Genomic DNA, 57,671 nt, shown 5'->3' on the forward strand with positions numbered 1-57,671 from the left:
TAATTATTATCAAATAAGCTGCGGTCAGTTTTTAGGCAATTTTTTTTGATTTTGAAGATAGGGTGATATTTGTTATTAACCGTCAAGGCGCTATATGAGTTAAGAACGTCCGTTTTCATTTCTTCATTTTGCCGGTTCTTAACCTCGGTGGAAGTTTGAGCAGTGTTGTCATGGCATAATAGGCATCTTATGTGAAAAGTCGCCTTGCTGCCGGCTCAAAAGCAATTGATGTACCCTTTGCGATAAAAAGTGCGGTCAATTTTTCTTGTTTTTTTTCATGGCAAATTTGGTACACTAAGCGAAATTTATTGCAATTGCATAAGGATAACAATATGCCAACCCTCAGTGTGGCGATGATCGTCAAAAACGAAGAACACGAATTAGCACAATGTTTAGATTCAGTGAAAGATTGGGTGGACGAAATCATCATTTTAGATTCGGGCAGTACGGATAATACGCCGAAAATTGCCCAACAATACGGTGCAAAATTTTATCGGCATACCGATTGGCAAGGCTTTGGTCGCCAACGCCAAATTACGCAACAATATGTAACCTGTGATTATGTCTTGTGGCTTGATGCCGACGAACATGTCAGCGATAAATTGCGTCAATCCATTCAAAAGGCGGTCAGTGCCGATTTAGACAATACCGCCTATCAAATCTGTCGTTTAAGCACGGCGTTCGGCAAACAAATTCGTCATTCCGGTTGGTATCCGGATTATGTGTTACGCCTATATAAAACGCAAGCTGCGCAATATGGCGACGAATTGGTACATGAAAAAGTTCATCTGCCGCCAAATACGACGGTCAAAAAATTAGACGGTGATTTGTATCATTACACCTATAAAACAGTGCATCACTATTTATCCAAAGTGGCGCACTACAGCAAAGCTTGGGCGGAACAAAAAGCTGCTAAAGGCAAAAAAACCGGCATAACTCAATGTGTTACCCATTCTCTCGGTTGTTTTGTGCGGATGTATATTTTGCGCGCGGGTTTTCTTGATGGCAAACAAGGCTTTATTCTCGCGGTATTATCGGCATTTTCGGTGTTCGCCAAATATGCCAATTTATGGATTTTAAATTTAAAAAACAGAGGCTAATATTTATGGCTAATCAACGCCCCGCTATTTTATTTATTAATATGGCCAAAGGGTTCGGCGGCGGTGAGTATCAAAGTGCACAATTGATAAAACACGTCAGCGGCTACGATACTTACTTTTTGGGTAAAAAATCGGGAAAATTTATACCGCACTTGCAAGAAAACCTTCCGCAAACGAAAATCGTCAATCTTTGGCAAGCCCTTAAATTGATTTTTACCCACTCGCCATTAATTATTCACGCTCTCGACGGGCAAGGCGCCCATTTTGCCGGCGCCTTTAAACGATTATCCGGTAAACCGACAATGATCACGCGCCGAATCAGCGTACCTTTTCGCCATAAATCCTCTGCGCGCTCTTATCAAAATGTGGATATGGTCGTCGGTGTCAGTCATCAAGTGACCGATAATATGCGCCTGCTAAATGCGAATGTGCGTACTATTTACGGTAGTATCAAACCGTTACAGGAAAACCGCGAATTTGAACAACGTTACTTCGCTACCCCCAAACAAGGTTTACGCGTGGCGCATATCGGCAACTTGTTGAAAATCAAAAATTTTCCATTGACCATTGAACTTGCACGCCGATTTCCGCAAGTCACATTCTATATCGTCGGATCCGGTGTATTGGAAGCGGAATTAAAGCAACAAGCCGAAGGCATCGGCAACATTGAATTTATCCCCTTTAATCCTTACGTCGGCTCCGTATTAAAACAAGTGGACTTACAACTGGTTCCCTCTCATTCGGAAGGCATGGGATTTGTGATTTTAGAGGGTTATTTGTATAAGCGCCCCGTCTTGGCACATAAAACCGGCGGTATTCCTGAAATTGTGCAACATGGAAAAACCGGCTTTTTAATTGAAAATAACGATATTGCCGCATATCAAGCGATCTTGCAGCAATTGGTGGACAATCCGGAACAATTGCAAACCATGCAAAATCATATCGCCGATTATATGCAAAACATGGATTTTTCCGTGGAACGTATGATCAAAGAATATGAAGACGCTTATCAGATGCTCCTGACGAAAAGATAAGTTCATCAAAGTAACCCCAAAAATAAAAGGCTCGGATTGTGCCGAGCCTTTTGAGTTATTGTCTTATTATTCGCCAAGACGTTCTTTGATACGTGCAGATTTACCTGAACGCTCACGTAGATAGTAAAGTTTCGCTTTACGTACCGCACCTTTACGTTTCACGCTGATGCTGTCAACTACCGGAGAGTGCGTTTGGAATACACGCTCAACACCTACACCGTTAGACACTTTACGTAAAGTAAATGCACTGTGCAAGCCACGGTTACGAATTGCAATAACCACGCCTTCAAATGCTTGCAAACGACGTTTGCTACCTTCAACAACCCATACTTTCACTTCCAAAGTATCACCCGGGCGGAAGCTTGGTACGTTTTGTTTTAATTGTTCCTGTTCGATTTGTTTAATGATGTTACTCATTTGAATAATCCTTCTAAGATCCTAGTGTTAACTGATTTCACTACTTGCAGCTTTAATCCGCTTAAGCAGTTTGCGTTGTTCGTCAGTCAGAGCTAGGCTTTCCAATAGCTCAGGGCGTCTTAACCACGTCCGCTCAAGAGATTTTGTTAATCTCCATTTACGAATTTCTTCGTGATTGCCTGACATCAGTACAGGCGGTACAGCTAACTCATCCAAGACTTCCGGTCGGGTATAATGTGGACAATCCAATAATCCTGTCGCAAAAGAATCTTCTTGTGCCGAGACTTGTTTGCCTAATACGCCGGGAATAAACCTTGCAACTGCGTCAATCAACGTCATTGCAGGTAATTCTCCACCGGTGAGTACGTAATCTCCAATTGACCATTCTTCGTCAATTTCGGTTTCAATCAAACGTTCATCAATGCCCTCATAACGACCACAAACCAAAATAATCTTTTGATATTGCGACAGTTCTTGCACACCGTCTTGATTGAGTTTACGTCCTTGGGGTGAAAGATAAATCACTTTTACCCCCTCCCCCGCCGCCGCTTTAGCCGCTCGAATTGCATCACGTAACGGTTGTACCATCATCAGCATTCCGGGACCGCCGCCATAAGGACGATCATCGACCGTTTTATGTTTATCCGATGTAAAATCGCGAGGATTCCAACATTGGATATGCAGCAGACGTTGTTTAACTGCACGTCCTGTGACCCCAAAATCTGTAATAGCGTTAAACATTTCAGGGAAAAGACTAATAATCCCAATCCACATTTTAATTATCCTGTGTCAAAATGTTACAACAAACGCCACACAACCTACCTGAGGTTAGAAACCGGCATCCCAATCCACTTCTATAGTCTTTGTGGTGAGATCTACTCTTTTAACTACTTGTTCATATAAAAACGGAATTAACCGTTCTTGTTTACCAAAAGCATCTTTCGTTTTAGCGCGCACGACCAACACATCATTAGATCCGGTTTCCATCATTTCAGAAACCGTTCCCATGGCATAACCCTGTAAATTTACCACTTGGCAACCAATTAAATCATGCCAATAATAATCACCTTCCTCCAGTTGGGGGAAAACGGATAAATCCACACCGATCTCAATATTTGCCAGAATTTGCGCGGCTTCACGATCATTCACCCCTTTTAATTTAACAATTAATTCGTGGTTATGATGTTTCCAGCTTTCCAGCTCGGTCGGTTGCCATTGCCCTTTGATTTTTAAAAACCAAGGTTGATAGTCGAAAATGCTTTCGGCATATTCAGTAGATGAATAAATACGCAACCAACCTCGAATGCCGTATGTTGAACCTAATTTGCCAACGACTTCAATTCTTTGTTGTGTCATGATTATTCACCTCTAAAAACGATCAAAATCTGTGATTAAGCCGCTTTTTGTGCTTCTTTTACCAAAGATGCAACGCGATCCGACAAAGATGCGCCTTGACCGACCCAGTGGTTAACGCGATCCAAGTTGACACGTAGACGTTCCGCTTTACCTGTCGCCAGTGGGTTGAAAAAACCGACACGCTCGATAAAACGACCGTCACGCGGGCTACGACTGTCAGCTACAACGATTTGATAGAATGGGCGTTTTTTAGCTCCGCCACGAGTTAAACGAATGGTTACCATAACCTTCCTCTAAATAATAATTACGAAAAGAAAACCCACATCGAAGAAGTGGGAATGCTTACTTTTTTCTCTGTATATATAGACAAAAAGCCTGTGGATTGTACTCTTTTTTCTGAAAAAATCAAGGTGAAATCATACCTATATGCCATTTTCGCGGAAAATTCCTTTTTTTGATTGCTTCAAATGCTCGCTTTAAAGTGCGGTCAAAAAATCGCATAAAAATTAAAGGAATATAAAACGGTTTCATCGTTTTTGCCTTATATCCCCGCCCTCAAAGGGCGGGGTTTTAGGGTACAGGCAGATTCACCTGTGTTGATAAATTACCACTGATAGCCTACCGACACCGCGCCGGCAACCTTGCCTTGGGAGTTGCTGTTACCTTGTAGTTTCAGCATCACCTTACCGTTATCACTGACGCGAGAATAACCAATCGCCACCGCATTTGCCCCGGCAATACCGGCACGTAGGTTTTTATTAGCAGCGCTTCCCTCTTGAGTTGTAGCAGGTGCAGTTTGATCACCTTTAATCACCAGTTTTTGTCCAAGATTTCTATGAACTTTTTTAGTTTCATCAGTATCATTTCCGGCAAAATCCAGCCCTGCTTGTCCTAAAGCTTGCAGATCTCTTATAGTGGCAACATTATTTAATATTGGATCGCTATCTTTGATATTATCATCTTCATTAGCGTTATTTCCTAACAACTTATCAATAGCATCTTTTTTAGATTTTTGATGATTTTCCTTAGCTTTTGCTATCTCTTTCTTTTTAGCTTCTTCATCCATGTCATCAGTATTAGGATCTTGATATTTTTCAAGTCCTAAACCGGAATCAACATTAGCGATTTTCTTAGGTGTATCACCTTTTAGGTTAATCTCCGCTTTAACCCCATTTTTCGCTACCTCTTTAGGTTGCTGATCAGTAGCCAAATCTGAATTATCGCTATTTACAAATTTTTTCTTGGTTTCATCGTATTTTAAGTTTTTAACATCTTCTTTCTTGTAGTATTTATCTCCAACCTTAACTAACTCTTTACCATCTTTATCTTTGTAAGTCGTTTCAAATGGATTATTAGCATCTGTTTTTGAATTTTTATCATTAATTTCATTTTGCATTGTATCAATAGCTGTTTTTACTGCTTTTGATGTAACCACTCTTTCATCATCTTCAGATACTTTTGCCGATTTATTTAGCTCTAATTTTATTTTTACATTATCCTTATCTTCTTTTACTACTGATATGTCTATATCATTTTCTTTATGAGGAAGAACTTTTCCATCCGGATCTTTTGATTCTCCATGTTTACTTTCTGAACTGTCTATAGCTATTGTGTTACCTAATTGTAATGTTGCTTGTTCCGGTTTTTGTATTTGGTCTTTTCCCTTTGTTAATTTAGTACCTTTAAATGTAAGACCTTTCTCCACAATGGCTTTGGCGATATCAGAGACATCTTTAACGTTAACCGCATTGCCATGAATACCCTTGTCCATCGTTCCGGATAAAATTTTCTCTATCGGTTCCGGATCTCCATTTTTTTGATTTTGTCCATTATGTTTTTTATTCAACCCGCTTTGTAATCGGGTAATTCTTCTTTCAGCGACATCAAAGCCCGTTCTGTCAAAGGTATAGTTCGCTCCATTTGATGAAATGGTGACATTTGTCGTTGCCTTTGAGCCATTTGAACGATTAAATTCAATCTTACTATTTACAGTACCATTTTTACCATTAGGAATACCTTCTCCTGTAATAGATTTAATCCCTTTTAATCCCTTATTCAGCGCGATATTAACCGTTTTGCTATTACTATTCACCGATGTTTGAATATTCTGATGAGAATTATTAGTCTTACCTTTAATATTCAATTCAGTATTATTTTTATCTAGTGTATAACCTTTTCCTTTATCGTCACCCTAACGGTAAAGTTTGCCGCTACATCTTTTGCTAACTTAGAAAATTCATGTGTCACAGCATATAATTGACTTCCGTTAATAGCGTCTGTTGAAGTTTCATTCACTTCTCCCGCCGCTACATTTTTAATAATACGTTCTTTGCCTTTATCTCCTACACTGAAAATGTTTTTTTTGCTTTCTTCTTTATCATCAGTACTTACTCCGCCTTTGAAAGTAAATTTAACGCCATTTATTTTGGCTTCTTTCTTAGCCGTCTCTTTAGCTGTTACTTTAGATTCTTTTCCTATTGCTACCGAATCTTCTGCCCCAACTTCAACTGACGCTTTATATCCTATCGCAATTGAGTCTTTTCCTTTTGCTAGGCTTCCTTTGTAGTTAGAGGCTTCTATTTCATCTTCTGTTAAATTAGCGGCCTTATCTTTTTTCTCCATATCTGTCTTAACAGCTGCTGTAATTTCCTGTAATTTTTTTAACAATTCATTATTGTTATTACCGTTACTGGTTTTCCCATTTAAACCATCAACAATTTTTATAATACTATTTGTATTTTTTGCTATATCAGGATTTCCGTTTTTTAATCATCTAATTCAGCCTTAACTTTGTCTAACGCTCCGTCTTTAAATTTTTCGCCGCCATTTACTTTTCTATTTAATAATTTTGCATATTCACCCGCCAATTTAACATAACGTTCATAATTTTGTTTTGCTTCTTGACCTTGTGCTATTTTTGCACTATCGCCACTTTTTTGCTCCACACCAAAGTTAGAACCCCAAGCCACCGTATCATTCCCTAGTGATATTGATTCCTTTCCTTGTGCAAAGGTTCTATACCCCACGGCTGTCCCTTGGTGGGTGTCGTTTTCATTACTTGTTGTAACTTTACTATTAATTCCCGCTATCGCTTATACCCCACAACAGTAGTATCATTTCCACCAGCAACCGCACGAGCCCCCACAGCTACCGTTCTCCAGAAATCTTTGTTTTTTAATTCTGTTTCTGACCCCGTTTTATTCCGTCCACTGGTTAAAAGGGTTGTTTCTTGATTATTAATTTTGTTTTTATCTATACTATGATTATAACCCCAACCACCTTGGTCATACATAATTCCAGTTCCCTCATGTAAACCCCCGTTACCATTACTGTTTAAATTATTCTCAGATAGAAGCCATACATCTGCCGCCTGCCCCACACTCGGCAACAACCCACATACCAACAACACCAAAGGAGCAAGCTTAAACAACCCTAAAGCATATCCCAAAAAACCACCGCACTTTGGTTTCTCCGAACTGCTCGCCACTTGGCGGTTGCTGGCTAATTCGGAAACCGCTTTGGTTTGACCGGTGGTTACATCATATTTGGTTTTAAGGATTCGGTTCATAATTTACTCCTCAAGAAATGAATGAAAATATATAAAAATACGCATTAAATACCTAAAAACAACGCAATGGCGTCAATGCTTCAATGTAACAAATTATACACAAAAAGTGGATTTTACCCCTCCTGCAAATTATTTTCCCTTTAAAATCAATTGGTTATTAATTTAACAAAATTTTAACAAATTTATAGGTTATTTTCGGATCCGATGGTAGGGTGGGAATAAGCCGTTCGCTTAGAAAATTTAGACGGAGAAATAGGAAGCCTCAGAAGTTCAACCACAATATGAACCGAAAGAACATTACAATAAAGTAACGGAAATATTCACTTTTGATATCTTACTTATATTGATTTTTACGGCTGTCAGCCGTAAAATTAAAAACCCTTATAGAAGAGGAAAACAACAATGACAGTACAAAATACAAAAGCAAGATTGGAAGCTAAAGTAAACTTGGATATATACCAATTAATTAAGCAAGCGGCAGCTATTTCAGGGCGAACATTAACTGATTTCGTTGTGGACGTAGCTTACAAGGAAGCAAAAAAAACAATTTCAGAACATCAAGTTTTGCGTTTGACATTGGAAGATCAGGCTTTACTTATCGAAAGTTTAAGTAAACCATTTAAACCTAACGCTTCAATGCAAAATGCTCTTGATGTGTATGAAGAGTATTTATCCATTCATAGAGATAAATAAGTAATGAAAAATGAAAATTTGATAAATTTAACCGTATTGCCTTTAGAAGAATTAGGCATTAAAAAAACGTCTTTTTCTTGTTCTGTCAAGGCATTGGAGAGCTACTTTCATCAGAATGCTTCTCAAGACGTAAAAAAAGGGCTGGCAAAGTGTTTTGTGCTTATCGATAACAAACAATCTAAGATTATTGGCTATTACACATTGTCAGCGTTATCTGTACCGGTTTCAGATATACCACAAGAAAGAATAAATAAAGGGATTCCATACCCTAATATTCCTGCCGTTTTAATCGGTCGATTGGCGATTGATGATTGTTTTCAGATGCAAGAATATGGTAAATTTTTAATTGCAGATGCGATGTACAAAATCAAAAATACGACTGTAGGCTCTGCAATTTTAGTTGTTGAAGCAAAAGATGATAATGCGGCTTCATTTTATGAGCGATTGGGCTTTATTGAATTTAAACATTTGGAGACAAAGCATAGAAAATTCTTTTATCCGCTCACAAAAATCATAAAATAGATGAAAATCCCCTTTTTAGGAGGGGATTTTCATCAGCACTTGTGGTCGCTTGGCAGCTTACGCCTAAAGGACTTAGATTTGCGGCAGGTTGGTAAACCCAATCGCGCGGTAGACTTCATCTAAGGTTTTCTTTGCTCGCGCCCGTGCTTTTTGCGCCCCTTCCGCCGCAATGCGTTTAAGCAAGGTTTCATCGTTGCGGAAATGGCGATAGCGTTCTTGCAAACCGGTTAACATTGCGCAGACTTCATCTGCTACCGCGCCTTTGAGATGCCCATACATTTTACCTTCAAATTCCGCTTCTAATTCAGCAATACTCTTGCCGCTTACACCGGATAAAATATCCAGCAGATTAGAAACACCCGCTTTATTTTTCACATCATAACGAATCACCGGCGGTTCATCGGAATCAGTCACCGCACGTTTAATTTTTTTCGCAACCGCATTCGGATCTTCCAATAAACCGATCACATTATTGCGATTTTCATCAGATTTCGACATTTTTTTCTCCGGCTCAAGCAAGGACATCACGCGCGCACCCGCTTTTGGAATAAACACTTCCGGAATCGTAAAGTGCGGTCCATAAACGGCATTAAATCGTTGCGCAATATCGCGCGTGATTTCCAAATGTTGCTTTTGATCTTCACCGACCGGCACTTGATTAGCTTGATAAAGCAAAATATCCGCTGCCATCAATACCGGGTAAGTAAATAAGCCGACATTGACATTTTCTGCATGGCGTGCGGATTTATCTTTAAATTGGGTCATCCGTCCCATTTCGCCGAAATAAGTATAACAATTTAGCACCCAAGCCAATTGGGCATGTTCCGGCACATGGGATTGAATAAAAATCGTACTTTTTTCAGGATCAATGCCGCAAGCCAAATACAGCGCCAATACATCTAAGGTCGCTTTACGCAATTTTTCCGGATCTTGACGTACGGTAATCGCGTGCTGATCTACGATACAAAACAAACATTCGTAATCTTCTTGCATTTTTACCCATTGACGTAATGCGCCCAAATAATTCCCGATAGTTAATTCGCCGGATGGCTGTACACCACTAAATACCACTGGCTTTGTCATGTTTATTCCCTCTATATTTTTATCTTTTTGTTTAAACAATTGCTAAAATTTCAGCAAAATCGTCAAATACCCAATCAGGATTTGCCTCGGCAATTGGAATATTATAGTTGTAACCATAAGTTAACCCGACCACCGGACAACCGGCAGAATGTGCCGCCAAAATATCATTTCGAGAATCGCCGATAAACAATATTTGCTTCGGATATAAACCGAATTTCCCACATAAATAATAAAGCGGTGCCGGATGCGGCTTGATTGCCGGTAGGGATTGACCGCCTAACATTTCGCTAAATAAATGATCAATACCGAACGCACGTAATACAGGTTGTACATGTTTCGTCGGTTTATTCGTCACTACCGCCAAAATATAGCCTTGTGCTTTCAACGTTTCTAAGGTTTCTTTGACATTTGGATATAACCTACTGATATTACACAGATTTTCGCCATAATAAAAACCGAAACGGCGTTTAAATTGTAAGGTTTCTTCCTCGCTCAAAGAACGACCGGTCTGTTTTTGCGCCCAATCTAACGCACGCGCACTCAACACATCCGCTCCATTACCAATCCAAGTTAAAACCAAAGCCTCTTCCGCTTGCGGCAAACCCTGCTCCGCCAACGCAGAATTAACCGACAACGCCAAATCCGGCAAACTATTAACCAAGGTTCCGTCCAAATCAAATCCGATTAATTTAAATTGTTTTGTCATTTACTGCTCGCTTATCTCACTACCGTTGCCAATTGTTGACGCATTTCATTGATGACTTTTTGATAATCCGGCTGATCAAAAATCGCCGATCCCGCCACAAACATATCCGCACCGGCTTGGGCAATTTGCGCAATATTATTCACTTTTACGCCGCCATCCACTTCCAAACGAATATCAAACCCGCTTTCATCAATACGCCGGCGCGCTTGTTTTAATTTTTCCAACGTCGCCGGAATAAAGGATTGACCGCCAAATCCCGGATTCACCGACATCAACAAAATCACATCCACCTTATCCATCACATAATCCAAATAACTCAATGGCGTTGCCGGATTAAATACCAAACCGGATTTACAACCGCAATCGCGAATTAATTGTAAAGAACGATCAATATGCTCCGTGGCTTCTGGGTGAAAAGTAATGTAATTAGCGCCGGCTTTGGCAAAATCCGGAATAATTCTGTCCACCGGTTTCACCATTAAATGTACATCGATCGGCGCACTCACACCATAATCACGTAACGCTTTGCAAATCGCCGGACCAAAGGTTAAATTCGGCACATAATGATTATCCATAACATCAAAATGAATCAAATCCGCACCGCACTTTAAGACATTTTCTACATCTTCGCCCAAACGCGCCAAATCGGCAGATAGAATAGACGGCGCAATTAAAAAAGGTTTCATGCTTTATCCTCTTTAGTTAGAAAAGAATTTGCCCTAGTGTACTACTTTATTATATAAATATTAAAGGATTTATTCTGAAAATCGCGATAACTTAGGCTTTTCTTTGAGGGAGCAAAATGGGAAATTTTATTCATGGATTTTTAGTCTGTGCCGGCTTAATCGTGTCTATCGGCGCACAAAATGCGTTTTTATTAAAACAAGGCTTATTAAGACAACACGTTTTTTTAGTGGCAATGACCTGTTTTATCTGTGATGTAGTCTTATTCGGCGTCGGCATATTAGGCTTTGGTACCCTCTTAAATCAAGCACCCATTGCCAGCGTCATTTTAGCCTTTTTCGGCGCCGCATTTTTATTTTTATATGGCGCAAGGACCTTTCTTTCTGCTTACAAAGGCACGTCTATCGTCAATTTATCCGAAGGCAAACAAACCCAATCCGCGCTCAAAGCCTTTTTATTTACACTCGCCATCACCTTACTCAATCCGCACGTCTATTTAGATACCGTTGTGATTATCGGCAGTATCGCCGGAACGATTGCCGGCATGGAAGGCAAAATTTTATTTATGATCGGCGCGAGCACCACTTCCGCCCTTTGGTTTTTTGGCGTCGGTTATGGCGCGAAATTACTTATTCCGTTTTTCCACAAACCGATTACTTGGCGCATTTTAGATGGGATCACAGGAACTATTATGTGGTTGATTGCATTAAGGTTAATCAAATATGGCGTGGGATTATTGTAATCCCACTCCGTTTTGCCGGCGGAGTTGCCGACACCTTATTTACGCAGCGCAATCGCTTCAATTTCAATGCCAACCTCTTTTGGCAAACGCGCTACTTCAACGCAAGAACGCGCCGGAAAATTCGGATGCTCATTTTCTTTAAAAAAATTCTCATATTCCGCATTCACCGCCGCAAAATCATTTAAATCTTTCACAAATACCGTCGTTTTCACAATATCCGCTACGGTCAAGCCGGCTTGCTCAATAATGGCTTTGATATTTTCTAAGGATTGGCGGGCTTGTGCCACGATATCTTGCGCCACTTCGCCGGTTGCCGGATTAACCGGAATTTGACCGGACGTTAACACCAAATTACCCAAATCTACCGCTTGTACATAAGGACCGATCGCTGCCGGCGCTTTATCCGTACTAATAATTGCTGTCATCATTTTTTCCTTTAGTTTGGTTAAAATTCAAGGGCTATTGTACCCGTTTCTTACGAAACTTTCAGCCCGTTTAAGGCATTAATCAGGCGAATTTCCTCAAAGTGCGGTACATTTTCCAACAGAATTCGACGTGCCTGAATTTTACCTTGCGCCAACAATAAGGCACGCTGTGTTCCCGCCAGCAGCGGCGTATCCGGTGTAAACCATTGGTCACCTTGACGAAAAATCAAATTGCCGATAGAACAATCAGTAACGCAACCTTGTTTGATAATCATGATTTCATCACAGTCACCTTTTTGCTGTAACAACCCATTGAGGTACGCACGATCAGCATATTTCAACCCATAATCAATATCATCATCAATCACCGGCTGAAATGTACGGTATGTTTTGCGCTGATAAGGAAAACATTGAATGTGATAATCGCGGGCATGATAATCAATGCGACAACGAACCAAGGGACTATCCAACTCTGCCCAAAGTGCGGTGTTTTTTTGCAAGACTTCTAAAAGATCGTAAATTTTAACCGCACTTTTCCTGTAAAATTGCCGCAAACTTTGCTCATATCGCGCTTGATGCTGCGCGATATTTAAGATTTTTCCCTGCTCAACGGCAATGGTTTCAAATAAGGGAAATATTGTCTTTTCCATTTTACCACCTATTTTTTCATTAACGGCACATAAACTTTTTGGATCAATTCTGCATATTCCTCTTGCACTTGGCTTTGCATGGTAATCCCGCCGCCGCTGCGAAAAAATAAACGCCCGTGTTGTTGTTCAATAAAACGAATGGCGACCGCACTTTGTAAACTATCGCCCAAAAACACACCAAAAATGCCGGTATAATAACCGCGTTCCCCCGTTTCCGCTTGCTGAATAATTTCGACGGTTTTTTCCTTTGGTGCGCCGCTAATGGAACCGGCGGGCAGTAAACTCGCCAATATAGTCCCAATATGCTCTTGCCAATTTTCCGCAAGATCCCCGCAGATTTCCGAACTTGTCTGCAAAATTGCGCCACTTTCCGTATCAATCCGCTCCACATAACGAAAACGTTTCACCTCAATATTGTCCGCCACTATCGCCAAATCATTACGCATTAAGTCCACAATAGTATAATGTTCCCATTGCTCTTTTTGCGAATTAAGCAGCTGTAATTCGGCTTCCGGCAGCGTCGCATCAATGGTTCCTTTCATGGGATAAGTAAAAATACGGTTATCTTGAATTTGCACAAAATTTTCCGGCGAAAAACACACAAACTCGTTACCATACAATAACTTATATTTAGCCTGCGAATGCTTAAAAAGTTGCGGCAAGGTATAATTGGTTTGGATTTCCGTGGCATAGGTTAAATTTAACAAATAAGAATTGCCTTTTTGTAATTCCTGTTGTACCAAATCAAAACCGTGCCGATACTCCGCTTCCGGCAGCGGAAATTTATGCAAGAAAAATGAGGGCGATCCTAAATCCTCCGATTCATTTACATTTGATAAAGAAAAAATCTGAAAAAAAACACCGCACTTCTGCGCCTCATTCAGCTTGCAAATTATTGGTTTTTTCTTTTCAAAATCAATAAGAAAGAAAAAAGGTTGACGCAATGCGCCCCATTGATTGGCTTGCGCAATAAAGGTATCAAACAACATAACACAAAATAAATCAGTAAAATAAACTCAATTTTAGCGTAAAATAACCTAAAAATCTGTTATTCTTTGAAATCAACTCATGTCAAAACTTTTAATTATTAATAATCACGACTCTTTTACGTACAATTTAGTGGATCTCGTACGACGCTTACAAACTCCGTTTCAGGTGATCAACGTCGAGGAGGCGCATAGCAAAGCCGTTGAAAATTTCTCGCATATTCTGATTTCACCCGGTCCGGATATTCCTACAAGTTATCCGCAATTATTTGAAATATTAGAAAAATATCACCAAACACGGACATTTTTAGGCGTTTGTTTGGGGCATCAAACCCTGTGCCAATTTTTTGGTGCCGCGCTTTATAACTTAGCGCCGGTTCGCCACGGGCAGGCGCACCGCTTAAAAGTGCGGTCAAAATCGCCACTGTTTTTACGGTTACCTGAACAATTTCAAATTGGGCTTTACCATTCTTGGGCAGTTTCCGCTCAACATTTCCCCGCCTCTCTGGAAATTACCGCCACCTGTGAACAAGATCTTATTATGGCGGTACAACATAAAACGCTGCCGCTGTATGGCGTACAATTCCATCCGGAATCCTATATGTCAGAATATGGTAAAGAATTGCTGGGAAATTGGCTAAACGTATTAGAACACACTTAAAAGCTATCCTAATTACCTGTTAACGAATGAATAAGTAAATGTTGGCAGGTCATTCATCTTAAGAAAACGACCTTCCGTATCATGCTGCCTCACATGATTTTCATGCAGTTAAAAATAGGTTTGTTATATTTAAAAATCAAGGAACTAAACGCAGTTTTAAATGTGCAAAAATAAAAAATAAGCATGTTATTTTATGTTTTTTGATTTATATCAAGAAAAATAAGCAAAAAATAGATGACTTTTTCAACTAACAGGCGTAAATTTAGTTGCATAATTCAACTTTATTCCGAATAACGAGAAATATTCAAAGGATAAAATGTTGAATGGATCAACAATATTAAAATTTGCAAACGTCGTAATAATGCACTTTTTAGTGCCATGAAATTACAAATAATATAAAGTCGAATAAAAGCGATAAAGCTGAATATAAGGCTTTTACTTATCAATAAATCAAACCGTTGGAGGTTTACCATGACAACTCAAACAGCTCCTGCTTCTACCGGAGCTAACTTTCAGGGCAACGACAAACTGTTGTTCGGTATGATTATGGGCGTAATCGCCTTTTGGCTTTTTGCGCAAACGACATTAAACATTGCTCCCGATATGGAAAAATCTTTGGGGGTTGATACCTCCGTGATGAATATTGCCGTATCCATTACCGCTCTCTTCTCGGGTATGTTTATTGTCGTAATGGGAGGCTTAGCCGACCGTATTGGTTGCGTAAAAATCTTGAATTTGGGCTTTATATTAAGCATTATCGGTGCGTTATTAATTGCACTGGCGCCGGCCGGTTCTTTAGCTGTACCGGTATTAATGTTAGGTCGTATTATTCAGGGTATATCAACCGCCTGTATTATGCCATCCAGTTTGGCGTTAGTAAAAGCCTATTGGGAAGGTGCCGGTCGTCAACGTGCAATCAGTATGTGGTCCATCGGTTCTTGGGGTGGTTCAGGCTTATGCGCGCTCTTCGGCGGTTTGGTTTCACAAAATTTAGGATGGCGTTATATTTTCTTCGCTTGTGCAGCTGTGTCTTTATTAGGCTATCTTATGTGTCGGGGTACGCCTGAGTTCAAAATGGAAAGTTCCGGCAAAAAACACAAATTTGACTGGGCAGGCGTTATTACATTTATGATTGCCATGATCGCTTTACAAATATTAGTGACTCAAGGCGGTGATTTTGGTTGGACAAGTATGGCAACCATCGGTCTGTTAATCATCACTTTTGTCTCAATCGTACTATTCTTATGGTTTGAAGAGCGTGCTGATAAAGCCTTTGTCGATTTCTCCTTATTTAAAAATGCAACTTACACGGGAGCAACCATTTCTAATTTCTTGGTCAATGGTGTAGCGGGCATGTTAATTATATCTCTGCAATTAGTCCAATTAGGGGGTAATATGACCGCACAGACTGCCGGATTACTCACGATTGGTTATGCTATTGCGATTATTGCCTTTATTCGCGTAGGTGAAAAATTATTACAACGTTTCGGTGCACGTAAACCAATGATTTGGGGCTGCTTAATTACAGGCTTATCCATTGCGTTATTATTACCTACGAATATGATGTTAGATCAATATAAAATTATTGTTATCATTTCTTATATCTTGTTTGGTATCGGTTTAGCTTTCTATGCCACTCCGTCAACTGATGCTGCATTATCTAATTTACCGCCTGAACAAGCAGGTTCCGGTTCCGGTATCTACAAAATGGCATCTTCTTTAGGAGCTGCGTTCGGTGTTGCAATTTCAGCAGCGATTTTCACTGCATTGCGCGCAGACAACGGTAGTGTCTCTTGGTTAAGTGATGTCGTACCTTTTGTCGGTAGACAAGATAACCTCGCCATCCGAGAAGCGGCAACGTTTGCATTAATGTTTAACTTATTGATGATTTTAGGTGCAATTGTTTCTATTATGTTGACTGTACCATCCGGTAAAAAATCGTCTTAACTTAAACAATATTATCTAACAAATTTTCAGGCTACCTAAATAGAACAATAGGTAGCCTGAAAACAATAAGGCATGAGGAAAAAAAAATCGTGAGTACATTATTACAAACTATAATAACTGAGCAAGCGGAAAAAGCAAAAGCACATTTTCGTCATCTTCATCAATATCCCGAAGTGGCATTTGAAGAACACGAGACAGCGGCTTATATTGCTGAACGGTTAAAAAGCTGGGGTTACGAGGTTACTACCGGTATCGGTAAAACAGGCGTAGTAGGGAGATTAAAAGTAGGTGATGGTAAAGTATCTATCGGATTACGTGCGGATACTGATGCCTTACCGGTTAAAGAATGTGCGGATCTGCCGTATAAAAGCAAAGTGGAAGGTCGTTCACATACTTGTGGACATGATGCGCATACATCAATGCTCCTTGGTGCAGCTGAATACTTAGCTCGCACTAAACAATTTAACGGTACCTTAAACCTGATTTTCCAACCGGCTGAAGAAATCATGGGCGGTGCACCGGCAATGATTAAAGATGGCTTGTTTGATCGTTTCCCAATGGATTATGTGTTCGGTTTACATAATATGCCCGGTTTAGATACCGGTAAGATCTATTTCACCGGTGGTCCGATTATGGCGGCAGTTGATAACTGGGAAATTGAATTAACAGGTAAAGGCAGTCATGGTTCAATGCCTGAAAAATCTATCGATCCATTAGTAGCAGGTGCCGCATTAGTGATGTCATTACAAACTATCGTCTCACGTAATGTAGCGCCAAAAGATTCCTCAGTGGTCAGTGTAGGCGCATTCCAGTCAGGTGATGCCGGTAACGTTATTCCACAAACTGCAATTTTACGTTTGAGCGTACGTAACAGTACTCCGGCGACGCGCGTCATGGTTTTAGATAAAATCAAATCGATCACTAAAGCGACCGCAGAAGCATATAATGTTACCTACGAAATTCGCGAAGGTCAGCCCGGTGCTATTTTAGTCAATGACGAATCACAAACTGAAAAATGTATCCAAATCGCTTCTGAGGTATTAGGCGCTGAAAATGTGATCACACCCGGACCAACATTTATGGGAAGTGAAGACTTTGCTTTCTATGCCCAACAAAAACCAAGTGTTTATGGTTTTATCGGTAACGGTGATACTCCAATGGTTCACCACCCTATGTATGCTTTTGATGAAAACAACTTACCTGTCGGAATAGCATACTGGGTAGGATTAGCACAAAATTATCTACGTTAATACCGCTTCTATTCTTTAAAAATAAATGCCAAACGGTGATTTTACTGCTTCGGCGTTTTTTATTATACGGTCTTAACTGTTGTTTATAATTAGGAAAACACATGGCTTTTTCTCGCCCATACCTTACTTATCAATTTGAGCTGCTCAAAAATTTAGCGATTAAAGCAGCTAATCCCTACTATGAACAGGCGGCACAACTTCGTGTACGTGAATTGCGTGTATTGCGTTTAATCCATGATACCCCGGGTGTAACCGCTACCGAATTACGACATAAATTAGTATTGGACAAAACACTGTTGTCAAAAAATTTAGCGGTATTGGAAGAACGCGGCTTAATTTGCTACAACACTGATCCGCAAGATAACCGAGTTCATCGTTTACAATTGACTGAAAAAGGTACGCAGGCATGGAAAAAATGCGAGAAAATCGGTCGTGATCTGGAAGCAAAAATGTTCGGTGAATTAAGCATTGAAGAATTAGAGCAGCTACAACAACTGCTACATCGTGCCTATACTTCCTTTTCAAATTGGCACGAACAATATAGCAAATTTTCAGTTAAGTAGAAATCTTATAAAAAATACACCTATTTATTCTTTTCGCTAAACAAAAAATGCACCTTAATCTTATCCGGTTAAGGTGCATTTTTGTGGTGAAATCACTCAACAAAAACAAGCTTAAGGTTTATAAATAATTTCCACTCCGTCTTCATCTTCTTCAGACAGGTCATCCCAATCGTCATCCTCATCATCAAGTAATTCGCTTTCTGCCAGTTGTTCTTGATGATAATCTTCCCATTTGAATTTCACTTCTTCCGGCGCTTTTTCTTGCTCCGTTTCACGCGGGTTAGCTTCGATAAAATCCATAATATCGCGGCAAAGTGGAGGGACATTTTTGCCTGTTGCGGCAGAAATCAAATAATAATCCTCATCCCAACCAAGACGCTCGACAATCTCCTCAGCGTGCTCGCGCGCTTCTTCATCGCTCATCATGTCGACTTTATTAAAGACCAGCCAACGCGGTTTTTCCGCTAATTTTTCGCTGTATTGGAAAAGCTCGCTTTCAATGATCGCCACGTTATCTGCCGGATCAGTTTCGTCAATCGGCGCCAAATCCACTAAATGGATCAGGACACGACAACGTTCCAAATGTTTTAAGAAACGAATGCCGAGACCGGCACCTTCGGACGCTCCTTCAATCAAGCCGGGAATATCTGCAATGACAAAACTGCGATTCGCGTCAACCCGCGCCACGCCTAAACTTGGTACCAACGTGGTAAACGGATAATCCGCTACCTTTGGTTTCGCCGCAGAAACCGCACGGATAAAGGTCGATTTTCCTGCATTCGGCAATCCTAACATTCCAACATCCGCCAGCAACATTAATTCCAGTTGCAAATCCCGCTTCTCACCCGGCGTACCGTTAGTCTTTTGTCGCGGCGCACGGTTCACGGAAGATTTAAATCGGGTGTTACCCAATCCATGATAACCGCCTTTTGCCACCAACATTTTGACTCCGTGCTGAGTTAAATCCCCCAACACTTCTTTAGTATCATTATCAATAGCACGCGTTCCCACCGGTACACGCAAAGTAATATCTTTACCGCGACGTCCGGTACAATCAGAACTGCGACCATTCTCACCACGTTCTGCGGCAAAACGTTTTTCAAAGCGGTAATCAATAAGTGTATTTAAATTCTCATCAGCAACCAAATAAACATCACCGCCGTCGCCACCGTCTCCGCCATCCGGTCCACCTTTAGGAATATATTTTTCACGACGAAAACTAATACACCCGTTTCCACCATCACCCGCCTCAATACGAATTAAGGCTTCATCAATAAACTTCATTTTGTCTCCTATTTATAATTCTTAATCAATTTATGCCCAATAGCAGATAACATAGCACCGAACACAACAATACACGCGCCAATATAGCTCAAATTATTTAAACTCGGGGCAGAAAAATACTGTGGAAAAATGCCATGTAACAAATGTGAAAATACAATAGTGAATAACGGTACTAATGTCACTATCATGCTCACCTTAGCAACCTCCCAACGATTAAGCGCTTCAGCATAAGCCCCATAACCAATCAATGTATTAATACAACAATAAATAAAACAAATTGTGGTAAAAATATCTAATTTTTCTACTTGCAATGGATGAGTAAATGGAGAAAAAACCAAAAACAACCTAAATAAATAATCAGTAAAATCTGCGATGCTGTAAACTGGCGAGACAATAATTTCTGCGCCAATCCGTAAGCTACCCAAACCAAAGCTGCTGCAATGCCCAATATAATGCCAATAGTATATTCACCGGAAGAAAAAAGACTTCCCAAACGATCATTAAAAAATAACGCTAATCCGATAATCAATATTCCTAATCCGATTTTTTGGTGTATGCCAAATTTTTCTTTAAATAAAAGCACCCCGCAAATCAGCATTGCAAAAGAAGAAAAATGAATAAAAATTTGTGTTACTGAAGGTTCAATAAACCGTAACGAGGAATTAAATAAAAGAAAATTGCCTGCCAATCCTAAAATACCAAATAAAATCAAGCCCATATAATAGCGATTAAATTGACTAAATCCAGGCAATTTTTTCGATATGGCTAAAAGCAAAAATAATGCGACACTTGCTACTAAAAAGCGAAACCAAACAATAGTTTGCGTATCCATCACAGCCACGACTTTTTGTAAAGCAATCGGCAATGTTCCCCATGCAATTGCGGTAATCAATGCAAATAGAAAACCTAATATTGGTTGCTGCTGTTTCATTTTATCCTCGAAAATAATATTTAAGTTTATGTCCTAACGCCGAAAATAATGCACCGAGTACAACGAAAAATGCTCCAAAATAACTGATCCAATTAAGCTCAACCGCTGAAAAATAGGTCGGACTCAAGGCAAATGCTAAATGGGAAAACAATAGCGTAAATACCGGAATTTGGGTTAATACTGCACTAACTTTGGAAATATCCCAACGACTTAACGCCTCGGCGTAGCAACCATAGGCAATGATGGTATTTAAGCCGGTTAAAATCAAACAGATCAATTGAAAATGATCTAATTTTGCCGCTTCTTTCACTTCAGAAACGGGAAACAAAATGACCGCGCTTCCAATATAAATTAACAGTAAAATTTGTTGCGGCGTGAGCCTATCAAGCAATAATTTTTGCGCCAAAGCATAAATAATCCAAACCAAGGTAGAAGTGATCATAAAAATCACTCCCAACGAATACAGATTTAAATGGCGAAAATCGTCAAAGCGTTGATTGAAAAACAGCAATAAGCCGGTAATCAGTAAAAATAGCCCGACTTTTTGGTGCCACCCCATTTTCTCTTTGAAAAACAAAACGCCGATAATCAACAAAACAAAAGAAGATAACGGGCTAAGTACTTGGCTGGTAGTCGGTGGAATATATTTTAATGCCAAATTATATAACCAAAAATTCGACGCCAGTCCTGCAATTCCCAATACCACTAACATCACCGCACGCCTATTTAACGTACTTATTTTGGGTAGCTTACTGCTCATTAACAGAAATACAAATAATAAAACACCGGCGATTGCAAAACGATACCACACTGCCGTGACTGCATCCATTGATTTTACAACTTGCTGCACGAACAAGGGTAACGAACTCCACATCCCTGTCGCAACCAGTGCCAGTATGCCTCCCACTAAAGGCTGTTGTTGTTTCATCTTGCTCCTTCAAATAAAAAAGCCCCACAAAGCAACTCTGTGGGGCATTTTATCCGATAATTTGAATTATTCAGCAATAATGCTTACATATTTGCGACTTTTTTCGCCTTTTACTTCAAATTTTACTTTACCGTCAGCGGTAGCAAATAATGTATGATCTTTACCCATCCCCACATTGCTACCGGCATGGAATTTAGTTCCACGTTGACGAACGATAATGCTACCTGCTAAAACAGACTCGCCACCGAAACGTTTAACACCAAGGCGTTTAGCTTCAGAATCGCGACCGTTACGAGTTGAACCGCCAGCTTTTTTAGTTGCCATCTACTTGATCTCCTCTGAAATTATGCTTGAATCCCAGTGATTTTCACTTCGGTGAACCACTGACGATGACCTTGTTGTTTACGACTGTGTTTACGACGACGGAATTTGACGATTTTCACTTTATCGCCACGACCGTGTGCAACTACTTCAGCCACTACTTTACCGCCGGCAACAACCGGGGCACCGATTTTAACATCTTCACCGTTAACGATCATTAACACTGAGTCAAACTCAACTGTTTCACCAGTTGCAACTTCAAGTTTTTCTAGACGAACTACTTGACCTTCGCTCACTCGGTGTTGCTTACCGCCACTTTGGAAAACTGCGTACATAAATACTCCGCTATACATTGTGCCTTAATTCAGCACACAAAAATTCATATAAATAGGTGGCAAATTCTACGTAAATTTTAAGCTGATAGCAAGAATTTATTTACGATAAAATAAAAAAATTCCGATTTTGCACGGTTTGATTTCAGAAAGCCAAGAAAATCAGTTACAATTGACCGCACTTTTTATGTTTCATCCTTCTATTGAAAAAATTTTCCCTATGGCAGCAACAAGTAATTTAATGAATATCAATGAAATTCAAACGCTTATCGCCCCCGAAATGCAGCAGGTGAATGAGGCAATTCTCGCGCAATTGAATTCCAATGTCGCCCTAATTAACCAATTAGGTTTCTACATTATTCAAAGTGGCGGAAAACGCATTCGTCCGATGATCGCGTTGCTTGCCGCTCGCGCCATGAATTGTTCGGGACAGCAACCGGTCACCTGCGCCGCGTTTATTGAATTTATTCACACTGCTACGTTATTGCATGACGATGTAGTTGATGAATCGGATATGCGTCGCGGAAACCCGACCGCCAATGCTGAATTCGGCAATGCCGCAAGCGTATTAGTAGGCGATTTTATTTATACCCGCGCGTTCCAATTAATGACACAATTAAATTCATTGAAAATTTTGCAGGTCATGTCGGATGCCACCAATGTGATTGCTGAAGGCGAAGTGCAACAGTTGATGAACGTCAATGATCCCAATACCAGCGAAGAAAATTATATGCGGGTAATTTATAGCAAAACCGCACGCTTATTTGAAGTGGCAACCCAATGTGCAGCGATTATCAGCGGCGCTGATGAGCAACAAGAAAAAGCGCTGCAAGATTACGGTCGCTATTTGGGAACCGCGTTCCAATTAGTAGATGACGTATTGGATTACAGTGCCAATGCACAGGCGTTGGGGAAAAATGTCGGTGATGATTTAGCCGAAGGTAAACCGACGTTGCCATTATTACACGCCATGCATCATGCTAATCCACAGCAAGCGGCAATGATCCGCAATGCCATTGAGCAAGGCGGCAAACGCGATATTTTAGCGGACGTGTTGGCGATCATGACTGAACATCATTCCCTTGATTATGCCATGGAACGTGCCGGACAAGAAGCACGGAAAGCAGTAGATGCTATTGCCTTTTTGCCGGAAAATGCCTATAAAAAAGCCTTAATTTCCTTGGCTTATATTTCCGTCGATAGAAAATACTAGTAAGCAGATTAAACGAATCTTATGACAGAGCAAATAACTGAAAAAAGTGCGGTCGATTTTCCGCCTAAAATGCGTAAACAAAAAATGAAAAAAGATCCGAATGCGCCTTTTGTCCGCCCGAAATTAAGCTTACCGGACGGGCATAATAAATTATTGTTGCATTCTTGCTGCGCACCTTGTTCCGGCGAGGTGATGGAAGCGATCCGAGCCTCCGGCATTGAGTTTACCATTTATTTTTACAACCCGAATATTCACCCGTTGAAAGAATATTTAATTCGTAAAGAAGAAAATATCCGTTTTGCTGAAAAATGGGGTATTCCATTTATTGATGCCGATTATGAGCGCCAAAAATGGTTTGAACGCGCTAAAGGCATGGAAGATGAACCGGAACGTGGCATTCGTTGCACCATGTGCTTTGATATGCGTTTTGAAAAAGCGGCACAATATGCCCATGAAAACGGTTTTCCGGTATTTACCAGTTGCCTTGGCATTTCTCGCTGGAAAGACATGAACCAAATTAACGGTTGCGGTCATCGCGCAGCAGAAAAATATGATGATGTCATTTATTGGGACTACAACTGGCGCAAAGGCGGCGGTTCACAACGAATGATCGAAATCAGCAAACGCGAACGTTTTTATCAACAAGAATATTGTGGCTGCGTGTATTCTTTACGAGATACCAATAAATGGCGCGAAGCCAACGGACGTGAGAAAATCGAAATCGGCAAACTGTATTACAGTGCGGATTAACGAAGTCAATCACACTAAAACAACTCAACAAAAATGGGGGAAAATTTCCCCCATTTTATCTTTATGTCTCTATGCGCTCAATAAGCGCTGCACCAATTGCGTATAAATATTCACGCCGGTAACGAGTTGATTTTCATCAAAATCAAATTCCGCTTGGTGATGCCCGGCTGTGCGATCAGCACCTAAAATAAAGTAAATCGCTTTGCCACCCCGTTCTTGCACTCGACGTCCCAAAATTGTCGCATCTTCGCTGGCATTAAATGCATATTTCGCTTGAATTTGTTGTACTTCCGGTTGCTCCAAAGCAATTTCAGAAACTAAATCAATAAGTTGAGTATCATTATTCATATCCACCGCTTCACCCATAATTTCCGTCTCATAACTGACGTCAAAACTTATCGCCACACCCTGTGCAATTTGCATCACCTGCTCCACCATATATTGGTTAATCGCTTTATTTTCCCCACGTACTTCCAATTGAATTTGCGCACTCGCCGGAATAACATTACGTCCTTCGCCGGCAGTTAATACGCCCACATTAATTCGCGTCATTCCGTCGCCATGACGAGCAATACCGTGCAACTGGGTCACCGCGTGTGCCGCGGCTAATAACGCGTTACGCCCTAAATGGGGCGCTGCTCCTGCGTGCGCCGGTTTACCTTGATAACGAATATCAATTTTAGTCGTTGATAAGAAATTTTTCGGATTAACAATCACCGTGCCGCTGTCAGCACAAAAACTGATATGAGAGCCGGCAAAATAATCCGCATCATCAATCACACCACTTGCCGCAATTGCTGCCGCGCCACGCACGCCTTCTTCCGCAGGCTGAAACACAATTTTCACCTTACCGCTAAATTTATCTTTATTTTGCGATAACCAAAGGGCAGTTCCTAAACCGATCGTAATATGGGCATCATGCCCACACGCGTGCATAAATCCGTCGTTTAAAGAACGGAAATTTAATTGATTCGGAAGATGTTGCGGATCGGCGGTTTCCGTGACATTCACGCAGTCAATATCAAAACGCAACGCCACCGTTTTGCCCGGTTTTCCGCTGTCTAATATCGCCACACAGCCCGTATATCCATTCATTTTCTCCAACCATTTTGCTTTTGCTCCATAGGCAATGGCATTTTGTAAGCCTTTTTCCACCACTTTTTGCCGGCGACCGCGCACAAAATCAGGATGAATAATTTGTTTCCCCAAGAGAATGCAAAACCCCATTTCCTCCAAATAATCCGCAATACGTGAAGTCGTCCAAAACTCAGACCAGCCGATTTCCGGGAAACGGTGAAATTCGCGCCGCCATTTGGTTAATTGAGATAATGCGATAGTCATGTTCCCTCCTCAAATAGGATCTTTTTTAACCGCACTTTTACGCCAATCCGGATGAAAAAGTGCGGTCATTTTTCTTGCAATTTTTACAACATAAACAAGGCTAAAAATAATACCGCCGGCACCATGCTCGGCGCAGTTCGTTTCACCATCTCAATCGGACTGACCGACGCCAAGCCGGCGCACACAATAGTCACACCCGCAATCGGGGAAGCTGTACGCCCAATCGCACCGGCAATCGCCGCCGCCATACCAAGATTTAAATGGGTATAACCTAACTCGGCAGCGTGTGGGGTTACCGCGGTATTAAAGGCAATCGCAGCAGCATCACCGGAACCGGTTATCAAACCCATTAAAAATGGCCCAATGGTCGCGCCCCAACGTACGAATTCGTTGGAATGTTTCAAAAATTCAATGGCGCTATCTACTGCTCCGGTTGATTTTAAGCCGGCAACAAACACGCTTGCCGCAATAATAATTCCTAGTACATTAGCGTAAGAATTACCCATTCCGTTAAAGAATTCTTCGGTAATTTTGGCTGGTGAAATGCGGGTGACGATAATGCCATAAATTGCCCCGATCAACATGGCTTGCGGTACCCCCATGTTAGTCCATGCCAACCATGAGATTTCTTTTTGCAATGAGGTTCCGCCGATCACCAAAATCACCAACGGAATTAAGGGTGCTAAGGCAAATAATGGATTAACTTTAGTAAATGCAGTTTCAACGGCAGTATTTTCTTTCAGATAAGCCTGACGGTGTTCTTCAGCGTAATCTTTAAATACAATCGCTAACAGCGTAAGTATCACCGCGCCAATCGCCCCGGCAATTATGGTATAAGGTGCGTGCGATAGGTTAACTTCGGTAATCGTCAAACCGGACATTTCACTTATCATGGCAGAATGTGATGATCCCGGACTCATCATAGAACCGAAAGTACCGGCTAAAATTGCCGCGCCCGCAGTTGCCGGACGAACCCCTGCAGATTTTAACACCGGAATTAAGGTTGCCCCAACCGCAGCGGCACAACCCGCCGCAGACGGAATAGCGATATTGATAAAAAAGGTCATGATCGTAGCAATGGGGATTAAGAAGAATTTTAATCCGCTCAATGGTTTAGTTAATAAATGCACCAAATGCGTATCACATTTCGTATATTTCATCACATACGCAAAACCCATGCTCGAACAGATCGCCATAATCAAGCCGCTGCCGGTCATGGCTTTAGCGAACGCATCCAATGCTTCCATTGGTTTTACGGTAATAATTGCCATGATCAATCCAACGCCGATTAATACCGTGCGGGTTTCATATTTCTTAATTAGCAAATAGATAGTGGCGATAATGCCCACAATCGCGACTATGGAATTAAATTGCTCCATCATCTTGTCCTCAATAGTTAAATGTAGAATGAGCGGCAATCGACTCCGGTGGTAAAAATTGCCGGTGAAACGCAAAATAGCGGTTTTACCCAAAACATGGGCATGATTATCTCGGATCCGTAATGCAACTCCCTCCGACAAAGCATAAACAACATCAGCATTCACAATCAAAATTTCGCTTAAACGCTCTTCGCGACTTTCTCCGTTATGCCCTTGCATTTTGCCGCTAATCAAGTGCGGGTTAATTTGGCACGGATTGGTTCGATTAACTGATGTGCATACAACCCGTTTAACAAACAAAAAGTATTGTCGCCACTAATAGCAATCATGCCTGCCTGTTCAATCACTTCAGAGCGCAAGCTAAAATCCAAACCTAATTGAGTAAGGAACGAAGATCATCCATTTCCTTGTTCTTTCGCCATTGCCAAGGCAATCGCAAGGGTTTGTACAAGGGTCATAGTGGCACATTGGGATCTAAAACCACGCACTTGCGCCTCTTTGATCACGAAAGAAACATCACTAAAGGCAATTAACGGGCTAATTTGGCTATCAGTAATTGCAATTTGTCGAATACCGCGTTGCGACGTGGTATTCATAATTTCCAAGGTTTCTTTGGCATATGGCGAAAAACTGATTGCCACTACCGCATCACCGGGTTTAACTTGACTCAATTGCTCATCAAACATCCCGCCCAATCCGTTGATGACAAAAGAGCGGCAATCCAAATGATGCAACGCATAATCCAAATAACAGGCAATGCTAAAAGAACGTTTCAAACCGACGATAAAAATATTATTTGCCTGATTTAAAATCTCCACGGCGGTCTGCAATTGCTCCTCCGAAGTCTGATTTGCCAATTGTTGCAATGCTTGATGGTTTGATTGTGCAAAAATATTCAAAATATCGACCGCACTTTCTTGCTGATCTTGTGACGGCTCCAATTGACGAAAAAGATGTAAACGTTCGGTATAACTGGCAGTTTCTTCCATCAAATTTTGACGGAAAATTTGTTTCATTTCATTAAAACCGCTAAAACCGAAAGCATTCGCAAAACGGATTAACGTGGAAGGCGGTACGCCGGCACGCTCGGAAATAGTCGCTACCGTATCAAAAACAACGCTATTATGATTGTCTAACACATATTGAGCCACTTGTTTTAAACGTTTACTTAAACTGTCATAACGAGCGCGAATTTCATTTTGTAACCGAACCAATTGTGAATTTTCTTGCATAAATTCATCCTTTAAATGAAACATTTTTTCGATTTATTGATTATGAGCGAAAATGCCTCATTTGAATAGTCATTTTTGTACAATGACGTCATTTTATGCGCCGGCTCAAATCATCATGAAGTTTACCCGCCCGACAAATAATGGTACAGTAGCGCTTTCAATTAACTTATTTTTAACAATGAAACAGTTTAGCGAAATCACGCCGCAACAGGCGTGGGAAATGATGAACGAACAGCAAGCGGTCTTAGTGGATATTCGCGATCTACCTCGTTTTACTTACAGCCATCCGCAAAATGCCTTTCACCTAACCAATCAAAACTATGGTGAATTTCAACAACGCTATGATTTTAATCATCCGATTATCGTCAGCTGCTATCATGGCATTAGTAGTCGCAATATTGCCGCCTTTTTAGTCGAACAAGGGTACAAGAATGTGTATAGTCTTATCGGCGGGTTTGATGGCTGGATGCGTGCCGAATTACCAATTGAAGTGGCGTATTTATCCGAACCGGAAACTAATTAAATCCAACCGTCGCCACATACGCTAAAATTGCATAAAAAAAGACCGCGCTTATTGCCAAGATGCTTTTTACTGCCATGGTATTTTTTTCATGAATACGATAACAAATTCTTGCAACAATACCTAACCATAAAGGATAACTCCACAAAAATACCGACATCCATGTGATTTGAAACTCAGATAAATGGGGATTTTTATTTAAATTAGGTGAAATTAAAAGCGCCAATGGCCATAATAAAACCGGCAGACAAAAAATAGCTAACGCCCAATTAAATCGGGTAAATCCTATTGGCATTTTTTGTTTTTTCATTTTGTCCTCATCGCGTTAAAATAATCAAAATTTTTATCTTGGGAAATATAACAAATGCAGCATTTATTTGGTAGTGAAATTCCAATTTTTTGTGTCTATTTTCGTGACTATATTCGCGCAAAATACCAAGTTGAGCTGGAGTTACGTCCGATTGAAAAAAACGGACTTCCAATGACAGGGGTTTATCTTGAAGAAAATTGTCAATATTTTGCCGAGATCGTGCAAGAAAAAGACGCCTTTTTAAAAAAACCTTTCGATCCCCAATATCAACAGGCAAGCTGGCAAACCGGCGATATCCGAATACACGCTCCAAAATTAACGCCATCATCATGGCAATTCCATGGATTGGCATTATTAAAACAACAAAAATTTACGCTATTTTTGACCGCACTTTGCTGTCTGATTTATATCTTCCGGTTAATCGGTTTTGAAAATATCATTTTTTCCATTGCACATTATCCCGAAGATGCGCAACAGCAAGGGGAATTATGGCGTTATTTTTCCCATTCTTTAGTTCATCTTTCCCTTTGGCATATTGTCTTTAATTTGGCATGGTGGTGGTTATTTGGCGGCGCAATTGAAAAAGCCTTTGGATCTATCACCTTGATTTTACTTTATTTTTGTACCGCACTTTTAACGGGCTTTGCTCAAAATCTCGCCTCAGGACCTGCCTTTTTCGGTCTGTCCGGCGTGGTCTATGCGGTTCTTGGCTTTGCCTTTGTAGCGGATAAATGGAGCGATATTTCCTTTGATTTACCGCAAAACTTTTTCACCATGTTGGTCGTCGGTATCGCCTTGGGCTTTATCGCGCCGCTGATTGGTATCGAAATGGGCAATACTGCCCACATCAGCGGGCTGATTTTAGGCAGTTTATTTGGCATATTCGCTACAAAATTAGTGCGGAAAAGATGATTTAAACTTAAAAATGAGCTAAAGTAGTGCCAATCAATGATGAAGATTACAACAAATAACGCAGTTAATGTTAAGGATCGGACATGAAGCAATCTCTACGTCATAAAAAAATTATTGAGCTTGTGAAACAAAAAGGTTATCTCAGCACAGAAGAACTGGTTAATTTGCTTGGTGTCACCCCGCAAACTATTCGGCGCGATTTGAAAGAGTTAGCAGAAACCAATCGGATTAACCGTCATCATGGCGGTGCTGCCTCAGTATCTACTTCTGAAAACAGCGATTATATTGAACGTAAACAGTTTTTTTCTCAGGAAAAGCAAATTATCGCCAATGAAGTAGCTAAAATTATTCCTAACGGTTCTTCACTTTTTATTGATATTGGTACTACGCCGGAAGCGGTTGCCAATGCCTTATTGCAACACCAAAATTTGCGGATTGTGACCAACAACTTAAATGCGGCGCATATTTTAATGAAAAATCAAACCTTTGATATTACCATGGCAGGCGGTTCCTTGCGTCAAGATGGCGGTATTATCGGTGAGGCGACAATTGCCTTTATTTCTCAATTTCGCTTGGATTTTGGTATTTTAGGGATCAGCAGTATTGATACGGATGGTTCATTGCTGGATTATGATTACCACGAAGTACAAGTCAAACGTGCGATTATTGAAAGTTCGCGCAATACGATTTTAGTCACGGATCATTCGAAATTCAGTCGGCGCGCCATGGTGCGTTTAGGAACATTAGCGGAAGTGGAATATTTGTTTACTGATACCGCACCGCCGGCACCGATTGTGAATTTGCTCAACGGTAGCAATGTGCAATTAAATATTTGCTGCTAAATGAAAAGATAAAAATGGACGCCAATGTGCGTCCATTTTATTCCGCCCAATTAGGCTAACGCTTTGGTTAACAAGGTAATTGGGTGCAAACAGGTTGTATTGGTTGACATATCAATTTGCCATTTGCAGGTTTCACATTCTGAAATCACAAAATCAAATCTGCCACGTTCAATATTTTCAAATAAGGTATTACCAATCGCTTGCGCCACCTCATAATTTTCCGATTTAAACCCGTAAGTTCCCGCAATACCGCAACATTGTGATGGTAACATGACAATTTCTAAACCCGGAATATATTTCAAAATATCCAGCGTATAAGGCGCCCACCCGGCTTTATCGACATGACACGCAGTATGATAAGCCACTCGCAGCGGCATATTTTTAAACCGCGGTGCCTTACCTTGATTAAATAATTGATACAAATAACGCGTTACAATATGAATATGCGGACGAACTTTGGCATTATCCATGCCCAAAATATGATGATATTCGTCGCGTAAATTCATGGTACAACTGGATGAGGTGCCAACCACATCAATTTCCCGCTTATCAATCACTTTTGCCAATTGATCCAAATTAAAGCGAGCTTGTTTTTTAGCGCGATTTGGAAAACCGTTCACCATCAGCGGCAAACCGCAGCATTTTTCTTTTTCCAATAACACCACACCAATATCCATGGCATTGAACAAAGTGATCAAATCCTTACCCAATTGCGGATTGTTATAATTCACATAACAACCGTGATAATACGCCACTTTTTCACGAAAATAGGCTTGGCGTTCGGCTTCATGTTTGCTGTACCATTGGCGGAAAGAACCGAAAGAATATTTTGGCAACGCGCGATGCCGGCTGACATTTAAGGTTTTTTCCAACAAAAAGCGCGTCGCATTTAAGCCCGTGATTTTATTCACAATCGGCGCAAATGGGGTATTCATGGTTCCCATAATATCAGTGTTACTTAAAATGGCATCACGTAATTTATGCACCAAGGATTTATTTTGTCGATCCAAATATTTATTTCTGGCTCGAATAATCAAATCCCCGATTTTCACATCAGACGGGCAAGCCACTTCGCAACGTTTACAGTTGGTACAATATTTTAACGCTTCATCATATAGATCTGCGCTTTTCAATCGCAAACGCTCACCATCCGGTCCCGATTGTTTTGGTCCCGGATAGAACGGATTTTGTTTAGACACCGGACAAACCGCGGTACAAGCGGTACATTTGATACAGCTTTCAAAACTGCTGTCCATGCCTTGATGGATCACTGCCGGATGCAAATTTTGTTTTGCGCTCTCAATGAGTTCTTGAATATTCATATTATGCGACTCTCCCATTTTTTGCCCCGATGATACGTTCTGCCACCGTCAGTGCAGTAACAATCGCTACGCCGGAACCACAACCAAGGTTAATCCCGTCATAGCCGCCGACAACATTACCGATAGCATATAAATTTTCAATAAATTGACCGCTCTTTTGCACCTGACAATCGCCATTGATTACTACACCGGCGCTGTGATAAGGTTGCGGCGCAGAAAAGCGCGAATGCGTCCAAGAAAAACGTTGATCGGCTTGGAAATTCCCATCACGAATAATATCCGCCTCAAACACCGGTTCAAGAACACGTTCAAAACTTGCCACTAGCCCATTGCTGAAAAAACTACCGGAAGCAAGAACAAAATGCTCACCAACAATGGCATCTTCCGGATGCAAACGAGTATAAATTTTTTGCACTTTTCCATCTGCCATTTCCGCGCGGGTCGCCTTGTCACCATTTAACATCAAGCCACCCAAGGCTTCAAATTGATGGCGTAATTGTTTATGTTGACGAATGCCTAATAAAGAGGGGGGCAAGGTCGGCAATTCGTATAAATTCAATCCCGTTTCCTGTTTTAAGTTATTGAAAAATTCTTGATTTTCCATTCCAAAACACGCCGGTAAAAAGACCGCACTTGCATCCGCCGCCGCTTGTTTAATTTCTTGAACCAAGTCTCTGAATGTCAATTTATGTTCAAGCACTTGCGAAATATTCACACTACGGAATTCACGCCCTTCTTTACGCAATTGATCCAATTCCGAAATACTTAAATAACCTGTGGTTACGTTACAATGGGCAAACTGCGGATTTTGTACCAAATTTTCCGCTAATAAGTGCGGTTGAAAATCGTGGTATCCTTCAATGCCTAAAATTGCAATGTGCGAATGCGAAAATTGTTGTTCCGTCAATGCCAGCATTGGAACGCTGTTCGGCGATAACCAAGATGCACGTAAACCGCCAAGCGGGGTGACGCGCCAATGATTTTGTTGCACATCCCCTTCCAGCCCTAATCCAAGGGATTGGGATAATTGTTCAAACTGTTTCGCTTTTGCCAATACTTGTTCTTCTCCGAGCAAACAATAAGGATGCTGCGGCAATTGGGTGGCTAAATCGGAATAAGATTGCGCAAACTCTACCACATTTTCGCCGCTTGGCAGTCGACTTAATAAGTCCATTGAACCGGAAGCAAAATCAATCGCTGCTTGCCCGTTATTGATGATGACACAACGTTTACCCTGTTGTTGCAGTTCAATCCCACACGTTAAACCGGCAAGTCCGCCGCCAATAATTACCACGTCAAATTTCATTGCTATCTGTCCCCTGTTGCGCTTGTTCTGCAAGCGGTTGAACATCATTTAAGCCCAGTAAGCTGAAATAAATCCAGCTGGTAAATTCAGCTTCACGAATCGCATCTCCCCACGCAATCGGCTCAATGCCACGCCAACGTTCCTCCATAAATGAAGCAAGCTGTACAGTAGACCGGCGCGGTGTTGCCACTTGGAAACGCGCCATTAACCCCGCGGCACGACAAGCACAGAGTTCTGCTTGGCAAGTTCCCATACCGACACGGGTACGACGACGTAAATCAACCAAATTATTCACGTTTAATTCATCCACCGCATAGCGTACTTCGCCGGCGGTAACCACTTCACATTCGCAAATTAACGAATAATCCAACCGCTCTTTTTTCAATAAACGGGTTACGCGTTGACCGTGGCGATAGAGTGCAGAAATACGAATGGGCGCCGGTAAAGACACAATTTGTTTTTTCGTTTCTTCATCCTCTTGATTAGAACCCGGAAGCGCAGTGGTGGCGGTTTTACATTCAGCTGATTTATTCAGTTTTTTACACACTAAATCCGTTGCCCATTCAGCCATCAAACGGTATGTCATTAATTTACCGCCGGTAATGGTGATGAAACCGTCTAATCCGTCACGTTCCGCATGATCTAATAATACAATACCGCGACTTACATTACGTCCGGACGGATCATCATCCGTCGCCACCAAAGGACGTACGCCGGCATAGGCGCGTAACACACGGGTATGACGCAAACTTGGGGCTAATTTTTCGCCCTCACGGAATAAAATATCCACTTCTTCCGGAGTGACAATCATGTTATCAATTTGATCGTAAGGAATACGACTTGAGGTGGTTCCAATAACACAAATTGTATCGCCAGGAACCAAAATATCCGCATCCGCCGGCTTACGACAACGGTTGATCACCATGTTGTTGATACGGTGTCCCATGATCAATAAGGCACCTTTTGCCGGGAACATCCGAATTTTCAAATCCGCATATTCAGCAATACCTTGTCCCCAAATACCGCCGGCATTAACTACAATGGGTGCAAAAAACCGGCGTTCTCTTTTATTTTTGTGATCATATACTTTGGTGCCGATCACTCGTCCGCCTTCACGAAGTAATGAGATCACTTCGCAATAAGTAAAGATTTTGGCACCATGCTCCGTTGCATCCAGCATATTGGCAGCAGTTAAACGAAACGGGTCAATGGAACCGTCCGGCACCACAACAGCCCCTACTAAATCCGGATTTACCGAAGGTTCCATGCGTCCGGCAAGTTCAGGATCAATCGCGACTGCTTCAATCCCCGAGGCGCTACAAGCATCAAGAAAGATTTTTTGATAGTTTAAATCATCTTCCGGCAACGTGATAAAAAGCCCTTTGGTATCGTCAATACAATGACGCGCAATTTGCTTTAAGATCATATTTTCTTGAATACATTCGGCTGCCGATTCTTGGTCGTTTACCGCATAGCGTGCACCGCTGTGTAATAACCCGTGATTTCGCCCGGTCGCACCGGTTGCAATATCTCGACGCTCCAATAAAACGCATTGCAATCCACGCATTGCGCAATCACGCGCAATCCCCGCTCCTGTCGCGCCGCCGCCGATAATAATCACATCCGTCGTGATCGGTGAAAAATCATCATTTGATTGATAAATTCTAGATGGAATAGGCATAATCTCTTCTCCCCGCACCCTACAAAAGTGCCTCATTTGATGAGGCTAATCATACCTTAAATGTTCGTTTTAGAAAATAAACGAGTGCATTTATATTTTATTTATGTGAAGCAGATCACTTTGTAATTCCTTTAAGAACATCAAAGTACAAGATAAGCTAAAAAAATCAGCGCCTCTGACAAAGAAAAAACGGGAGCAATTCCCGTTTTTTTATAAATGGCGCTTAATAAAAATCGCAGTCAGCTTGCTTAAACGCTACATCACATATTGTAACACCAGCATATAACCCGAGAGACCCAATAAAATCCCTACAAGCCAATGTCGCATGACTTTGGGCTGACATACTCCTCGTATTTTCATTGAGAAGAAACTTGTCACAAAAGAAAAAGCAATCACAATTAGCACTACGGAAAAATTCACATAACCAATTTGCCAAGAATTTTCCAAATACACGGGTGGTGTTTTATTTAAATAACTATACAAACTCCCAATACCACCAAAAATCATCATCACATTACTGTAAACCGCGATTTGATATATTTTGATACTCGGCAATAAGGCAAGCAAGGGAGACATAATGGAACCGCCGCCAATTCCTGTCATTCCTGCAACCGAGCCACCAAAGGCGCAGAGAAACACGCCTTTAATATATTCCTCGTTGCTCGCCACTGTCATCGCTTGCACTTTCGGTTTACTTATTAATACCACCAACGACAGCACGATTAGCGTAATAACAAAAACCCAAACAATAAATTCATTAGGTACTAAAAAACTGCCTTCAAATCCCAATTGCACGCCAATTAACATGCCAATGGAACACCAAATGAGTAATTTAGCTCGAATCGCAATATGTTGGCGATAAAAATAAATCAAATTAATCATCGCAGTTCCCATCACCGTCGTTAATGATGTCGCCGCGACCATTTGCATCGAAAATTCAGGGAATAACGTATGCAAAATTGGCACCATCAACACCCCTCCACCGATACCGAATAACGCTGACATCGTATTGGTTAATATTCCACAAAATGCAAGTATGATCATTGTCATGATTGTCATTTCTATTTTCCCCTTGGCTAAACTTGGCATTTAACTAATTATAATTTTGCGTAAAAAAACACCGCTCTTATTTTATATTTGAAATACGTTTTGCATAATTTATGCATATTGTGCCGAGTATAAAATAAATTTTATTATGATCACTATCATATCTTAGTCGTGGGAGGCAAGGCACACAGGGGGTAAAAAAAAAAAAAAAAATGATAATATCGCCTGACAAGTCTAAGCTGTAGCAGAGCATTTCTATAAGTAAACAGACTAATTGCATTTTATGCATTTCCAATATAATGTAATGAGGACATTTTATGTCAATAATTTACCCTACCGATTTAAAACACTGTCAACTTACCTACTTAAATTCTTTCTCCAAAGGAGCCACTATTTATACTCAAGGAGAGGAAGCTAAGGAGTTTTATTACATAATTAACGGACTTATAGGGTTATACCATTCCCTGGACAACGGAAAAGAAAGTTTGGTACGCCTTTACCAGAAAGGAGAATATTTTGGCTATCGAACGTTATTTGATAGAAATATCTATCATTGTAATGCTAAAGTACTTGTTAACGCAGTGCTTATTAGGATTAAACCGACAAACCTTAATACATTTTTTATTGAGAATCCTAAGATGAATAAATTTTTAATTCAAGCACTTGCGAATGAATTGCGTGAAGCAGAGCAACGCTTAACTAAAATTTCTTATTTACGCACTTTAGATCGAGTAATTGATAGCATTTATTTTCTGACAGATAACTTTCCCTATTATAACTGGACTCATCGTGAAATTGCCGAATATGCCGGATGTGAAACAGAGACTGCTATTCGAATTACTAAGGAACTCAAACGTAACGGATTATTAAAAAATTTACATAAAGATAAAACAGAGTAAATGCTCCTCTGCTTTATCTTTTTACACTCAAATAAATACCAATCGGTATTATACCATCACCAAACTATAACCTAATGCCGCTAAGATTCCGCCGATAATTGGACCGATAACCGGCACCCAAGCATATCCCCAGTCAGCCGAGGTTTTGAGTTTTTTACCTAAAATCGCTAATGCAATACGCGGTCCCAAATCACGAGCAGGGTTAATCGCATAACCGGTTGTTCCTCCGAGACTCAAACCAATCGCCCACACCAAAATAGCTACCGGCAATGCTCCAATTGAACCTAAACCAATTGGGGTCTCTGCATTCGTCCCCGGCAAAACAATTGATCCCGCGGAAATATAGAAAATGACTGAAACTAATACAATAGTACCGATGATCTCACTGACCAGATTGCTGGAAAATTTACGAATCGCCGGTTCTGTGCAAAAACAAGCTCTTTTAACCCCCTCATCTTCTGTTACAGCGAAATGGTCGCAATAGAATAAATATACAACCAGCCCACCTAAAATACCTCCGACAATTTGTGCCAAAATATACCCCGGCACCATCCCCCAATCAAATGTTCCGTGCATAGCCAGTCCAAGGGTAACTGCCGGATTTAAATGCGCACCACTATAAGGTCCGACCGCAACAACTGCAACATAAACCGCAAAAGCCCATGCTGTGGTAATCACTATCCAACCACCGGCATTTCCTTTGGTTTTATTTAAACACACATTGGCGACCACTCCATTCCCCATTAAAACAAGTAACACGGTACCTAAAAACTCTGCAAGATAAGCATTCATATAAAGAATCTCCTTAACGAATTATGAAAGTTATGCTTTTATTATTGCCAAATAATAAAGCATTCCGTATTTTCTTCGTTTTCAATCAAAATAATGTTCTTTTGAATATCTTTAAGTGCTAGGTGATTATCTAACTTTGTATTAATAATTCAATGCACTTTCTATGCTTTTTTGTAAATGTGTTAACTTAATCACACTTTTACTCTCCCTATTGTGTTTTTAATGAACAATAAAGCGGTTACAAAAAGAGTACAACAGCTATTTTATGTGAGCAGGCTCAAATATTTGAAATATTCTTATTCCCAAACAACATATTTTATATTAGATTTTTCGCGTAATTTGTTCGTTTTAGATCAAAAAATCTATATTTAAATCTGTAAAGTGCATATACCGATTTTTAATTTATATTGGATTTCAGATCACAGGAAATTTATTATGTCAGAAAAAAATACATCATTGCGCTAGATCAAGGCACAACCAGTTCAAGAGCGGTTTTATTAGATCACAACGCGAATGTCGTCGAAATCGCACAGCGCGAATTCACGCAAATTTATCCGCAAGCCGGTTGGGTTGAACATAACCCAATGGAAATTTGGGCAACTCAAAGCTCAACTTTAAACGAAGTGGTAGCAAAAGCAGGGATTACTTCGGATGAAATTGCTGCAATCGGTATCACAAACCAACGCGAAACAACGATTGTTTGGGAAAAAGCAACCGGCACGCCGGTTTATAACGCTATTGTATGGCAATGTCGTCGTACATCTAATATTACGGATAAACTCAAAACGGACGGTCATGAAGACTATATTCGCAATACTACAGGTTTAGTGGTTGACCCTTATTTCTCCGGTACAAAAGTAAAATGGATTTTAGATAACGTTGAAGGCGCGCGCGAAAAAGCAGAGCGCGGCGAGTTGTTATTTGGTACCGTTGATACTTGGTTAGTTTGGAAATTAACTCAAGGTCGTGTTCACGTAACGGATTACACCAATGCTTCACGTACCATGTTATTCAACATCCACACCAAACAATGGGATGACAACATGTTGGAATTATTAAATATTCCACGTTCAATGTTGCCGGAAGTCAGAAACTCTTCTGAAGTCTATGGTCAAACCAACATTGGTGGTAAAGGTGGGGTTCGTATCCCTGTGGCAGGCATTGCAGGAGACCAACAAGCGGCGTTATTCGGTCATTTATGCGTTAACGCAGGTCAAGCAAAAAATACCTATGGTACAGGTTGCTTTATGTTGTTACACACAGGTGACAACGCAATTACATCCCAAAATGGCTTATTAACGACTATCGCATGTAATGCTAAAGGCGAACCTGCTTACGCGCTGGAAGGCTCTGTATTTATCGCCGGCGCCTCCATTCAATGGTTACGTGATGAGCTCAAAATCGTTCATGACAGCCACGACAGTGAATACTTTGCAACTAAAGTACCAAACTCCAATGGTGTTTATGTCGTTCCTGCATTCACCGGTTTAGGTGCGCCATATTGGGATCCGTATGCACGCGGTGCAATCTTAGGATTATCTCGCGGCGCAAATCGCAACCATATTGTTCGTGCAACGCTCGAATCAATTGCTTACCAAACACGTGATGTATTAGAAGCCATGCAAGCGGATTCCGGCAGCAAACTTCAATACTTACGCGTTGACGGCGGAGCCACCGCGAATAACTTCTTAATGCAGTTCCAATCTGATATTTTAGATGTTAATGTTGAACGTCCAGTAGTGAAAGAGGTCACTGCATTAGGTGCAGCATATCTTGCCGGTCTTGCTGTTGGTTTCTGGAAAGATTTAAGCGAACTTCAAGACAAAGCACGTGTAGAACGCACATTCACGCCGGATAATGACAACGAAAAACGCGAACGTCGCTATAAAGGCTGGAAAAAAGCGGTTAAACGTGCATTAGCATGGGAAAATGATCTCTCTGATTAATTTCGCTCTTTTAGTATACGATTATCGCAAGATAATCGTATACTAATGTTCCTTTTAGAAAAAAACGAAAATAAAAAACACCTTACATCTGTAAACTCAATCTAATATCGCTCAAATTTTATAAAATACGAATAATTTTTTGTGAGAGCCATCACAATATAAAAATTATCTTCTTTTATTTTTTCTTTTTTTAGTTATCATCACAAAAAAATATTCATAAATGAACATTTTTCTAAAGTAATATAATTAATAACAGTTGGAGATTTCTTATGTTTGGTCCATTTAAACCCGCTCCCCACATTGCGGAGCTACCTCAAGACAAAATCGATCCAACCTATAAACGCTTACGTTGGCAAGTGTTTATGGGGATCTTTTTTGGTTATGCCGCCTATTATTTCGTACGTGCTAACTTCGACTTAGCGCAAAAAGGGTTAATTGAAGCGGGTCTTTATAACAAAGCTGAATTAGGAATTATCGGTACCGGTGCCGGTCTTGCCTACGGATTATCAAAATTTGTGATGGCAAGTATTTCTGACCGATCAAATCCAAAAGTCTTCTTACCGTTCGGTTTATTATTATCCGGTTTATGTATGACCATGATGGGGTTAATGCCTTGGGCAACTTCCGGTATCGCAGTCATGTTTGTTATGATCTTCCTAAATGGTTGGTTCCAAGGAATGGGTTGGCCTCCTTGCGGTCGTACTATGGTGCACTGGTGGTCAAAATCCGAACGCGGTACTATCGTATCCATTTGGAACTGTGCACATAACATCGGCGGCATGATGCCTGGCTTAATGGTCTTATTAGCCAGCGCATTATATTTCAGTACACACGGAGTTGAAGCAACTGCTAAAGACGTATGGCAACAAGCTCTCTACTATCCGGGTATTGCCGCAATGGTTTGTGCAATCCCTGTATATTTTGTGATGAAAGATACTCCACAATCTTGCGGTTTACCATCCATCGAAAAATATAAAAATGACTATCCGGATGATTACAACGAAAAAACTTACGAACACGATTTAACTACGAAAGAAATCTTCGTTACTTACGTGTTAAAAAACCGTTTATTATGGTACATTGCAATCGCTAATGTATTCGTCTATTTAATTCGTTATGGCGTCTTAAAATGGTCTCCGGTTTACCTTGGTGAAGTAAAACACTTCAACATTAAAGGTACCGCTTGGGCATATACCATCTATGAATTAGCCGCAGTACCGGGTACTTTAATCTGTGGTTGGGTATCAGATAAATTATTCAAAGGTAAACGTGGTTTAACCGGTTTCATCTTCATGATTTTAACAACTGCGGCGGTTATCGCTTTATGGTTAAATCCGGCAACCCCTGAAGCGGAATTAGCCCTTTATGCGGATAAAGCGTGGTATCAAAACCCATATCAATTAACTGACTTTATCTTAATGACCACAATCGGTTTCTTAATCTATGGTCCGGTAATGTTAATTGGTTTACACGCACTTGAACTTGCCCCGAAAAAAGCCGCGGGTACTTCAGCAGGTTTCACCGGTTTATTCGGTTACTTAGGTGGTACAGTTTCCGCTTCTGCGGTAGTCGGTTGGGCAGCCGAGTACTATGGCTGGGACGGTGGTTTCTATGTCATGATCACCGGCGGTGTGTTAGCGATCTTGTTAATGTTCATTACCATGATTGAAGAAAGTAAGCACAAAGCGAAATTAAACGACCACTATGGTAAATAATGATTGATGATTATAAAGGAAGGGTGTTTATACTCTTCCTTTTTTAACAAACTACACCTCGAAACAGATAGCATTTTATTAACATTTAATATTAATTAACCGATAAGAAGAAAAGGTGAATATGACGTATTTATTTAAATTAAGTTTAATCGGTTTAACTATTATCGCGGCGGCGTGTTCAGCTAATGCAAAGGGACCTAAAATACCTTACTCTCATCAAGGCGTTACGGCAATTGATGATAACTATAAGAAAGAAGTGAAATGGGTTTCAGTAGAAGATATTGCAGAACAATTAAAAGGCAAACCGCCAATGACGGTAAGTTTTGATGTTGATGATACCACTTTAGTTTCTTCTCAATGTTTTTATTATGGAAAAAAACATTTTCACCTAATAGTTTTGATTATTTGCATAATCAAGCTTATTGGAATTTTGTAGCTGATGGCTGCGATAAATATTCTATTCCAAAAGAATCTGCAAAACGGATTATTGATATGCACCAAGCGCGTGGAGACCAAATTATCTTCATTACAGGACGTACCCCACATGAAAATCATAAAGCGGATCAAATCGATCAATTAGGACGTATTTTAGAACAAGCTTTCCAAATTAAAAATATGCAACCTGTTAACTATACGAAAGATACTCCCGTTGAACCTTATAAATATGATAAAACGAAATATATAGTAGATCACAAAGTGGCAATTCATTATGGAGATAGCAACGATGATATTCTTGCTGCTCGTGAAGCAGGTATTCGTGGTATTCGCGTAATTCGTTCAGCTGTCAGTACCAACCGCCCATTACCATTGAATGGTGGCTATGGCGAAGAAGTTGTTGTGGATTCATCTTACTAAAATGAAATGATATGCAATAATATATCGTAAAAATAAATACTTTTTTAACCGCACTATACCTGTCAAAATAGGAGATTTTTTATGAAAATAAAAACAGCGTTAACCCTAGCTGCATTAGCAACATTAACCGCTTGCAGTAACCAAGCTCAGCTACAACAAATGAATAACAAAGAAAAGATAGTCATTGCCCATCGTGGTGCAAGCGGTTACTTACCTGAACATACTTTAGAAAGTAAAGCGCTTGCCTTTGGTCAAAAAGCAGATTATTTAGAACAAGATTTAGCAATGACCAAAGATAATCAATTAGTGGTAATTCATGATCATTTCTTAGATGGCTTAACCGACGTAGCGAAAAAATTCCCTAACCGCCATCGTAAAGATGGGCGTTATTACGTCGTGGACTTTACCTTAAAAGAAATTCAAAGTTTAGAAATGACCGAGAATTTCAAAGTGGAAAACGGAAAACAAGTTCAGGTTTATCCAAACCGATTCCCAATGTGGAAATCCCATTTCCGCATCCATACATTTGAAGAAGAAATTGAATTTATCCAAGGTTTAGAAAAATCAACCGGTAAAAAAATCGGTATTTATCCGGAAATTAAAGCTCCTTGGCTACATCACCAAGAAGGAAAAGATATCGCCTTTGCCACCTTAAAAGTCTTACAAAAATACGGTTACACGCAAAAAAATGCTCCTGTTTATCTACAAACCTTTGATTTCAATGAATTAAAACGGATCAAAACTGAACTGTTACCAAAACTCGGCATGGATATCAAATTGGTACAGCTTATTGCCTACAGCGATTGGGGGGAAACACAAGAAAAAGATGCCAATGGTAAATGGGTAAACTACGATTACGATTGGATGTTTAAAGATGGCGCAATGGCGGAAGTAGCAAAATATGCTGATGGCGTAGGACCGGGCTGGTATATGTTGATTGATGATAAAGCTTCAACACCAAACCATATTGTTTACACACCGTTAGTCAAAGAATTAGCGAAATATCCGGTCGAAGTTCACCCTTATACCGTTCGCAAAGATGCCTTGCCGAATTTCTTTAGTAACGTCAACCAAATGTATGATGCATTATTAAATAATGCCGGTGCAACAGGTATTTTTACTGATTTCCCTGATACTGCGGTTAAATTTCTGAAATCCGAGCAAAAATAATACCTTCTTATTATTTTCATCTCTTCCTAATACGGTTGCTTCATGTGACCGTATTTTTTTGAAAAATTTATTTTAAAATATTCTAAAATCCAGACTGCACTTTTTATTTTTCATTTTGTATAAAATCATCTCAAAACACATATAAACCATCATAAAAACTAGCCTAAAAGCAAAATTTTTTGAGATCAATATCTCAAATAATAATTTTACCTCTTGAGTTTTTTGAAATATATGTTTCAATTTAACCATCAAATAATAAGTTAGGATTTGTGATTAATTCATCACTAAGGAAAAGCACAATGAAAACAGAAAAAACATTAGATCTTATCTGTCTTGGACGTGTCGCGGTTGATTTATATGCGCAACAAATCGGTTCACGCTTAGAAGATGTCAGCTCATTTGCCAAATATTTAGGCGGTTCTTCCGGCAATGTCGCTTATGGAACAGCAGTTCAAGGCGTTAAATCATCCATGTTGGCACGCGTCGGAGATGAGCATATGGGGCGATTCTTACGCGAAGAATTACAACGTGTCGGTGTTGATACCGGTCATTTAATCACGGACAAAGAACGCCTTACTGCTCTCGTCATTTTAGGTATTAAGGATCAAGATACTTTTCCACTCATTTTTTATCGTGATAATTGTGCCGATATGGCAATTAGTGCAGAAGATTTTGATGAAGCCTATATTGCCTCTGCCAAAGCTTTAGCTATCACGGGAACCCATCTTTCCCACCCTAAAACTCGCCATGCGGTCTTAACCGCTCTTGAATATGCCGGTCGTAATGGAACCAAACGCCTGTTGGATATTGACTATCGTCCAGTACTTTGGGGCTTAACTTCCCTCGGGGATGGTGAAACTCGTTTCATTGATTCTGAAGCAGTAACTAAATCGTTACAAGAAGTATTACATCATTTTGATGTACTGGTCGGTACCGAAGAAGAATTTCACATTGCCGGAGGTTCTACAGATACACTAACTGCGTTGAAAAATGTGCGCAAAGTCAGCCAAGCCACATTAGTTTGCAAACGCGGCGCACTAGGTTGCTCCGTCTTTGAAAGCTCCATTCCGGATGATCTTGATGGAGGTATTAATGTCTATGGCGTACGAGTTGAGGTGCTGAATGTGTTAGGTGCGGGAGATGCCTTTATGTCCGGGTTATTACGCGGTTATATTAATGGCGAAAGCTGGGAACAATGCTGTCGCTATGCCAATGCCTGTGGCGCATTGGTGGTTTCTCGTCATGGTTGTGCTCCGGCAATGCCGACCAAAGCGGAATTGGACGATTACCTCTCCCGCGCGGAATCCGTACCTCGTCCGGATTTGGATGCTCAATTAAACCATCTGCACCGAGTTACCACACGTAAAACACAATGGGATGATCTCTGCATTTTTGCCTTTGATCACCGCAAACAACTGGTCGATATGGCGGAAAAAAGTGGTGCGGATCCCAAACGCATACCGAAATTAAAAACACTCTTATTGCAAGCGGCGGTACAAACTGCCAAAGAAGAAGGCATTTATAACGGTCATGCCGGTATTTTAGCAGATACCACTTTCGGTCAAGCGGCACTTAATGAAATCACCGGTAAAAAATGGTGGATTGGGCGTCCGATCGAATTACCATCCTCACGTCCATTGCGTTTAGAACACGGTGATTTAGGCAGTCAACTCATTAACTGGCCAACAGAACATGTTGTCAAATGCCTCGTATTCTATCATCCGGCAGATAAAGCAGAAATGAAAGCAGATCAAGATGCGACCTTACAACAAGTGTATCAAGCCTGCTGCCGCACCGGTCACGAGCTATTGCTCGAAATTATTCTTCCAGCCGATATGGAACAAAAAGAAAGCTATTATGTTGATATGGTTACCCATTTCTATCACCTTGGTATCAAACCTGACTGGTGGAAATTACCGGGCGTATCTACTGAAACTTGGGCAGCATTAAGCAAAGTAATCGAACAAAACGACCCCCACTGTCGAGGAGTTCTGATCCTTGGCTTAGACGCACCGGAAAGTGTCTTTGAAGCAGTATTCAAAGCCTCCGCCAACGCACCGTTAGTCAAAGGTTTTGCCGTCGGTCGCACCATTTTCAGTCAACCGTCTGCCGATTGGCTTGCAGGTAAATTGGATGATAAAGGCTTAATTAAAGAAATCTCCGAACGCTACAGAAGATTAATTAAACTGTGGAAAAACCGAAAAACTAAACCATTCAAACAAGGGTTCCTACGAGAACCCTTAATTTTTGCTAAAATCACGCTATAATAACCTCATCTTCAACCAATCATTCCTCATTATGCACACACTCATTTTTCTACACGGACTGTTAGGTTCAAATCAAGACTGGCAAAAAGTCATCGAAAAACTACCGCACTTTCACTGCATCAGTTTAGATCTCCCACTACACGCACAATCTCAACAATATCACGTGGAAAACTTTGAACAAACTTGCCGGTATCTTGCCACACAAATCCAACAACATATCGGCAATTCACCTTATTTTTTAGTCGGTTATTCACTCGGCGGGCGTTTGGCATTATATTACAGCTTCCAGTTTCAACAAGCTAAAGGAAACCTACAAGGCATTATTTTGGAAGGCGCTAATCTTGGATTAAGTCGCGAAGCCGACCGCCTGACACGTTGGCAAAATGATGAGCTATGGGCGCAACGATTTGCACAAGAACCCATCCAAGAAGTCCTCAACGATTGGTATCAACAGCCCGTCTTCGCTCATTTAACCGACAGCGAACGCATGGCGCTCATCGAAAAACGCGCCGCTAATCAAGGCACAGCAATCGCCCAAATGCTGCGTGCCACCTCTCTTGCCAAACAACCTGACTTTAGATCCAAAGTACGCATAACTCGCCTGCCGATTTATTATCTTTGCGGCGAAAAAGATCAAAAATTCCGCACCATTGCCGAACAAGACCGCCTCAATTTACGCCTTATCCCGCAAGCCGGACACAACGCCCATTTAGAAAATCCCCTCGCCTTCGCCAAGGCAATACAAGCGATTTTCAACATCACTCCCGCATAAGCCCCTGCATTAAATTTAACGCAAAAATTAACCGCAATTTTAGGCGCAGATCAAAGTGCGGTTAATTTTTATATTATTTACTAGGAGTAACTAGGCGCCTTTTTTACGGCGTTTTAATGTATCAACTAAGACTGCAACAACAATGATGCCACCTTTGACAATTTGTTGCCAATACGGGTCAACCCCTAACATATTTAAGCCTTTGTTTGTTGTACCGATAATTAATGCGCCAATGACGCACATAGGAATAGTACCAAATCCGCCAGTCAACGATACCCCTCCAATAACTGCCGCCGCAATAGCATCCAGCTCCCACGACAAACCATAAGAAGGGTTTCCAGCATAAGTTCTGGCAGCAAGCAGCGCACCGGCAAGTCCAGATAAAGCTCCGGCAAAGGTATAAACAAGAATTAAGGTTTTAGTGGTGTTAATTCCACAAATTTTAGCTGCATTTAAGTTGCCCCCTACCGCATAAACATGACGTCCAAAAGTGGAATGACTTAATAAAATATGAGAAATAATTACAATAAAAACATAGAGAATGACAAGACCGGGTAAACCAAAGATATCCATATCGGCAATCCAAGTAAAGGATTCGGAAGAAGCATCGATAGGACGACCATCAGAATATAATTGTGCCGCACCTCGTGCGATAATCATCATACCCAATGTAGCAATAAACGGCGGAATACCTCCCAATGCTGTCAACCCGCCATTAATTGCGCCCATAAAAGCGCCGAGTACGAGCGATATGGCAAAGGCTAAAAGTGCAGCACTTACTGCATCACCACCAGTCACAACAGATGCTGCCACAACGGAAGTTAATGCAACCATTGAACCTGAGGATAAATCAATACCGGTAGTAATAATTGCAAAGGTCACCCCGATAGCAATAATACCGAACATAGAAACTTGCTCAATAATACTCCATACGGTACGGGTGGAAAAGAAACCGTCAATAGACGCGGACAGAACTAAAAATAATGCAATCAGGATCAGAACCATTCCATATGCATTAATAATTTTTTTCAAAGAAACTTGTGACATAATTCGTACCTCGTTTGTTATTTTTAAACAAATTTTGTATCTATAAATTAATGAACCGCTAATCCTGAAGCCAATTCCAACACGCGTTCTTGACTCAATTCTCGGTGCGGAATAATTCCTGCTTGATGCCCCTCATGCATTACCATTACACGATCACTCATTGATAACAATTCCAACATATCAGATGTAATCATAATAATCGTTTTTCCCTGCTTAGAAAGCTCCACCATCAATTTATACAATTCTGCTTTCGCCCCTACATCAATCCCTTTAGTTGGCTCATCTAAAATCAAAATATCCGGTTCAAGCAATAACCAACGAGCAAGTAACACTTTTTGTTGATTTCCGCCGGAGAGATTATTGGTAATCACTTCGACATTAGGTGCTTTAATTTTCAATTTCTCTTTTTGTTCATAAGCGGTTTTTTGTGATTTTGTTACCGAAACTAAAAAATTTTCCAAATAAGGAGACATTTTCGGCATAATCATATTATCCGTAATGCTTAAATTGAGGAATAAACCCGTTAACTTACGATCTTCCGTTACAAACCCTATTTTATGTTTCATTGCATCCAACGGATTTTTAATTTCAACTTTTTCTCCGTGAATATAGATGTCGCCACTATCTGCCGGTTTATACCCAAATAAGCTCTCGACAATTTCAGAGCGACCTGCTCCTACTAATCCGGCAATACCAAAAATTTCCCCTTTCCGTACCGCAAAGCTAACATCTTGATATTTTCCGGCGCGAGTGAAATTTTTAATTTCCAATATAATTTCATCAGATAAATCAAAGCGTTCTCGTTGGAACATTTCTGACATATCACGCCCGACCATCATAGAAATCAATTCTTCTTTCGTCACTTCAGAAGTAGCTTTTGTTCCTACATATTGACCATCACGAATAACCGTGATCTCATCAGAGACTTTAAATACCTCATCTAATTTGTGTGAAATAAAAATGATAGAAATACCACGTTTTTTGACCGTATCAATAATTTTGTAAAGTTGATCCACCTCCGTTTCCGTCAATGCGGTTGTCGGCTCATCCATAATAATAACTTTAGCATCATTGGATACCGCCGTTGCGATTGCAACCAACTGTGCTTTCGCTACAGATACATCAGACATTTTTTGAGTCACATCCATCGGCACCCCTAATTCTCTTAAGATTTCCGAAGTTTTGCGATCCATTTCCTTTTGATTTAAAAAAAACTTTACCGGAAGTAATTTCGCGTCCAAGATAAAAATTATCCGCGATGGTTAAATTTGCCGCCGGAGAGATTTCTTGTGGCACCATGGTCAATCCGCTACGAATTGCATCAATAGGACAACCAGGTTTAAACGGTTTTTCATCTAAAATCAGATCGCCACCACTATCAGGAATATAAATACCATAAAGAATTTTCATTAACGTGGATTTACCTGCGCCATTTTCCCCCATTAGTGCATGAATACTACCGCGTTTTACTTTAAGATTAATTCCGTCCAATGCCTTTACGCCAGGAAATGTTTTTGAAACATTTCGCATTTCCAAAATATAAGGTGACCGATTTAAATCATTCATTGAGAACTCCTTAGTTCATTACCGATTAGTAACAGACTATTTCTTATACTTATTCAGATATTGTTCTTTTTTATCCGGAGTAACTAATTCAAATGGAATCCAATTGTATAAAGGAACTTTCTCCCCCATCACTGCTTTATATGCCATTTCAACACTTGTACTCCCTTGCCCCGATGCCGATTGATAAACTGTTGCATCCAATCCTTTTCCTAAATATTCCAATGCATCAGGCGTAGCATCAATGCCAACAATTAATAAGTCTTCATCTTTCAAGCCAATTTTTCTGGCTGCCAGCAAGGCACCAATGGCCATTTCATCATTATTTGCTAAAACAACATTAATCCCTTTGTATGCTGAAAAGAGGTTTTCAGCGACCTCCATACCTTTAGCGCGCTCCCATTTGGCTTCTTGCTCCGCAATAATTTGGATTTCATTATGCTTAGCTAAAATATTTTTGTTACCTTCAGTACGTTTAATTTGCGCATCCAATCCCAACGGTCCCAGCAAAATAATAGCTTTTGCCGGTTTACCTTTTAATGCATGTTCAATAAAACGACCTTGCATTTCACCACTTATGATTTCTTCCGATCCAACATAACTCGTTAGATATCGCATATCATCTTCGTTAGGGCGAACTGCGACAACAATGAAAGGGATATCGGCTTTTCTGGTTTTTTGCCCCATTGCCTTAATAATTTTAGGATCGGTCGGCATGGCAATTAATGCATCAATATTTGAATCAATAAAATTCTCCGTATCATTGAGCATTTTGGCAGGATCACCACTTGCATCAGCAAAACGTAATTTAATATCCGGATGATCTTTTGCATAATTCCGTATCGCATCTTGCAAATATGTTGGATACTTATCTGCCAAACTATACATTGCTACACCAATATTAATCTCTTTCGCCGGTACACCCCGCGCAAACAGAAAACCGAGTATCAATACAGATATTTTTTTCAACATCGCATCTCCTCCCCATTATCATCAAATTAATTGCTTGAAAACGGGCAATACAATGCATTGCCCTAACCAATCAATAATTATTTTTTATATTTGGCTTGGTATTCTTCTTTTTTATCTGGCGTCACTAATTCAAACGGTACCCAGTTGACTTGCTCGACTTTTTCGCCTTTAGCGATTTTATAAGCGGTTTCCGCACCAGTGTAACCCTGACCTTGAGCAGATTGGAAAACCGTCGCATCCAAGCCTTTACCCAAATACTCTAATGCATCCGGAGTCGCATCAACGCCAACAATGAAAATATCCTCATCTTTCACGCCTAATTTACGTGTTGCAAGTAATGCACCAATCGCCATTTCATCATTGTTACTCACAATAACATTGATATTTTTATTTGCTGCGAGTACGTTTTCTGCAATGGTCAAACCTCTATCACGTTCCCATTTACCCTCTTGCTCAGAAACGACCTTGATATTTGAATGTTGTGCAAAAATTTCTTTTGCCCCTGCGGTACGTTTAGCGACCGCATCCAAACCTAAAACCCCCATCAAAATTAAGGTTTCCGCCGGTTTACCGTCAAGGGCATTGACAAGATAATTTCCTTGAATACGCCCCGCTTCAATTTCATCGGAACCGACATAGCTGGTGACATATTGCATATCCTCATCATTTGGTTTGCGGTTCACAACTATAAGGGGAATGCCTGCTTTTTTTGCTTTACGCCCGATTACTTTAACGATATTCGGATCAGTAGGAACCACTAATAAAGCATCAACTTTTTGATCAATAAACGTTTCTACGTCATTTAATTGACGTGCAGGATCCGCATTGGCATCAGAAAGTTTAATTTCAACGTCATCATGCTGCGCATCAAAATCACGAATGGCATCTTGTAAATAGGTTTGCCATTTATCTGCAAAAGAAACCATCGGGGCTCCAATTACAATATTTTTTGCAGTTACTGCTTGAGACGTTAAAAGTAAACCACCGCATAACGCCGCTAATAGTGCTTTCTTCATAATGCTACTCCTTAAAGGTTGAGTGAATGACTACATCCTGAAATACCACTATATTGCACAACCTGTCTCACTTGTGAATATAAATTTCAAAATAGAACAATTTGAAATAAATTGTCTAAAAGTATGTATATCATTAAGGAAATGGCATAGCAAATAGAAAGTTAAGATTTTGTGAAATAGATCTTGTTTTTAAATAAAAAATTTTTTGATACTTGATTTTTGTTGAAAAAATCAAATTTTATAGGAAGTAACATACGATTTTAGAATAAAAAAGGTAACTTAATGATATTCCTTAATAGTTAAAAACACTAAAGTGCGGTCAATTTTTCGATCATTTTTTCAATCGCATAAAACGAAAAAAGAGCGATTTACTTAACGCTCTTTATCCGTGTTCCATTACATCAACGCAAAAAATTAGGCAATTTCATCCACATTAACCCAACGCTTTTGTTCACAAGATTGCGCAATAGCATCTAACACTCGAGATACTTTAAAACCTTCCTCAAACGCCGGATACATCGTTTGATTATTTGCCAATCCATTGACTAAATCACGAATTTCAACCGTTTTTTGATCATTAAAACCAATACCGTGTCCCGCACTTACACAGAAATTTTTATAATCCGGATGCAACGGACCGGTTAAAATGGTTTTAAACCCTTGTCTCGCCGGATCGTCATCATGAAGATAAAGTTTTAATTCTGCCATCCGCTCTTGCGTATAAGTAATCGTACCTTTGGTTCCCGTAATAACATAACTTAACCCCATCTTACGCCCACACGCAATACGAGACGTTTCAATCGTTCCCATGCAACCATTGACAAAACGAACAAGTGCGGTCGCTTGATCTTCATTTTCTACCGGCAAACGTTCGACTAAATTTTTCGGGTTTGGACGATCCTTAATTACAGTTTCCATATCCCCAATCACTTTTTCAATATCGCTCCCCACTAAATATTGCGACATTTGTACAATATGCGCAGCTAAATCACCTAATGCACCTAAACCCGCTTTTTCTTTCACACAATGCCAATCTAACGGCGTATTTTCATTGGCTAAATAATCTTCATTATGAGTACCATAAAAATGAATCACTTCACCGATTTCACCCCGCGCAATAATTTCACGTGCTAATTGCGTGGTCGGATTTTTAATATAATTAAATCCCACCAAGGTTTTCACACCAGCCTTTTCTGCCGCTTCATACATGATCTTCGCATCCGCCGCACTTAATGCCAATGGTTTCTCTGAATAGACATGCTTACCATTCGCTATCGCGGCGAGCGCAATCTCTTTATGCAAAAAATTTGGCGTACAAATATCCACCACATCTACATTAGGATCGGATACGACCTCTTTCCAATCACCGGTAGAACGATTAAAACCAAATTCTTTTGCTTTTTGTGCAGCTAATTCCGGCGTAATTTCCGCTAGGTATTCCAACACTAATTGTGCCTCCAGCGGAAACACTGTCGGCGCTTGTGCATAAGCAATGGCGTGACAACGTCCGATATACCCCGTACCGATTAATCCTACTCTGACTTTTTTCATTTTGAATTCCTTTTTTTACCCTAAAAAAAGAAGACAGCATCTGCCATCTTCTTATCCTTACTCAACCTAATCGAAATAAACACCTACATCATTATAATGTCGGCATCGCAAATGAAGCGGAAGTCGCGTGCGGATCAAATTCCGGCCAACGTGTTGTCACGGTTTTCATTTTAGTGTAGAAACGCACGCCATCCGGACCATAAATATTCAACGCGCCATAAACAGACGCTTTCCAACCACCGAAACAATGGAACGCCATCGGTACCGGAATTGGTACATTTACCCCCACCATACCGGCTTGAACTTGATATGCGAATTCGCGTGCTGCGGCGCCATTATTCGTAAAGATCGCAGAGCCGTTACCAAAACGATGCTCATTAATTAACTTCATCGCTTCTTCAAAATTTTTCGCCCTAACAATTCCTAATACCGGACCAAAAATTTCTTCTTTATAAATCGTCATATCCGGTGTAACGTGGTCAAATAAGCAAGGGCCAATGAAATAACCACCTTCATAACCTACCGGTTTTTGACCGCGACCATCCACTAATAAGGTTGCCCCTTCTTCAACACCTTTATTCACATAACCGGTCACATTATTTAAATGACGCTCGCTAATTAACGGTCCGAAATCCATTTCTTTTTCGCCATCTTTCGGCATTCCATCACCATAACGCAAAGCTTTCACTCGAGGAACCAACGCTTCCACTAATTTATCCGCGGTTGCATCATCAATAGTTACCGCAATCGGAAGCGCCATACAACGCTCGCCGGCAGCCCCAAAAGCCGCCCCCAATAACGCATTTACTGTCGTATTAATATCCGCATCCGGCATCACTAAACCATGGTTTTTCGCCGCACCCAATGCTTGAACACGCTTACCGTATTCAGAACCTAATTTATACACGGAACTTGCAGCCACACTCGATCCCACAAAGCTCACTGCTTTAATGCGAGGATCACGAATTAACGCTTCATTATCTTCACGATCACCATGCACCACGTTAAATACGCCATCAGGTAATCCGGCTTCCGTTAACAATTCCGCTAAACGCACACCGACTGACGGATCAAGTTTAGACGGTTTTAAAATAAAGGTATTACCGCAAGCTAACGCAATCGGGAACATCCACATCGGTACCATCGCCGGAAAGTTAAATGGCGTAATCCCCAAACAAACCCCTAACGGTTGCATAGTCGAATGAATATCAATACCACGACCGGCTTGTTCAGAAAATTCACCTTTTAACAAATGTGGAATACCGCAAGCAAATTCTACCACCTCCAAACCGCGCGTTAATTCACCTTGCGCATCAGAAAAGGTTTTACCATGCTCCTGAGTAATCAACGCCGCTAATTCATCCCAATCGCGTTGCAATAATTCTTTAAACTTAAATAAAATACGAGCGCGACGTAACGGAGAAGTCGAAGCCCAAGCCGGAAATGCGTTTTGCGCTGCTTCTGCCGCTTGCAAAGCCTCATCCACCGTACTCATACGAACTTGACGAATTTGTTCTCCCGTTGCCGGATTGAAGACAGGCCAAATATTTTCCCCTTTACTTTCAACTTTTTTACCATTGATAAAATTTAAAACGGTTTCCATTTTTTGCTCCTTCTTAATTTAAGTGGAATAACAAGCGATAAGCTATCTGTACGCTTAGATTAGAACAATGAAATAAATTTTTCAATCCATTTACCCAAACAATGAAACAATTATTCCATTTTTGTGATCTAAGTTGGATTTTAGCAAATTTTTAATGGCTAAAATTTACCAGTGCGGTATGATTTCAATACTAATTCAATGTTGCCTTGAAACTATCAATACTGGAGGTTAATGTGAGCTATTTATTATCAAAATCAAACAAAAGTCACCCGAAATCCAATGGTGAAGTCCAAAAAATTACTCCACAAAGTGCCAACTGGGAATATGTTGGCTTTGAAATGTACCATTTACAAGCGGGACAAGAGCTGAAATTTAACACTGAAGATACGGAGGTTTGTTTTGTTTTAGTTGCCGGTAAAGCCAATATTTCAACCGCAAATCAAACATTTGAGCATATCGGAAACCGCGCTACCCCATTTGAACGAATTCCGCCTTATTCCGTTTACGTCCCACATGATCACGATGTCAATATCAAAGCGGACACTTACCTTGAATTAGCGGTATGTCGTGCGCCAAGCCCACAAGGCACCTTACCGGTACGCCTAATTACGCCGGAAGAAGTTGGAGTAGAAAAGCGAGGTTACGGTAATAACAAACGTTTGGTACATAATATTTTACCGGAAACGAAAAGTGCCGATGCGCTATTAGTCGTGGAAGTGTTCACAGATGAAGGATGTACCAGCTCCTTCCCAAGCCATAAACATGACCAAAAAAATAGCGAACATGAAACCTATTTGGAAGAAACCTACTATCACCGTTTCGAGCCGGCTCAAGGCTTTTGTTTACAACGGGTTTATACCGATGATCGCTCTTTGGATGAATGTATGGCGGTTTATGATGGTGATGTCGTACAAGTACCAAAAGGCTATCATCCGGTGGCGACCATTGCCGGTTACAACAACTATTACCTCAATGTGATGGCAGGTCCTGTACGTAAATGGCGATTCACTTGGGAAAAAGATCATCAATGGATCAACACCCAAGAATACGCAGATAAATTTAAATAAACCTCAAAAACCTCATCTTACTTGATGGGGTTTTACTTTTAAATCCGAGGGATGTTAATCTTCTAACGAATAAGGCAATGGAACCGATTGCAAAGTTTCGCCGCTTGGCAATCGGAAGGCATTGGCGTCAGATTGATTATTCATCACAACTTGTAGCCACAAAACACCGTCTAAATTGACCGCACTTAATATGCTGCCGGTTTTGCGCCATCCGTTTTCCAGCTGCATTTCTATTTCGCTCAAAATATCCACCGCACTTTCTGTTTGCGCGCAAAACGTAAACATTGCGCGTTTATTCGCGCCGCGATATTTGGCGCGCGCGACGGTTTCCTGCCCGATATAACAACCTTTACGAAAAGAGATAGCGTGTTCTATCGATTGTAAATTCAACGCTTGCGGCAAAAATTCAAATTGCGCCGGTGCACTTAAAATCGGGTAACCTTGTTGAATTTCCCAACGATCCCACGCTTTTTCCACCTGCGTCGCTTGCCATTCACCTCGCGGATTAATCAGCAGATGTGCGTTCGGCATGAGAGATAAAACATATTGTGCCTCAATTGTGGGTAATTTGCCCAAAATCCCTAAAATTGCCGCCTCCGGCTGACGAAATTCCACTTTAGAAAAGACCGCATATTTTTTTAACTGATCTAACGCACTCGGTAATAAGGCTTTGCGGATAATCAAACCAAAATGTTGCTCCCCCATACACAGCAAGCGAAAAATTGAACTCATCTTGCCTTTCGGGTCGCAATGCGCGGCTAAAGTTGATGCACCAAGCGATAAAGCGCTCACATCACAAGTCAGCTGCCCCTGCAAAAATTTTTCGGCATCCACACCGCTTAATTCAATCAATTGATATTGCTGAAGTGGGATAATTTCACTCATCATCATTCCTTATTCCAAATTCTGAATTTGCTCGCGCATTTGTTCAATCAACACTTTCAGTTCAACCGCCGCCGCAGTCACCTCTGCATCAATAGATTTTGATGCCAAGGTATTGCTTTCGCGATTAAGCTCTTGCATCATAAAATCCAATTTGCGTCCAACGGCGCCGCCTTTTTGCAAAATATTACGCGTTTCTTTCACGTGCATTTGCAAACGATCCAATTCTTCCGCCACATCCACGCGCTGCGCCAGCAAGATCATTTCTTGTTCTAAACGTTGCGGATCTGCTTGCAATTGAATTTCGGCAAACCGTTGCAATAAACGATCTCGTTGCCATTGCAAAATCGTCGGCATTTTTGACCGCACTTTTTGCGCTTCTTGCATCACGGAAGCCAATCGTTGCTCCAACACCTCCAACAATTTTTCCCCTTCACGCGCGCGCATTGCAATAAAATCTTGCAATAACATATCAAAAGCACTCAGTAAATCTCGGCTGATCATATCCAAATCCTGCTCCGGTGTTTCCACCACGCCGGGATAGCGCAATACATCGGTTAAATTAATTTCACCGCCACCTGCCTGTTGTTGTAACCATTGTAACGATTGGATAACTTGCTGTGCGAGTTCTTGATTTAATTGCAAATTTTGTGCATTTTGTTTTCTTTGATCAATACGCAAGCTACATTCAATTTTACCACGCGTTAAACCTTGGCGCAGTTTTTCCCGCAACGGATTTTCCAAGGCACGAAATTGTTCCGGCAGTCGAAAAAAGGTTTCCAAATAACGCTGGTTCACCGAACGAATTTCCCATACCGCATCGCCCCATTCTTTTTTAATTTCAAGGCGTGCGAACGCTGTCATGCTGTAAATCATATTTTTCCTCTCTATTTGATATCAATTTACCGTAGCTATTGTACCAGTTTTGCTAACAAAAAATGCAGATTTTGTCGCAGTCTATTTGCGTGCTAAAATAACCGCACTTTTAATTTTAAACAAAGGAACAGGCGATGCGTCCAAACGAACGAGCAAATCATCAACCAAGAACCATTAAATTTACCCGCCATTACACCAAACATGCCGAAGGCTCGGTGTTAGTGGAGTTTGGCGATACCAAAGTATTGTGTACCGCCAGTGTTGAAGAAAGTGTCCCGCGCTTTCTTAAAGGTCAAGGACAAGGTTGGGTGACTGCTGAATACGGGATGTTACCACGTTCGACCCATAGTCGGATGCAACGCGAAGCGGCAAAAGGCAAACAAGGCGGGCGTACTATGGAAATTCAGCGTTTAATTGCCCGTTCGTTGCGTGCCATGATCGATTTGGAGGCGCTGGGCGAACGCAGTATTACTTTGGATTGTGATGTTATCCAAGCAGATGGCGGTACGCGCACCGCTTCAATCAGCGGCGCTTGCGTCGCGTTAATTGATGCTATTAATGGCTTGATCGCAAACGGTACCTTAAAAACCAATCCATTAAAAGGCTTAGTGGCAGCGATTTCGGTTGGCATTGTCAATGG

General features: G+C 40.7%; 57 protein-coding genes and 3 pseudogenes (1 of these 60 running past the window's edge). 23 read left to right on the top strand and 37 right to left on the bottom strand.

Annotated features, from left to right (window positions below; genetic code table 11):
- The first annotated feature begins 332 nt into the window (after nucleotides 1-332).
- Nucleotides 333-1,100 carry a glycosyltransferase family 2 protein gene (locus tag CFY87_RS09455; RefSeq protein ID WP_094947216.1) on the top strand — a complete coding sequence of 256 codons (768 nt, stop codon included), beginning with the start codon at nucleotides 333-335 and terminating at the stop codon, nucleotides 1,098-1,100.
- Nucleotides 1,101-1,105: 5 nt separating this feature from the next.
- On the top strand, nucleotides 1,106-2,134 hold the full coding sequence (locus CFY87_RS09460; RefSeq protein ID WP_094947018.1) for a glycosyltransferase family 4 protein: 1,029 nt from the start codon (nucleotides 1,106-1,108) through the stop codon (nucleotides 2,132-2,134).
- Between the two features lie 66 nt (nucleotides 2,135-2,200).
- Here CFY87_RS09460 and rplS read toward each other — a convergent pair whose 3' ends face one another.
- The 8 genes from rplS to CFY87_RS09500 all read right to left on the bottom strand — a co-directional run bounded on the left by rplS (nucleotide 2,201) and on the right by CFY87_RS09500 (nucleotide 7,475).
- Complete coding sequence (gene rplS, locus CFY87_RS09465; protein WP_005599346.1) at nucleotides 2,201-2,551, bottom strand: 50S ribosomal protein L19; 351 nt, start codon at nucleotides 2,549-2,551, stop codon at nucleotides 2,201-2,203.
- A gap of 27 nt (nucleotides 2,552-2,578) precedes the next feature.
- Nucleotides 2,579-3,325, bottom strand: coding sequence for a tRNA (guanosine(37)-N1)-methyltransferase TrmD (trmD, locus tag CFY87_RS09470; protein ID WP_094947021.1), 747 nt, complete (start codon nucleotides 3,323-3,325; stop codon nucleotides 2,579-2,581).
- A 54-nt stretch (nucleotides 3,326-3,379) separates the two neighbouring features.
- The gene (rimM, locus tag CFY87_RS09475) at nucleotides 3,380-3,907 is read right to left on the bottom strand and encodes a ribosome maturation factor RimM (protein ID WP_094947024.1); all 528 of its coding nucleotides are present in this window, start codon (nucleotides 3,905-3,907) and stop codon (nucleotides 3,380-3,382) included.
- Between the two features lie 35 nt (nucleotides 3,908-3,942).
- Nucleotides 3,943-4,191 carry a 30S ribosomal protein S16 gene (gene rpsP, locus CFY87_RS09480; protein WP_094947027.1) on the bottom strand — a complete coding sequence of 83 codons (249 nt, stop codon included), beginning with the start codon at nucleotides 4,189-4,191 and terminating at the stop codon, nucleotides 3,943-3,945.
- Nucleotides 4,192-4,511: 320 nt separating this feature from the next.
- The gene (locus CFY87_RS09485) at nucleotides 4,512-6,050 is read right to left on the bottom strand and encodes a YadA C-terminal domain-containing protein (RefSeq protein WP_094947030.1); all 1,539 of its coding nucleotides are present in this window, start codon (nucleotides 6,048-6,050) and stop codon (nucleotides 4,512-4,514) included.
- 17 nt (nucleotides 6,051-6,067) lie between these two features.
- A complete protein-coding gene (locus CFY87_RS12500; protein ID WP_115609949.1) occupies nucleotides 6,068-6,574 on the bottom strand; it encodes a hypothetical protein in 507 nt (168 codons plus the stop codon).
- Between the two features lie 98 nt (nucleotides 6,575-6,672).
- Nucleotides 6,673-6,933, bottom strand: coding sequence for a hypothetical protein (locus CFY87_RS09495; RefSeq protein WP_143226174.1), 261 nt, complete (start codon nucleotides 6,931-6,933; stop codon nucleotides 6,673-6,675).
- A gap of 59 nt (nucleotides 6,934-6,992) precedes the next feature.
- Nucleotides 6,993-7,475 (bottom strand): ESPR-type extended signal peptide-containing protein, encoded by a 483-nt coding sequence (locus CFY87_RS09500; protein WP_094947036.1) that lies wholly within the window; start codon nucleotides 7,473-7,475, stop codon nucleotides 6,993-6,995.
- A gap of 402 nt (nucleotides 7,476-7,877) precedes the next feature.
- Between CFY87_RS09500 and CFY87_RS09505 the strand changes: the two genes are divergently transcribed.
- Nucleotides 7,878-8,168, top strand: a complete 291-nt coding sequence (locus CFY87_RS09505) for a type II toxin-antitoxin system TacA family antitoxin (RefSeq protein ID WP_094947039.1) — start codon at nucleotides 7,878-7,880, stop codon at nucleotides 8,166-8,168.
- Between the two features lie 3 nt (nucleotides 8,169-8,171).
- The gene (locus tag CFY87_RS09510) at nucleotides 8,172-8,690 is read left to right on the top strand and encodes a GNAT family N-acetyltransferase (protein ID WP_094947042.1); all 519 of its coding nucleotides are present in this window, start codon (nucleotides 8,172-8,174) and stop codon (nucleotides 8,688-8,690) included.
- 72 nt (nucleotides 8,691-8,762) lie between these two features.
- On the opposite strand, the gene trpS is transcribed toward CFY87_RS09510, so the two are convergent.
- Genes trpS through rpe form a run of 3 tightly spaced genes read right to left on the bottom strand, consistent with a single transcriptional unit; the run spans nucleotide 8,763 to nucleotide 11,165 of the window.
- Nucleotides 8,763-9,773, bottom strand: coding sequence for a tryptophan--tRNA ligase (gene trpS / locus CFY87_RS09515; protein WP_094947045.1), 1,011 nt, complete (start codon nucleotides 9,771-9,773; stop codon nucleotides 8,763-8,765).
- A gap of 31 nt (nucleotides 9,774-9,804) precedes the next feature.
- On the bottom strand, nucleotides 9,805-10,479 hold the full coding sequence (locus CFY87_RS09520) for a phosphoglycolate phosphatase (RefSeq protein WP_094947048.1): 675 nt from the start codon (nucleotides 10,477-10,479) through the stop codon (nucleotides 9,805-9,807).
- Between the two features lie 11 nt (nucleotides 10,480-10,490).
- The gene (gene rpe, locus CFY87_RS09525; protein ID WP_094947051.1) at nucleotides 10,491-11,165 is read right to left on the bottom strand and encodes a ribulose-phosphate 3-epimerase; all 675 of its coding nucleotides are present in this window, start codon (nucleotides 11,163-11,165) and stop codon (nucleotides 10,491-10,493) included.
- A 116-nt stretch (nucleotides 11,166-11,281) separates the two neighbouring features.
- Here rpe and CFY87_RS09530 point away from each other — a divergent pair, with 116 nt between their 5' ends.
- Nucleotides 11,282-11,905 carry a LysE/ArgO family amino acid transporter gene (locus CFY87_RS09530; protein WP_094947054.1) on the top strand — a complete coding sequence of 208 codons (624 nt, stop codon included), beginning with the start codon at nucleotides 11,282-11,284 and terminating at the stop codon, nucleotides 11,903-11,905.
- A gap of 35 nt (nucleotides 11,906-11,940) precedes the next feature.
- Here the strand turns inward: CFY87_RS09530 and CFY87_RS09535 are convergent, their stop codons facing one another.
- Genes CFY87_RS09535 through CFY87_RS09545 form a run of 3 tightly spaced genes read right to left on the bottom strand, consistent with a single transcriptional unit; the run spans nucleotide 11,941 to nucleotide 13,966 of the window.
- Nucleotides 11,941-12,330: a RidA family protein gene (locus tag CFY87_RS09535; protein ID WP_094947057.1), complete on the bottom strand. Its 390-nt coding sequence runs from the start codon at nucleotides 12,328-12,330 to the stop codon at nucleotides 11,941-11,943.
- A 50-nt stretch (nucleotides 12,331-12,380) separates the two neighbouring features.
- Nucleotides 12,381-12,980, bottom strand: coding sequence for an aminotransferase class IV family protein (locus CFY87_RS09540; protein ID WP_094947060.1), 600 nt, complete (start codon nucleotides 12,978-12,980; stop codon nucleotides 12,381-12,383).
- A gap of 8 nt (nucleotides 12,981-12,988) precedes the next feature.
- Nucleotides 12,989-13,966 carry an aminodeoxychorismate synthase component I gene (locus CFY87_RS09545; protein WP_094947222.1) on the bottom strand — a complete coding sequence of 326 codons (978 nt, stop codon included), beginning with the start codon at nucleotides 13,964-13,966 and terminating at the stop codon, nucleotides 12,989-12,991.
- Between the two features lie 82 nt (nucleotides 13,967-14,048).
- On the opposite strand from CFY87_RS09545, the gene CFY87_RS09550 reads away from it, so the two are divergent.
- From CFY87_RS09550 to CFY87_RS09570, 4 genes are all read left to right on the top strand, one after another.
- Entirely contained in the window at nucleotides 14,049-14,627 is a 579-nt protein-coding gene (locus CFY87_RS09550; RefSeq protein WP_094947063.1) for an anthranilate synthase component II, read from the top strand.
- Between the two features lie 471 nt (nucleotides 14,628-15,098).
- Nucleotides 15,099-16,574, top strand: coding sequence for an MFS transporter (locus CFY87_RS09560; RefSeq protein WP_094947069.1), 1,476 nt, complete (start codon nucleotides 15,099-15,101; stop codon nucleotides 16,572-16,574).
- 89 nt (nucleotides 16,575-16,663) lie between these two features.
- Entirely contained in the window at nucleotides 16,664-17,824 is a 1,161-nt protein-coding gene (locus CFY87_RS09565; RefSeq protein ID WP_094947072.1) for a M20 aminoacylase family protein, read from the top strand.
- A 101-nt stretch (nucleotides 17,825-17,925) separates the two neighbouring features.
- Entirely contained in the window at nucleotides 17,926-18,387 is a 462-nt protein-coding gene (locus tag CFY87_RS09570; protein WP_094947073.1) for a MarR family winged helix-turn-helix transcriptional regulator, read from the top strand.
- 111 nt (nucleotides 18,388-18,498) lie between these two features.
- Here CFY87_RS09570 and cgtA read toward each other — a convergent pair whose 3' ends face one another.
- From cgtA to rplU, 5 genes and pseudogenes are all read right to left on the bottom strand, one after another.
- Complete coding sequence (cgtA, locus tag CFY87_RS09575; protein ID WP_094947074.1) at nucleotides 18,499-19,671, bottom strand: Obg family GTPase CgtA; 1,173 nt, start codon at nucleotides 19,669-19,671, stop codon at nucleotides 18,499-18,501.
- A gap of 8 nt (nucleotides 19,672-19,679) precedes the next feature.
- A pseudogene (locus CFY87_RS09580) lies at nucleotides 19,680-20,602 on the bottom strand (DMT family transporter).
- 1 nt (nucleotide 20,603) lies between these two features.
- Nucleotides 20,604-21,530 (bottom strand): DMT family transporter, encoded by a 927-nt coding sequence (locus CFY87_RS09585; protein ID WP_094947077.1) that lies wholly within the window; start codon nucleotides 21,528-21,530, stop codon nucleotides 20,604-20,606.
- Between the two features lie 66 nt (nucleotides 21,531-21,596).
- Nucleotides 21,597-21,854 (bottom strand): 50S ribosomal protein L27, encoded by a 258-nt coding sequence (rpmA, locus tag CFY87_RS09590; RefSeq protein WP_094947080.1) that lies wholly within the window; start codon nucleotides 21,852-21,854, stop codon nucleotides 21,597-21,599.
- A 20-nt stretch (nucleotides 21,855-21,874) separates the two neighbouring features.
- Nucleotides 21,875-22,186, bottom strand: a complete 312-nt coding sequence (gene rplU / locus CFY87_RS09595; RefSeq protein WP_005721505.1) for a 50S ribosomal protein L21 — start codon at nucleotides 22,184-22,186, stop codon at nucleotides 21,875-21,877.
- Nucleotides 22,187-22,424: 238 nt separating this feature from the next.
- Here rplU and ispB point away from each other — a divergent pair, with 238 nt between their 5' ends.
- Together ispB and CFY87_RS09605 are read left to right on the top strand one after the other, a co-directional pair.
- Nucleotides 22,425-23,396 (top strand): octaprenyl diphosphate synthase, encoded by a 972-nt coding sequence (ispB, locus tag CFY87_RS09600; RefSeq protein WP_094947225.1) that lies wholly within the window; start codon nucleotides 22,425-22,427, stop codon nucleotides 23,394-23,396.
- Between the two features lie 21 nt (nucleotides 23,397-23,417).
- Nucleotides 23,418-24,146 (top strand): epoxyqueuosine reductase QueH, encoded by a 729-nt coding sequence (locus CFY87_RS09605; RefSeq protein ID WP_094947083.1) that lies wholly within the window; start codon nucleotides 23,418-23,420, stop codon nucleotides 24,144-24,146.
- A 69-nt stretch (nucleotides 24,147-24,215) separates the two neighbouring features.
- Here the strand turns inward: CFY87_RS09605 and CFY87_RS09610 are convergent, their stop codons facing one another.
- From CFY87_RS09610 to CFY87_RS09620, 4 genes are all read right to left on the bottom strand, one after another.
- Complete coding sequence (locus CFY87_RS09610; protein ID WP_094947086.1) at nucleotides 24,216-25,487, bottom strand: M20 family metallo-hydrolase; 1,272 nt, start codon at nucleotides 25,485-25,487, stop codon at nucleotides 24,216-24,218.
- An 83-nt stretch (nucleotides 25,488-25,570) separates the two neighbouring features.
- A complete protein-coding gene (dcuC, locus tag CFY87_RS09615; RefSeq protein WP_236757413.1) occupies nucleotides 25,571-27,085 on the bottom strand; it encodes a C4-dicarboxylate transporter DcuC in 1,515 nt (504 codons plus the stop codon).
- 11 nt (nucleotides 27,086-27,096) lie between these two features.
- Entirely contained in the window at nucleotides 27,097-27,225 is a 129-nt protein-coding gene (locus CFY87_RS12505; protein ID WP_272896451.1) for a Type 1 glutamine amidotransferase-like domain-containing protein, read from the bottom strand.
- A 36-nt stretch (nucleotides 27,226-27,261) separates the two neighbouring features.
- Nucleotides 27,262-28,098 (bottom strand): MurR/RpiR family transcriptional regulator, encoded by an 837-nt coding sequence (locus CFY87_RS09620; protein ID WP_094947088.1) that lies wholly within the window; start codon nucleotides 28,096-28,098, stop codon nucleotides 27,262-27,264.
- Nucleotides 28,099-28,276: 178 nt separating this feature from the next.
- Here CFY87_RS09620 and glpE point away from each other — a divergent pair, with 178 nt between their 5' ends.
- On the top strand, nucleotides 28,277-28,621 hold the full coding sequence (glpE, locus tag CFY87_RS09625) for a thiosulfate sulfurtransferase GlpE (RefSeq protein WP_094947231.1): 345 nt from the start codon (nucleotides 28,277-28,279) through the stop codon (nucleotides 28,619-28,621).
- Here the strand turns inward: glpE and CFY87_RS09630 are convergent.
- On the bottom strand, nucleotides 28,614-28,928 hold the full coding sequence (locus CFY87_RS09630) for a DUF5389 domain-containing protein (RefSeq protein ID WP_094947091.1): 315 nt from the start codon (nucleotides 28,926-28,928) through the stop codon (nucleotides 28,614-28,616). The two genes, glpE and CFY87_RS09630, sit on opposite strands and share 8 nt — an antisense overlap.
- Before the next feature lie 54 nt (nucleotides 28,929-28,982).
- On the opposite strand from CFY87_RS09630, the gene CFY87_RS09635 reads away from it, so the two are divergent.
- Both CFY87_RS09635 and CFY87_RS09640 read left to right on the top strand, forming a co-directional pair.
- The gene (locus CFY87_RS09635; RefSeq protein WP_094947094.1) at nucleotides 28,983-29,840 is read left to right on the top strand and encodes a rhomboid family intramembrane serine protease; all 858 of its coding nucleotides are present in this window, start codon (nucleotides 28,983-28,985) and stop codon (nucleotides 29,838-29,840) included.
- Nucleotides 29,841-29,923: 83 nt separating this feature from the next.
- Nucleotides 29,924-30,682, top strand: a complete 759-nt coding sequence (locus tag CFY87_RS09640; protein WP_094947097.1) for a DeoR/GlpR family transcriptional regulator — start codon at nucleotides 29,924-29,926, stop codon at nucleotides 30,680-30,682.
- A gap of 50 nt (nucleotides 30,683-30,732) precedes the next feature.
- On the opposite strand, the gene glpC is transcribed toward CFY87_RS09640, so the two are convergent.
- The 4 genes from glpC to CFY87_RS09660 form a co-directional block, all read right to left on the bottom strand.
- Entirely contained in the window at nucleotides 30,733-32,004 is a 1,272-nt protein-coding gene (gene glpC, locus CFY87_RS09645; protein ID WP_094947100.1) for an anaerobic glycerol-3-phosphate dehydrogenase subunit GlpC, read from the bottom strand.
- Between the two features lies 1 nt (nucleotide 32,005).
- Nucleotides 32,006-33,310: a glycerol-3-phosphate dehydrogenase subunit GlpB gene (gene glpB / locus CFY87_RS09650; protein ID WP_094947103.1), complete on the bottom strand. Its 1,305-nt coding sequence runs from the start codon at nucleotides 33,308-33,310 to the stop codon at nucleotides 32,006-32,008.
- Nucleotides 33,300-34,991, bottom strand: a complete 1,692-nt coding sequence (glpA, locus tag CFY87_RS09655; RefSeq protein WP_094947106.1) for an anaerobic glycerol-3-phosphate dehydrogenase subunit A — start codon at nucleotides 34,989-34,991, stop codon at nucleotides 33,300-33,302. The genes glpB and glpA overlap by 11 nt, the downstream gene beginning before the upstream one ends.
- A gap of 255 nt (nucleotides 34,992-35,246) precedes the next feature.
- Entirely contained in the window at nucleotides 35,247-36,050 is an 804-nt protein-coding gene (locus tag CFY87_RS09660) for a sulfite exporter TauE/SafE family protein (RefSeq protein WP_094947109.1), read from the bottom strand.
- 305 nt (nucleotides 36,051-36,355) lie between these two features.
- On the opposite strand from CFY87_RS09660, the gene CFY87_RS09665 reads away from it, so the two are divergent.
- Nucleotides 36,356-36,937, top strand: coding sequence for a Crp/Fnr family transcriptional regulator (locus CFY87_RS09665; RefSeq protein ID WP_094947112.1), 582 nt, complete (start codon nucleotides 36,356-36,358; stop codon nucleotides 36,935-36,937).
- A gap of 48 nt (nucleotides 36,938-36,985) precedes the next feature.
- On the opposite strand, the gene CFY87_RS09670 is transcribed toward CFY87_RS09665, so the two are convergent.
- A complete protein-coding gene (locus CFY87_RS09670; RefSeq protein ID WP_094947115.1) occupies nucleotides 36,986-37,729 on the bottom strand; it encodes an MIP/aquaporin family protein in 744 nt (247 codons plus the stop codon).
- A gap of 428 nt (nucleotides 37,730-38,157) precedes the next feature.
- Here CFY87_RS09670 and glpK point away from each other — a divergent pair, with 428 nt between their 5' ends.
- The 6 genes and pseudogenes from glpK (at nucleotide 38,158) to menH (ending at nucleotide 46,454) form a co-directional block, all read left to right on the top strand.
- Nucleotides 38,158-39,675 carry a glycerol kinase GlpK gene (gene glpK, locus CFY87_RS09675; RefSeq protein ID WP_094947234.1) on the top strand — a complete coding sequence of 506 codons (1,518 nt, stop codon included), beginning with the start codon at nucleotides 38,158-38,160 and terminating at the stop codon, nucleotides 39,673-39,675.
- A gap of 269 nt (nucleotides 39,676-39,944) precedes the next feature.
- The gene (glpT, locus tag CFY87_RS09680; RefSeq protein ID WP_094947118.1) at nucleotides 39,945-41,390 is read left to right on the top strand and encodes a glycerol-3-phosphate transporter; all 1,446 of its coding nucleotides are present in this window, start codon (nucleotides 39,945-39,947) and stop codon (nucleotides 41,388-41,390) included.
- 121 nt (nucleotides 41,391-41,511) lie between these two features.
- Nucleotides 41,512-42,245 (top strand): annotated as a pseudogene (gene aphA / locus CFY87_RS09685) (acid phosphatase AphA).
- Between the two features lie 81 nt (nucleotides 42,246-42,326).
- On the top strand, nucleotides 42,327-43,415 hold the full coding sequence (gene glpQ, locus CFY87_RS09690) for a glycerophosphodiester phosphodiesterase (RefSeq protein WP_094947121.1): 1,089 nt from the start codon (nucleotides 42,327-42,329) through the stop codon (nucleotides 43,413-43,415).
- A gap of 299 nt (nucleotides 43,416-43,714) precedes the next feature.
- Nucleotides 43,715-45,682: a bifunctional 5-dehydro-2-deoxygluconokinase/5-dehydro-2-deoxyphosphogluconate aldolase gene (locus CFY87_RS09695; RefSeq protein ID WP_236757414.1), complete on the top strand. Its 1,968-nt coding sequence runs from the start codon at nucleotides 43,715-43,717 to the stop codon at nucleotides 45,680-45,682.
- A gap of 31 nt (nucleotides 45,683-45,713) precedes the next feature.
- A complete protein-coding gene (gene menH / locus CFY87_RS09700; protein ID WP_419670261.1) occupies nucleotides 45,714-46,454 on the top strand; it encodes a 2-succinyl-6-hydroxy-2,4-cyclohexadiene-1-carboxylate synthase in 741 nt (246 codons plus the stop codon).
- 90 nt (nucleotides 46,455-46,544) lie between these two features.
- Here the strand turns inward: menH and CFY87_RS09705 are convergent, their stop codons facing one another.
- The 6 genes and pseudogenes from CFY87_RS09705 to CFY87_RS09730 all read right to left on the bottom strand — a co-directional run bounded on the left by CFY87_RS09705 (nucleotide 46,545) and on the right by CFY87_RS09730 (nucleotide 54,206).
- Nucleotides 46,545-47,501 carry an ABC transporter permease gene (locus CFY87_RS09705; RefSeq protein WP_094947124.1) on the bottom strand — a complete coding sequence of 319 codons (957 nt, stop codon included), beginning with the start codon at nucleotides 47,499-47,501 and terminating at the stop codon, nucleotides 46,545-46,547.
- Nucleotides 47,502-47,548: 47 nt separating this feature from the next.
- Nucleotides 47,549-49,067, bottom strand: a pseudogene (locus CFY87_RS09710) (sugar ABC transporter ATP-binding protein).
- Nucleotides 49,068-49,103: 36 nt separating this feature from the next.
- Nucleotides 49,104-50,036, bottom strand: coding sequence for a substrate-binding domain-containing protein (locus tag CFY87_RS09715; RefSeq protein ID WP_094947127.1), 933 nt, complete (start codon nucleotides 50,034-50,036; stop codon nucleotides 49,104-49,106).
- A 77-nt stretch (nucleotides 50,037-50,113) separates the two neighbouring features.
- On the bottom strand, nucleotides 50,114-51,052 hold the full coding sequence (locus CFY87_RS09720; RefSeq protein ID WP_094947130.1) for a substrate-binding domain-containing protein: 939 nt from the start codon (nucleotides 51,050-51,052) through the stop codon (nucleotides 50,114-50,116).
- A gap of 414 nt (nucleotides 51,053-51,466) precedes the next feature.
- Nucleotides 51,467-52,603, bottom strand: a complete 1,137-nt coding sequence (locus CFY87_RS09725; RefSeq protein WP_094947133.1) for a Gfo/Idh/MocA family protein — start codon at nucleotides 52,601-52,603, stop codon at nucleotides 51,467-51,469.
- Between the two features lie 91 nt (nucleotides 52,604-52,694).
- Entirely contained in the window at nucleotides 52,695-54,206 is a 1,512-nt protein-coding gene (locus CFY87_RS09730; protein WP_094947136.1) for a CoA-acylating methylmalonate-semialdehyde dehydrogenase, read from the bottom strand.
- Nucleotides 54,207-54,439: 233 nt separating this feature from the next.
- On the opposite strand from CFY87_RS09730, the gene iolB reads away from it, so the two are divergent.
- Nucleotides 54,440-55,273, top strand: a complete 834-nt coding sequence (gene iolB / locus CFY87_RS09735) for a 5-deoxy-glucuronate isomerase (protein WP_094947139.1) — start codon at nucleotides 54,440-54,442, stop codon at nucleotides 55,271-55,273.
- A 54-nt stretch (nucleotides 55,274-55,327) separates the two neighbouring features.
- Here iolB and ygfZ read toward each other — a convergent pair whose 3' ends face one another.
- Nucleotides 55,328-56,158: a CAF17-like 4Fe-4S cluster assembly/insertion protein YgfZ gene (gene ygfZ / locus CFY87_RS09740; protein ID WP_094947142.1), complete on the bottom strand. Its 831-nt coding sequence runs from the start codon at nucleotides 56,156-56,158 to the stop codon at nucleotides 55,328-55,330.
- Nucleotides 56,159-56,167: 9 nt separating this feature from the next.
- Nucleotides 56,168-57,031: a YicC/YloC family endoribonuclease gene (locus tag CFY87_RS09745; protein ID WP_094947145.1), complete on the bottom strand. Its 864-nt coding sequence runs from the start codon at nucleotides 57,029-57,031 to the stop codon at nucleotides 56,168-56,170.
- Between the two features lie 134 nt (nucleotides 57,032-57,165).
- Here CFY87_RS09745 and rph point away from each other — a divergent pair, with 134 nt between their 5' ends.
- Nucleotides 57,166-57,671 carry the 5' portion of a ribonuclease PH gene (gene rph / locus CFY87_RS09750; protein ID WP_094947148.1) on the top strand. It continues 214 nt past the right edge of the window, so only the first 506 of its 720 coding nucleotides appear in the window; it begins with the start codon at nucleotides 57,166-57,168; its stop codon lies off the right edge, out of view.

The sequence above is a fragment of the Actinobacillus seminis genome (assembly GCF_002263215.1).
GTDB lineage: Bacteria > Pseudomonadota > Gammaproteobacteria > Enterobacterales > Pasteurellaceae > Actinobacillus_B > Actinobacillus_B seminis.

What these genes read in the sequence shown, in the direction of transcription:
- CFY87_RS09455 (WP_094947216.1), top strand. Translation starts at nt 333, where the DNA reads ATGCCAACCCTCAGTGTGGCGATGATCGTCAAAAACGAAGAACACGAA.
- CFY87_RS09460 (WP_094947018.1), top strand. Translation starts at nt 1,106, where the DNA reads ATGGCTAATCAACGCCCCGCTATTTTATTTATTAATATGGCCAAAGGG.
- rplS (WP_005599346.1), bottom strand. Translation starts at nt 2,551, where the DNA reads ATGAGTAACATCATTAAACAAATCGAACAGGAACAATTAAAACAAAAC.
- trmD (WP_094947021.1), bottom strand. Translation starts at nt 3,325, where the DNA reads ATGTGGATTGGGATTATTAGTCTTTTCCCTGAAATGTTTAACGCTATT.
- rimM (WP_094947024.1), bottom strand. Translation starts at nt 3,907, where the DNA reads ATGACACAACAAAGAATTGAAGTCGTTGGCAAATTAGGTTCAACATAC.
- rpsP (WP_094947027.1), bottom strand. Translation starts at nt 4,191, where the DNA reads ATGGTAACCATTCGTTTAACTCGTGGCGGAGCTAAAAAACGCCCATTC.
- CFY87_RS09500 (WP_094947036.1), bottom strand. Translation starts at nt 7,475, where the DNA reads ATGAACCGAATCCTTAAAACCAAATATGATGTAACCACCGGTCAAACC.
- CFY87_RS09505 (WP_094947039.1), top strand. Translation starts at nt 7,878, where the DNA reads ATGACAGTACAAAATACAAAAGCAAGATTGGAAGCTAAAGTAAACTTG.
- CFY87_RS09510 (WP_094947042.1), top strand. Translation starts at nt 8,172, where the DNA reads ATGAAAAATGAAAATTTGATAAATTTAACCGTATTGCCTTTAGAAGAA.
- trpS (WP_094947045.1), bottom strand. Translation starts at nt 9,773, where the DNA reads ATGACAAAGCCAGTGGTATTTAGTGGTGTACAGCCATCCGGCGAATTA.
- CFY87_RS09520 (WP_094947048.1), bottom strand. Translation starts at nt 10,479, where the DNA reads ATGACAAAACAATTTAAATTAATCGGATTTGATTTGGACGGAACCTTG.
- rpe (WP_094947051.1), bottom strand. Translation starts at nt 11,165, where the DNA reads ATGAAACCTTTTTTAATTGCGCCGTCTATTCTATCTGCCGATTTGGCG.
- CFY87_RS09530 (WP_094947054.1), top strand. Translation starts at nt 11,282, where the DNA reads ATGGGAAATTTTATTCATGGATTTTTAGTCTGTGCCGGCTTAATCGTG.
- CFY87_RS09535 (WP_094947057.1), bottom strand. Translation starts at nt 12,330, where the DNA reads ATGACAGCAATTATTAGTACGGATAAAGCGCCGGCAGCGATCGGTCCT.
- CFY87_RS09540 (WP_094947060.1), bottom strand. Translation starts at nt 12,980, where the DNA reads ATGGAAAAGACAATATTTCCCTTATTTGAAACCATTGCCGTTGAGCAG.
- CFY87_RS09550 (WP_094947063.1), top strand. Translation starts at nt 14,049, where the DNA reads ATGTCAAAACTTTTAATTATTAATAATCACGACTCTTTTACGTACAAT.
- CFY87_RS09560 (WP_094947069.1), top strand. Translation starts at nt 15,099, where the DNA reads ATGACAACTCAAACAGCTCCTGCTTCTACCGGAGCTAACTTTCAGGGC.
- CFY87_RS09570 (WP_094947073.1), top strand. Translation starts at nt 17,926, where the DNA reads ATGGCTTTTTCTCGCCCATACCTTACTTATCAATTTGAGCTGCTCAAA.
- cgtA (WP_094947074.1), bottom strand. Translation starts at nt 19,671, where the DNA reads ATGAAGTTTATTGATGAAGCCTTAATTCGTATTGAGGCGGGTGATGGT.
- CFY87_RS09585 (WP_094947077.1), bottom strand. Translation starts at nt 21,530, where the DNA reads ATGAAACAACAACAGCCTTTAGTGGGAGGCATACTGGCACTGGTTGCG.
- rpmA (WP_094947080.1), bottom strand. Translation starts at nt 21,854, where the DNA reads ATGGCAACTAAAAAAGCTGGCGGTTCAACTCGTAACGGTCGCGATTCT.
- rplU (WP_005721505.1), bottom strand. Translation starts at nt 22,186, where the DNA reads ATGTACGCAGTTTTCCAAAGTGGCGGTAAGCAACACCGAGTGAGCGAA.
- ispB (WP_094947225.1), top strand. Translation starts at nt 22,425, where the DNA reads ATGAATATCAATGAAATTCAAACGCTTATCGCCCCCGAAATGCAGCAG.
- CFY87_RS09605 (WP_094947083.1), top strand. Translation starts at nt 23,418, where the DNA reads ATGACAGAGCAAATAACTGAAAAAAGTGCGGTCGATTTTCCGCCTAAA.
- CFY87_RS09610 (WP_094947086.1), bottom strand. Translation starts at nt 25,487, where the DNA reads ATGACTATCGCATTATCTCAATTAACCAAATGGCGGCGCGAATTTCAC.
- dcuC (WP_236757413.1), bottom strand. Translation starts at nt 27,085, where the DNA reads ATGCAAGGGCATAACGGAGAAAGTCGCGAAGAGCGTTTAAGCGAAATT.
- CFY87_RS09620 (WP_094947088.1), bottom strand. Translation starts at nt 28,098, where the DNA reads ATGCAAGAAAATTCACAATTGGTTCGGTTACAAAATGAAATTCGCGCT.
- glpE (WP_094947231.1), top strand. Translation starts at nt 28,277, where the DNA reads ATGAAACAGTTTAGCGAAATCACGCCGCAACAGGCGTGGGAAATGATG.
- CFY87_RS09630 (WP_094947091.1), bottom strand. Translation starts at nt 28,928, where the DNA reads ATGAAAAAACAAAAAATGCCAATAGGATTTACCCGATTTAATTGGGCG.
- CFY87_RS09635 (WP_094947094.1), top strand. Translation starts at nt 28,983, where the DNA reads ATGCAGCATTTATTTGGTAGTGAAATTCCAATTTTTTGTGTCTATTTT.
- CFY87_RS09640 (WP_094947097.1), top strand. Translation starts at nt 29,924, where the DNA reads ATGAAGCAATCTCTACGTCATAAAAAAATTATTGAGCTTGTGAAACAA.
- glpC (WP_094947100.1), bottom strand. Translation starts at nt 32,004, where the DNA reads ATGAATATTCAAGAACTCATTGAGAGCGCAAAACAAAATTTGCATCCG.
- glpB (WP_094947103.1), bottom strand. Translation starts at nt 33,310, where the DNA reads ATGAAATTTGACGTGGTAATTATTGGCGGCGGACTTGCCGGTTTAACG.
- glpA (WP_094947106.1), bottom strand. Translation starts at nt 34,991, where the DNA reads ATGCCTATTCCATCTAGAATTTATCAATCAAATGATGATTTTTCACCG.
- CFY87_RS09660 (WP_094947109.1), bottom strand. Translation starts at nt 36,050, where the DNA reads ATGACAATCATGACAATGATCATACTTGCATTTTGTGGAATATTAACC.
- CFY87_RS09665 (WP_094947112.1), top strand. Translation starts at nt 36,356, where the DNA reads ATGTCAATAATTTACCCTACCGATTTAAAACACTGTCAACTTACCTAC.
- CFY87_RS09670 (WP_094947115.1), bottom strand. Translation starts at nt 37,729, where the DNA reads ATGAATGCTTATCTTGCAGAGTTTTTAGGTACCGTGTTACTTGTTTTA.
- glpT (WP_094947118.1), top strand. Translation starts at nt 39,945, where the DNA reads ATGTTTGGTCCATTTAAACCCGCTCCCCACATTGCGGAGCTACCTCAA.
- glpQ (WP_094947121.1), top strand. Translation starts at nt 42,327, where the DNA reads ATGAAAATAAAAACAGCGTTAACCCTAGCTGCATTAGCAACATTAACC.
- CFY87_RS09695 (WP_236757414.1), top strand. Translation starts at nt 43,715, where the DNA reads ATGAAAACAGAAAAAACATTAGATCTTATCTGTCTTGGACGTGTCGCG.
- menH (WP_419670261.1), top strand. Translation starts at nt 45,714, where the DNA reads ATGCACACACTCATTTTTCTACACGGACTGTTAGGTTCAAATCAAGAC.
- CFY87_RS09705 (WP_094947124.1), bottom strand. Translation starts at nt 47,501, where the DNA reads ATGTCACAAGTTTCTTTGAAAAAAATTATTAATGCATATGGAATGGTT.
- CFY87_RS09715 (WP_094947127.1), bottom strand. Translation starts at nt 50,036, where the DNA reads ATGTTGAAAAAAATATCTGTATTGATACTCGGTTTTCTGTTTGCGCGG.
- CFY87_RS09720 (WP_094947130.1), bottom strand. Translation starts at nt 51,052, where the DNA reads ATGAAGAAAGCACTATTAGCGGCGTTATGCGGTGGTTTACTTTTAACG.
- CFY87_RS09725 (WP_094947133.1), bottom strand. Translation starts at nt 52,603, where the DNA reads ATGAAAAAAGTCAGAGTAGGATTAATCGGTACGGGGTATATCGGACGT.
- CFY87_RS09730 (WP_094947136.1), bottom strand. Translation starts at nt 54,206, where the DNA reads ATGGAAACCGTTTTAAATTTTATCAATGGTAAAAAAGTTGAAAGTAAA.
- ygfZ (WP_094947142.1), bottom strand. Translation starts at nt 56,158, where the DNA reads ATGAGTGAAATTATCCCACTTCAGCAATATCAATTGATTGAATTAAGC.
- CFY87_RS09745 (WP_094947145.1), bottom strand. Translation starts at nt 57,031, where the DNA reads ATGATTTACAGCATGACAGCGTTCGCACGCCTTGAAATTAAAAAAGAA.